This window comes from Micromonospora sp. S4605 (assembly GCF_003176715.1).
GTDB lineage: Bacteria > Actinomycetota > Actinomycetes > Mycobacteriales > Micromonosporaceae > Micromonospora > Micromonospora echinaurantiaca.
This window is the reverse complement of the sequence record NZ_QGSW01000211.1, coordinates 1-55,711: the sequence shown is the minus strand read 5'-3', so window position 1 is coordinate 55,711 and position 55,711 is coordinate 1. Positions and strand designations below refer to the sequence as shown.

Below are 55,711 nucleotides of genomic sequence, written 5' to 3'. Positions count from 1 at the left end.
ACGTGGGCCGGGGCGTCCGACCGTAGCGTGGCGGTCAGGAGGAGATCGTGGCCCACGCAGCTGTCGCGCACCGCACCGTCGACGTCGACGGGATCGACGTCTTCTACCGGGAGTCCGGGCCGCCGGACGCCCCGGTGGTGCTGCTGCCGCACGGCTACCCCTCGTCGTCGTTCCAGTTCCGCAACCTGCTGCCCGCGCTCGGCGACCGGTGGCGGGCGGTCGCGCCCGACCTGCCGGGTTTCGGCTACAGCGACACGCCGGACCCGGCCCGGTTCGGGTACACCTTCGACGCCTACGCCGAGCTGCTGCGCCGGTTCGCCGAGGTGCTGTCGCTCACCCGCTACGTGATCTACCTGCAGGACTACGGCAGCCAGTTCGGGCTGCGGCTGGCGATGGCCGCGCCGGAGCGGGTCGCCGGCCTGGTCATCCAGAACGGCGACATCTACCCCGACCAGCACGGTCCCAAGTACGAGCCGCTGAAGCGGTTCTGGCGCGACCCGACCGACGAGGGCCGGGCCCGCCTCGCCGAGGCGGTCAGCGAGGCGGGCTTCCGCGGCGAGTTCCTCGGTGAGCTGCCGGACGGGTTGACCGACCGGGTCAGCCCCGACCTGTGGCGGCTGTCCTGGGCCCTGGTACGAGCCGAACCGGCGCGGCGGGACAACCTGGTCCGCCTGCTGGCCGACCAGGGCAGCACCGTCGCCTGGTTCCCCCGCCAACAGGAGTACCTGCGGACCCACCGGCCGGCGACGCTGATCGTCTGGGGGCCGCACGACGGCTACATGCCGGCCGGCGCGGCGCAGGCCTACCTGCGGGACCTGCCCGACGCGGAGCTGCACCTGCTCGACGGCGGGCACTGGCTGCTGGAGACGCACCTCGACGAGGTGGTGCGCCTGCTGCGGGACTTCCTCGACCGGGCCCACCGCTGACCGTCACCGCGCCACCGGCTCGGCGTCGACCTCGTCGTCGACCACCGGTTGGGCGAACTGGGCCTGGTACATCCGGTGGTACGCGCCGCCGGCGGCGAGCAGCTCCTCGTGCGTGCCCTGCTCGACGATCCGGCCGTCCTCCATCATCAGGATCAGGTCGGCGTCCCGGATGGTGGAGAGCCGGTGCGCGATCACGAAGCTGGTCCGGTCCGACCGCAGCGCGGCCATCGCCCGCTGGAGCAGCACCTCGGTACGGGTGTCCACCGAGCTGGTCGCCTCGTCCAGGATCAGCAGCGACGGCTCGGCCAGGAACGCCCGGGCGATGGTGATCAGCTGCTTCTCGCCGGCGCTGACGTTGCTGCCCTCCTCGTCGATCACCGTGTCGTAGCCGTCCGGCAGGCTGCGGACGAACCGGTCCACGAAGGTGGCCCGGGCGGCGGCCAGGATCTCCTCGTCGGTGGCGTCCGGCCGACCGTAGGCGATGTTGTCCCGGATGGTGCCGCCGAAGAGCCAGGTGTCCTGGAGCACCATCCCGATCCGGCCGCGCAGGTCGTCGCGGCGCATCGTGGTGACGTCCACGCCGTCCAGGGTGATCCGGCCGGCATCCAGCTCGTAGAAGCGCATGACCAGGTTGACCAGGGTGGTCTTGCCGGCCCCGGTCGGGCCGACGATGGCCACCGTGTGCCCCGGCTCGGCCACCAGCGACAGGTCCTCGATCAGCGGCTTGTCCGGCTCGTACCGGAACGACACGTGCTCGAACTCGACCCGGCCGCGCGGCTCGCGCACCCGGGCCGGCTCGGCCGGGTCCGGGCTCTGCTCCGCGGCGTCGAGCACCGCGAACACCCGCTCGGCCGAGGCCACCCCGGACTGGAGCAGGTTGGCCATCGACGCGACCTGGGTCAGCGGCTGGGTGAACTGCCGGGAGTACTGGATGAACGCCTGCACGTCGCCGAGGCTCATCGCCCCGGTGGCCACCCGCAGGCCGCCGACCACGGCGATCGCCACGTAGCTGAGGTTCCCGATGAACATCATCGACGGCATGATGATCCCGGAGATGAACTGGGCGCCGAAGCTGGCCTTGAACAGTTCCTCGTTCTTGGCGGCGAAGGCGGCCTCCACCTCCCGCTGGCGGCCGAAGACCTTGACCAGCTCGTGGCCGGTGAACGCCTCCTCGATCTGGCCGTTCAGCTGGCCGGTGTGCGTCCACTGGGCGATGAACTGGCGCTGGGACCGCTTGGCGATCTGCTGGGTGACCAGCACCGAGAGCGGCACCGCGACGAGGGCGATCAGGGCCAGCAGCGGCGAGATCCAGAACATCATCGCCAGTACGCCGACCACGGTGAGCAGCGAGGTGAGCAGCTGGCTCAGCGTCTGCTGGAGGCTGGTCGAGATGTTGTCGATGTCGTTGGTGACCCGGCTCAGCAGCTCACCGCGCGGCTGCCGGTCGAAGTAGGGCAGCGGCAGCCGGTTGAGCTTGTCCTCCACGTCGGCGCGCAGCTTCTGCACGGTCCGCTGCACGACGCCGGTGAGCAGCCAGCCCTGCCACCACATCAGCAGGCTGGCGGCGAGGTAGAGCCCGAGCGCGAGCAGCAGCACCCGGCCCAGCGCCGCGAAGTCGACGCCCACCCCGGGCACCACGTCCATCCGGGCGAGCATGTCGGCGAAGCTGTCGTTGCCGGCCGCCCGGGCGGCGGCCACCGCCTGCTCGGCGGTGCTGCCCGCCGGCAGTTGCCGGCCGATCACCCCGGTGAAGATCAGGTCGGTGGCGTGGCCCAGTACCTTCGGACCGATCACGCTGAGCCCGACGCTGACCACCGCCAGCGCGATGATCGCGCCGAGGTGGAGCCGGTGCGGCCGGAGCCGGCCGAGCAGCCGCCGCGCGGACGGCCCGAAGTTCATCGACCGCTCGGCGGGCATCCCGGCGCCCATCCACCCGGGGCCGCGCTGCCCACCGCCGGGCAACCGCCTCGGCGTCGGCCCGTCGGCCGCCGGCTTCTGCGCGGGTACGGCCGCCCGCGCCCCCTGCTGCTCGCTCGTGCCGACGCCGGCCTGCGGTTCGGCCGTGCTCTGCCGGGCGACCCGCTCGTTGCGCTCGCTCATGCCGGCACCTCCGCCGTCTGCTGGGAGGCGACGATCTCCGCGTAGGTCGGGCAGGTCTTCAGCAGCTGTTCGTGTCGGCCCACCCCGACCACGCCCCCGTTCTCCAGCACGATGATCTGATCGGCGTCGACGATCGTGGAGACCCGCTGGGCCACGATCACCACGGCGGCGTCGGCGGTGACCGGCCGCAGCGCCGCCCGTAGCCGCGCGTCGGTGCCGAGGTCGAGCGCGGAGAACGAGTCATCGAAGAGGTAGATCTCCGGCCGGCGGACCAGCGCGCGGGCGATCGCCAGCCGCTGCCGCTGTCCACCGGAGACGTTGGTGCCGCCCTGGGCGATCGGTGCCGCCAGCCCTTCCGGCATCGCGGCCACGAAGTCCCGGGCCTGGGCGATCTCCAGCGCCGCCCACAGTTCCGCGTCGGTGGCGTCCGGATTGCCGTAGCGCAGGTTGCTCGCCACCGTGCCGGTGAACAGGTAGGGCCGCTGCGGCACCAGGCCGATCCGCCGCCACAGCTCGTCCGGCGCCAGCTCGCGGACGTCGACCCCGTCGACCAGCACCGCGCCGGCTGTGGCGTCGACCAGCCGGGGGATCAGCGACAGTAGGGTGGTCTTGCCCGCGCCGGTGCTGCCGACGATCGCCGTGGTGGTCCCGGCGGTGACCCGGAACGAGACGTCCCGCAGCACCGGCTCGGCCGCGCCCGGGTACTGGAACCGCACCCCGCGCAACTCCAGCTCGCCCCGCGTCGGCACCTCGGTGACCGGCGCCGCCGGGGGCAGCACCGACGAGTCGGTGTCCAGCACCTCGACGATGCGCTCCGCGCCGACCGCCGCGCGGGGGACCATCATCAGCATGAAGGTGGCCATCATGACCGCCATCAGGATCTGCATCAGGTACTGCAGGAAGGCGGTCAGCGCGCCCACCTGGATCGCCCCGGCGTCCACCCGCTGCGCGCCGAACCAGAGCACCGCGACGCTGGAGAGGTTGAGCACCAGCATCACCACCGGGAAGACCAGTGCCATCAGCCGGCCGGTCTGCAGCGCGGTCGCGGTCAGGTCGGCGTTCACGGTGGCGAAGCGGCGCGTCTCATACGGCTCGCGGACGAACGCCCGGACCACCCGGATACCGGTGATCTGCTCGCGCAGCACCCGGTTCACCGCGTCGATGCGGGTCTGCATGAGCCGGAAGCCGGGCACCATCCGCCGGGTCACCAGCCCGAGCGTGACGGCGAGCACCGGCACGCTGACCAGCATCAGCCAGGACAGGCCGACGTCCTCGCGCAGCGCCATCACCACGCCGCCGACGCTCATGATCGGTGCGGCCACCAGCATGGTGCAGCTCATCAGGACGAGCATCTGCACCTGCTGGACGTCGTTGGTGTTGCGGGTGATCAGCGACGGCGCCCCGAACCGGGCGACCTCGCGGGCCGAGAACCGGTTCACGTGCGTGAAGATCGCGGCCCGGACGTCCCGGCCGAAGCCCATCGCGGTCCGCGCGCCGAGGTGGACCGCGCCGATCGAGCAGACGATCTGCGCCAGGCTGACCAGCAGCATCCAGCCGCCGGTACGCAGGATGTAGTCGGTGTCGCCCCGGGCCACGCCCAGGTCGATGATGTCGGCGTTGAGGCTCGGCAGGTAGAGCGAGGCCATGGTGCCGACGAACTGGAGCAGCACCACCGCGTTGAGCGCCCGGTGGTACGGGCGGAGATGGTCGCGGAGCAGTCGGATCAGCACGCCGGACCTCCCGGCAGGTCGGCGCGGCCCGGCCCGGCCGGTTCCTCCGCGCTACCGATGACCTCGAGCAGGAACTCGCGGATCACGGCGGCCTTCGCCGGGTCGGCGTCGACCGAGGTGAGCGGGGGATTGGACTGGATCAGGGTGGTCAACGCCCCCAGCCGCGCCCGGCCGGCGTCGGTGATGGCGAGCCGGATGCTGCGCCGGTCGCTCTCGTCGCGCTGCCGCTCGACCAGGCCGTCGCGTTCGAGGGTGTCGATGATGCCGGTCAGGGTGGCCGGCCGGACGAAGCAGCGTTGGGCGACCTCGCCGTGCGGCAGCGCGCCGTGCTTGTCGAGCGTCATCAGCGTGACCATGCCGGCCTGGGTGAGGTTGAACTGCTCCGCCAGGAGGCGGTTCCACCGCTGGCTGACCACGTGGCCGGCGACCACCAGGAGCCGGCCGATCGGTACGTCGTGAAGGGTGACCAGGTGCACGAGGGTATGTTAGCCCCCTGATTGTCAGGCCCCAAACGAAATTGCCGCAGCCGCGCCAACGAACACGACCTGGAGTGCGGTGCGCGGCCAGAGCGGGGTCACCGGCTTGCCGGCGAGGGTGAGCCCGCGCCGGGCGGCCGAGACGTTGGCCGGGAACATGGCGAGCATCAGCACGGCCAGCCCCGCCGCCGCCCAACCGGCGGTGGCCGGGACGAGCAGCGCCACCGCGCCGGCCAGTTCCAGCACGCCGGTGAGGGTGACCAGCAGGTCCGGCCGGGGCAGCCCGGGCGGCACCATCGCGATCAACCCCGACCGCCGTGGCTCGGCGAAGTGCGCGAAGCCGGTCAGCACGAACATCAGGGCGAGCCCGACCCGCAGGGCGGGGTGCCAGCCGTCGAGGGCGTCGACGCCGGCCAGCCCGACCAGCCGGGTGAGGGTGGTACCGAGCACCAGCGCGATCAGCGGAGCCATGCCGAACCTCCAGGGGAGAACTTGTCGATGACAAGATTGCCTCCCGGATGCTCATCTTGTCAATGGAAAGATAGGATCGTGGCATGACCGGCAAACCTGGCTACCATCACGGCGACCTGCGTCGCGCCCTGCTCGCCGCCGCGGTGCAGGCGATCGAGGAGTCCGGCGTCACCGCGCTCAGCCTGCGCGACCTGGCCCGCCGGGCCGGTGTCTCACACGCCGCGCCGGCGCACCACTTCGGCGACAAGGCCGGGTTGCTCACCGCGCTCGCCGTCGAGGGGTTCGACCTGCTCGCCGACCGGCTGCACGGGGCCGGCGGCGACATGTTGGAGGCCGGCGTCGCGTACGTCGACTTCGCGGTCGGGCACCGCGCGCACTTCGAGGTGATGTTCCGCCCGGAGCTCTACCGGACGCACGACGCCGAGGTGCGCGCGGCGCGGGAGCGGGCCGGCGCGGCGCTGTACTCGGGGGTGGCGGCACTGCCCGGCCGGGCGGGTGCCGACCCGGGGCAGGACGCCCTGGCCGCCTGGTCGATCGTGCACGGCTTCGCCACGCTCTGGCTCGCCAGGGCGTTGCCGGAGCGCGTCGGCGACGATCCCCGGGAGGCGGCGCGGATGGTGATCCGCCACCTCTTCTGGTGACCGCCGCCGACGGCGGTGCCGCTCACCAACTGGTGGGCAGCGGCATCCCCTCGGTGTAGCCGGCGGTGCTCTGCACCCCGACGACGGCCCGCTCGTGGAACTCGGCGAGGTTGCGCGCCCCGGCGTAGGTGAAGGCGCTGCGTACCCCCGCGATGATCTCGTCGATCAGGTCCTCCACGCCGGGCCGGTTCGGGTCCAGGTACATCCGGGCCGAGGAGATGCCCTCCTCGAAGACCGCCTTGCGGGCCCGGTCGTACGGGCTGTCGTCGGCGGTGCGCGCGCTGACCGCCCGCGCCGAGGCCATCCCGAAGCTCTCCTTGTAGCGCCGGCCGTCCGGCTCGGTGTAGAGGTCGCCCGGGGACTCGTAGGTGCCGGCGAACCAGGAGCCGACCATCACGTTCGACGCGCCCGCGGCCAGCGCCAGCGCCACGTCCCGCGGGTGCCGTACGCCGCCGTCGGCCCAGACGTGCCGGCCCAGGTCGCGGGCCGCCGCCGCGCAGTCCAGCACGGCGGAGAACTGCGGCCGGCCCACCCCGGTCATCATCCGGGTGGTGCACATCGCACCCGGTCCGACGCCCACCTTGATGATGTCCGCACCGGCCTCCACCAGGTCGCGTACGCCCTCGGCGGTGACCACGTTGCCGGCTGCCACCGGCACCGCCGGGTCCAGCTTGCGGACCGCCCGCAGCGCGGAGATCATGCGCTCCTGGTGCCCGTGCGCGGTGTCCACGACCAGCGTGTCCACCCCGGCCTCCAGCAGCGCCGCCGCCTTGCCGGTGACGTCCCCGTTGATGCCGATCGCCGCCGCGATCCGCAGCCGGCCCCGGTCGTCGACCGCCGGCTTGTAGAGGGTGGCGCGCAGCGCGCCCTGCCGGGTGAGCACCCCGACCAGCCGCCCGTCGGCGTCTACCACCGGGGCGAGCCGGCGCCGGCCGGCCGAGAGCCGGTCGAAACCGGTCCGCGGGTCGGCGTCCGCCGGTACGGTGTGCAACTCCGTCGACATCACGTGGCGCAACTGGGCGAACCGGTCGACGCCCACGGTGTCCGCCTCGGTCACCACGCCCAGCGGCCGGCCCGCCGGGTCGACCACGATCACCGCGCCGTGTGCCCGCTTCGGCAGCAGGTGGATCGCGTCGCCCACGGTGTCGGTCGGGCCGAGCGTGATCGCGGTGTCGTGCACCAGGTGACGCTGCTTGACCCAGGCGACGACGTTCGCCACCACCTCGATCGGGATGTCCTGCGGGATCACCGCGATGGCGCCGCGCCGGGCCACCGTCTCGGCCATCCGGCGTCCGCTCACCGCTGTCATGTTCGACACCACCAGCGGGATGGTGGTGCCGGTACCGTCGCCGGTGGCCAGGTCGACGTCGAGCCGCGAGCCCAGGTCGGAGCGGGCCGGCGCCATGAAGACGTCGTTGTAGGTCAGGTCGTGCGCGGGGACCGCGCCATGAAGGAACCGCACCCGGCAATCATCCGTGACCACCGGTCGGTCCGCCCCCGGTGGTCACGGAAAACACCCTCGCCCACCCCGGGGTAGGGCCGGCGGTGCGGTCGGCGGCGGTCAGCCGAGCAGCAGCGCGACGGCGAGCGCGGCCATCACGGCGGCGATCACGCCGTCCAGCAGCCGCCACGCGACGGTACGGGCGAGCAGCGGGGCGAGCCGGTGTGCCCCGACGCCCAGCGCGGTGAACCAGACGATGCTGGCCAGCGCGGCGCCGACCCCGAACAGCCAGCGGTTCGGGTGCTGCTGGGCGATCCCGCCGAGCAGCAGCACGGTGTCCAGGTAGACGTGCGGGTTCAGGTAGGTGAAGGCGGCGCAGGCGAGCAGGGTCGCCCGCAGCGTGGCCGGTGGGCGTTCGGTGGGCAGCAGCGCGCCCGGACGCAGGGCCCGGCGGGCGGCCAGGGCGGCGTAGCCGAGCAGGAACGCGGCGCCGCCCCAGCGGATCGCGGTGAGCATGATGGGCCGGCCGGTGACCACGGTGCCGACCCCGGCGATGCCCGCTGCGATCAGCAGCGCGTCCGAGGCGGCGCAGGTGAGGACCACGGGCACCACGTGCTCGCGGCGCAGCCCCTGGCGCAGGACGAAAGCGTTCTGGGCACCGATGGCGACGATCAGCGCGATGGACATGGCGAACCCGGCGACGGCGGAGGTGAGCACGGCACGACGCTAGAGCCGACGCCGAACATCAGTCCAGCTAAACATTCTGAGGCTGCTTAAGCTGAACTTATGAACGGTCTCGATTCGGCCCAGTTGCGTACGCTCGCCGCCGTGGTCGCCGAGGGCAGCTTCGAGGCGGCGGCCCGGCTGTTGCACATCACCCCGTCCGCGGTCAGCCAGCGGGTGAAGGCGCTGGAGGAGACCGTCGGCCAGGTGCTGGTCCGGCGTACCCGGCCGTGTGCGGCGACCGAGGCGGGCCGGCCGCTGCTGCGGCTCGCCGGTCAGCTCGCGCTGCTGGAGCGGGAGGCGTTGGCCGACGCGCGGGGCCCGCTGACCGGCGGCGGTCGCACCCGGGTCGCCGTGGTGGTCAACGCGGACTCGCTCGCCACCTGGTTCCCGGCCGCGCTGGCCCGGCTGCCGCAACGGTCGGGGCTCTTCTTCGATCTGCGTCAGGACGACCAGGACCACACCACCGAGCTGCTCCGGGACGGCTCGGTGACGGCAGCGGTCACCGCCCAGCGGGAGGCGGTGCAGGGTTGCCGGGTGATCCGGCTCGGCGCGATGCGCTACCAGGCGCTGGCCACTCCGGAGTTCGCCGCGGCCCACTTCGCCGACGGGCTCACCGCGGCGGCGGCGACCGCGGCGCCGCTCGTGGTCTTCGACCGCAAGGACCGGGTGCAGCACCGGTTTCTGCACGCGGTGACCGGCCGACCGCTGGAGCCGCCGGTGCACTACGTGCCGTCGGTGCCCGCCTTCAGCGAGGCGATCCGGCTGGGGCTCGGCTGGAGCCTGGTGCCCGAGCAGATCGCCGCCGCCGACCTGGCCAGCGGGCGCTGCGTGGACCTCGCGCCCGGCCGGCACCTGGACATCCCGCTCTACTGGCAGCACTGGCGGCTGGAGTCGGACGTGCTGAACGCCCTCACCGCCGCTGTCCGCGCGGTCGCCGCCGAAACCCTGCGCTGAACCCGCCGGCCGGGTCAGGCGATGGTGCAGATGGTGGCGCCGGCGGTGATCACCGCACCGACCTCGGCGGTCAGGCCGCTGACCGTACCGGCCTTGTGGGCGTGCAGCGGCTGCTCCATCTTCATCGCCTCCAGCACCACGACCAGGTCGCCCTCGGCCACGGTGTCGCCGTCGGCCACCGCGATCTTCACGATCGTGCCCTGCATCGGGGAGGTGAGCGAGTCGCCGCTGGCCGCCGTACCGGCCTTGGTTCCGCCGCCGCGGCGGGCCGGCTTGCGGGCGGCGGGCGCGGCGGTGGCCGTACCCCCGCCGAGGCCGGCCGGGAGGGTGACCTCCAGCCGCTTGCCGCCGACCTCGACCACGACGGTCTCCCGCTCGGCCGGCGCCTCGGCGGCGCCGGCGGTGGCGGTGAAGGCCGGGACGGTGTTGTCGAACTCGGTCTCGATCCACCGGGTGTGCACGGTGAACGGCTCGGCGGTGAACGCCTCGTCCCGCACCACCAGCCGGTGGAAGGGCAGCGCGGTGGCCATCCCCTCGACCACCATCTCGTCCAGCGCCCGGCGGGCCCGCTCCAGCGCCTCGGTACGGGTCTCGCCGGTGATGATCACCTTGGCCAGCAGCGAGTCGAAGTTGCCGCCGATCACGTCGCCGGCCGAGATGCCGGTGTCCACCCGCACGCCTGGGCCGGTGGGCAGCCGCAGCGCGGTGACCGTGCCCGGGGCGGGCAGGAAGTTGCGGCCCGGGTCCTCGCCGTTGATCCGGAACTCGATGGAGTGCCCGCGCGGCGTCGGGTCCTCGGTGAACCGCAGCTTCTCGCCGTCGGCGATCCGGAACTGCTCGCGGACCAGGTCGATGCCGGCGGTCTCCTCGGTGACCGGGTGCTCCACCTGGAGGCGGGTGTTCACCTCCAGGAAGGAGATGGTGCCGTCCGCGCCGACCAGGTACTCCACCGTGCCGGCGCCGTGGTAGCCGGCCTCCCGGCAGATCGCCTTGGCGCTGTCGTGGATCTGGGCGCGCTGCGCGTCGGTGAGGAACGGCGCCGGAGCCTCCTCGACCAGCTTCTGGTGCCGGCGCTGCAGCGAGCAGTCGCGGGTGCCCACCACGATCACGTTGCCGTGCTGGTCGGCCAGCACCTGCGCCTCGACGTGCCGGGGCTTGTCCAGGTAGCGCTCGACGAAGCACTCGCCCCGGCCGAACGCGGCGACCGCCTCGCGGGTGGCCGACTCGAACAGGTGCGGGATCTCCTCCATGGTGCGGGCCACCTTCAGCCCGCGCCCGCCGCCGCCGAAGGCGGCCTTGATGGCGACCGGCAGGCCGTGGTCGACGGCGAACGCCATCACCTCGTCCGGGCTGCCGACCGGGTCGGGGGTGCCGGGCACCAGCGGCGCGCCGGCGCGCTGGGCGATGTGCCGGGCGGTGACCTTGTCGCCGAGGTCGCGGATCGCCTGCGGGGTGGGGCCGATCCAGGTGAGCCCGGCGTCGATGACGGCCTGGGCGAAGTCGGCGTTCTCGGAGAGGAAGCCGTAGCCGGGGTGCACGGCGTCGGCGCCGGCCTGTGCGGCGACCGCCAGCAGCTTGTCGATCCGCAGGTAGCTCTCGGCGGCGGTGTCCCCGCCGAGGGCGTACGCCTCGTCGGCCAGCGTGGCGTGCAGGGCGTCCCGGTCGGAGTCCGCGTAGACCGCGACGCTGCCCAGGCCGGCGTCACGGCAGGCGCGGATGACGCGTACGGCGATCTCGCCGCGATTGGCGATGAGTACCTTGCGCACCTTGGGGGCTCCTCCCGGGTGGTTACTGACCGGGAGTGTATCGGCCACTCTGACGGCCCTAACGATCGCTCAGTGTGGGATGCCGCACTGTCCGAAGGGCTATTAGTCAAACTTGTTTATTACGCTTGACCGGTGTCTGCCACCCGAATGATGATCCTCGGCCTGGTCCGTTGGATGCAGCCGGTGCACGGCTACGACGTCCGCCGCGAGCTGCTCAGCTGGAGCGCCGACAAGTGGGCCAACGTGCAACCGGGATCGATCTACCACGCCCTGCGCAAGCTGACCGAGGAGGGGCTGCTGCGCGAGGTGGCCACCGAGCAGGTCGGCGGCCGACCGGCCCGCACCACCTACGAGGTCACCGCCAAGGGTGAGGACGAGTTCGAGACGCTGCTGCGCGGCCAGTGGTGGCACGTGCACCAGCAGCCCGACCCGTTCCTGGCGGCGTTCTCCTTCCTGCCCGCGCTGCCGCGGCAGGAGGCGGCGGCGGCCCTGCGCAACCGGGCGAACCTGATGCGGGCCAGCGCCGAGTCGACGCGGGCGTCGCTGGAGTCCGACTGGATCCGGGTCAGCAAGCCGGCGCACGTGGCGTGGATGTTCGAGCTGTGGGTGGCTCGAGCGGAGGCCGAGGCCGCCTGGTGCGAACAGATCGCCGAGCGGATCGACTCGGGTGTGTCGTACCTGCCTGATGAGGTGGCGGAGGCGGAGGGTTGGAATGGGTGGCGGGAGAGCGGGCACGGGGGCCGCCAGCCGACAGCCGAATAGTCAACGTTGACCACAAGAGCTATATCGCGTTAGCCTTTCGCGGTGCACGGGGGAGTACGCCGTCCAGCGTCCGTCCCCAAGGGGCAGCCGGCCGGCCGCCGCCGGCCCGGACGACCAGGAGCAGAGATGATCGAGACCAGAGGGCTGCGGAAGTCGTTCCGCTCCCGGGCGGGTCGGGAGACCAAGACCGTCGAGGCGGTGCGCGGGGTCGACCTGCAGGTCGCGGAGGGCGAGATCTTCGGCTTCCTCGGCCCGAACGGCGCCGGCAAGACGACCACCCTGCGGATGCTGGCCACGCTGATCGAGCCCGACGGCGGCGAGGCCACCATCGCCGGCGCCGACCTGCGCAAGGACCCGGCCGAGGTGCGCCGCCGGATCGGCTACGTGGCCCAGGGCGGCAGCACCTGGGACGAGTCCACCGCCCGCGAGGAGCTGGTGCTGCACGCCCGGATGTACGGCATCGGCAAGGCCGAGGCGCACCGCCGGGCCGCCCGCGCCCTGGACGCCTTCCAGCTCAGCGAGTACGCCGACCGCAAGTGCAAGACCTACTCCGGCGGCCAGCGCCGGCGGGTCGAGATCGCCCTCGGCATCATCCACGAGCCGAAGATCGTCTTCCTGGACGAGCCGACCACCGGCCTCGACCCGCAGAGCCGGGCGCACATGTGGGACGAGATCCGGCGGTTGCGCACCGAGGGGATGACCGTCTTCATCACCACCCACTACCTCGACGAGGCCGACGCGCTCTGCGACCGGATTGCGATCATGGATCACGGCGAGGTGGTCGCCGAGGGCACCCCGGCCGACCTGAAGCGCGAGATCTCCGGCGACGTCGTGCTGCTCGGGCTGGACGTCGCGGCCACCCCGCAGGCCGCGCAGCTGCTCGACAGCGAGCCGTACGTCAACAAGCTGGAAACCGCCGACGAGGGCGGGCTGCGGCTCTACGTCGACGAGGGGGCCACCGCCATCCCGCAGATCCTGCGCCGGGTGGACAGCGCCGGCCTGGCGCTGAGCTCCATCGAGCTGCACCGGCCCAGCCTCGACGACGTCTTCCTCACCAAGACCGGCCGCTCGCTGCGCGAGTCCTGACCCCCATCCGGAGAGACCTCATGAAACTCGCCCGTGACACCTGGCTGATCTTCCAGCGTCAGCTCCAGCTGCTGCTGCGCAACCCGGTCTGGGTCTTCGTCGGCGTCTTCCAGCCGGTGATGTACCTGCTGCTCTTCGCCCCGCTGCTCAAGCCGGCGCTGAACGCACCCAGCCAGGCCGAGGCCTACAAGATCTTCGTACCCGGTCTGCTGGTGCTGCTGGCCATCTTCGGCGGCCTGTTCCAGGGCTTCGGCCTGATCGCCGAGTTGCGCGCCGGGGTCATCGAACGCTCCCGGGTCACCCCGGTCAGCCGGCTGGCCCTGCTGCTCGGCCGCTCGCTGCGCGACGTGGTGTCGCTGATCGTGCAGGCGGTCATCATCACCCTGCTCGCGCTCCTGTTCGACCTGCGGGTCTTCATCGGCGACCTGCTGCTGGCGTACCTCATGCTCGCCCTGATCGCGCTGATGACCTCGGCCGTCTCCTACGGCGTGGCGTTGAAGGTCAAGAGTGAGGACGCGCTGGCCCCGCTGATGAACACCGTGGCGCAGCCGGTGCTGCTGCTCTCCGGCATCCTGCTGCCGCTCACCTTCGCGCCCGGCTGGTTGCAGGGCATCGCCGACTGGAACCCGTTCTCCTGGGCGGTCGACGGCACCCGCGCCCTCTTCGCCGGCGACCTCGGCGACGACAAGGTCTGGCAGGGGCTGAGCATCATCACGGTGCTGGCCGCCGCCGGGGTGGTCTGGGCCGCCCGGCAGTTCGCCCGCAGCGTCCGCTGATCCGAGAGCTGCCTCTCACCTGGGGCGGGGTACCGGTCGAGCGCTTGTAGCGTAAGGCCGGTGCCCCGCCTCACCCGTGACCGCATCACCTGGCTGACCTATGCCCAGCTGGGGCTGTGGGGCTTCTTCCTCTACGGGTTCGGCCCGGTCGTCCCGCTGCTCCGCGACGAGCAGGGCACCTCGGCCGCCGTCGCCGGCCTGCACAGCACCGGCATCGCGGTCGGTGCGCTGGCCGGCGGAGCGCTCTTCGCGCCCCTCGCCCGGCGGTTCGGCCGGGGGCCGGCCACCTGGCTCGGCCTGGCCGGGGTGGCCGTCGGTGTCGCCGCCCTCGGCACCCTCCGCGCCCTGCCGGCCACGATCACCGCGGTCGCGCTGATCGCCACCTTCGGCATGATGGTGATCAGCGGGGTCAACGTCGTGCTCACCGCCCGGCACGGCCCCGCCGCGCCGGCCGCGCTCACCGAGGCCAACGCCGCCTGCGCCGGCATGGGCATCCTGGCCCCGCTGGTGATCGGCGCCAGTGTCGACGCCGGCTGGGGCTGGCGACCGGCGATGGCCGTCGAGGTCGGCCTCATCGCGCTGGTCGCGCTCGCCGCGCTGACCTTCCACGTACGCCCGCCGGCCGCCGCCCCCGCGGCCCGCGCCGGTTTCGTCCGGACCGGTTCCGCCGTCCGCACCGGCGGCGTCCGCGCTGGTTCCGCCGTCCGGGCTGGTTCCGCCGTCCGGGCCCGCCCCGGCGTCCGCGCTGGCGGCGAGCCGGGCCGGCGGCTGCCGCGGGCGTACTGGATCGCCTGGGTGCTGATGGCGGTCACCGGCTCGATCGAGGTGTGCCTGTCGCTCTGGACCGCCGACGTGCTCCGCTCGCACGCCGGTATGACCGCCGGCGCCGCCTCGGCAGCGGTCGCGGCGATCGTCTGCGGGATGTTCCTCGGGCGGCTGCTCGGCGGCCGGATCGCACTCCGCTACCGACCGGTGCCGCTGCTGCTCGCGGCGCTGGCCGTGTCGCTGACCGGGTTCACGGTCTTCTGGGCGGCGCCGATCGGCTGGCTCGCGGTCGTCGGCCTGGTCGTGCTCGGTCTCGGCAACGCCCTGCACTACCCGTTAGCCATCTCGATCGCGCTGGCAGTGGCCGGGCCGGCCGCCGACCGGGCGGCGGGCTGGGCGTCGTACTCGATGGGGGGCGGCTTCGGCATCGCGCCGGTGGCGCTCGGCTGGGTGGCCGACGGGGTGGGCCCGCACCTGGCCTTCCTGCTGGTGCCCGGCTTCATCGCGGCCGCCGTGCTGCTCGCCGTCCGCCTCGGCCGCGCGCTCCGCGCGCAGCTCCCGGCCGACCAGCCCCCGCTTTCGGCCACCGCCGTTTCGGCTTGACCCACACAGAGGTCGCGCCGCACGCGGTCGCGGCGGCGTTGGCCACACCGTTTGCGGGATATCGGGGTTTCCCAGCGTCACGGACACCCCGATATCGCGTATCCCGTGTGGATCAATCAGCGGTCCGGGGGGCGGCGGTCAGTGCACCCGCGCCAGGGTCAGGCCGTCCGCGACCGGCAGCATCACGGCGTCCACCCGGACGTCGGCGAGCACCTCGTCGTTGAACGCGGCGATCGCCCGGTCGTCGGCGTTCTGCGGGGCGATCACCCGGCCACCGCGCAGCACGTTGTCGACTGCAATGACGCCACCCGGGCGCATCCGCGGCACCAGCTCGGCCCAGTAGATCGGATAGCCGGTCTTGTCGGCGTCGATGAAGGCAAAGTCCAGGTGACGCTCGTGGGGCAGCTCACGCAGTATGTCGCCGGCCGGGCCGATGCGCAGCTCGATCCGGTCATCCACGCCGGCACGGGCCCAGTACCGTCGCGCGATGCCCGTGAACTCCTCCGAGATGTCGAAGCAGGTCAGCCGACCACCCTCGGGCAGTCCTCGGGCGATGGCCAGCGACGACAGCCCAGTGAAGGTGCCCACCTCCACGGCCTGCCGCACGCCGAGCAGCCTGGTGAGGAAGGTCAGGAACGCGGCCTGTTCCGGCGCGACCTGCATGTGCGCGTCGCGGGGCAGGGCCGCAAGGGTCTCCTCGGCCAGATCCCGCATGATCTCGTCCGGCGGCGAGCCGTGTGCCACCAGGTACGTGTGCAGTTCCGTCGTGAGTGGAATCGGCTTCCTGGTCATGATCGGACGCTAGCCGAGCGATTCTACCGTCTGGTTGCCGGGCGCGACCTTTGTCCACAGATCGGTGATCCGGCAGTCCAGGTCGGCGAGCAGGCGGCGTAGCAGCGGCAGGCTGAGCCCAACGACCGTGCCCGGGTCGCCCTCGATCCGCTCCACGAACGGCCCGCCCAGCCCGTCGATGGTGAACGCGCCGGCCACCGCGAGCGGCTCACCCGTGGCCACGTACGTGGCGATCTCGTCGTCGCTGACGTCGGCGAAGTGCACAGTGGTGGAGGCGACCGCCTCGGCGCGACGGCCCGCCACGATGTCGATCAGGCAGTGCCCGCTGTGCAGCACGCCGCTACGCCCGCGCATCCGCTCCCAGCGCCGGGTGGCGTCGGTCGAGTCGGCCGGCTTGCCGAGAACCTCGCCGTCGAAGGCGAGCACCGAGTCGCAGCCGAGCACCAGGGTCCGCTCGTCGTCGGTCGGCCGCAGCCGGGTGAGCACGGCCTGGGCCTTCAGGCGGGCCAGTTCCAGGCACAGCTCCTCGGCCCGGTCGGTGACGACGAGAGACTCGTCCACCCCGCTGACCAGCACGTCCGGCTCGATGCCGGCAGCCTGGAGACTCTTGCGACGGGCGGGGCTCGCCGAGGCGAGCACGAGGCGAAGTGGCGCGGCGTCTGACACGTCGCCGACGTTACCGGCCGCGTCGGCCCGGCGTGGGTCGGCCGGCGTTGCGCTCGCGGTCGAGCGTCTCCATCAGCGTCCCAGAGGTGGTCCCGGGGACCGGTTTCCGGCGTAGGGTCAGCGACTGATTCGGGGCGGCGGGTCGTCGCTCCGCCGGCGGTGGCGCGCGATCAGCGCCCACGCCGTACCCGCCGCGACCAGCACGCCGAGGGTCACCCACCCGCGCACGGTGGCCCCACGGTCGCCGTCGTCGCCCGGGTGGGCGGCCGCCGTCGTGCTCGGAGCTCCAGCGGCCGGCGCGCTCGCCGTCGCCGACCCGAAACCCAGCGGCGGTACGTCTGCCGTCAGCGCCGCCACCAGGTCGATCACCCCGTAGCCGTACTGGTCGTCGTGGCCCGGTGGGCCCTTGTCGACGGCGGTGGCCGTAAGCCGATGCGCCACCTCCGACGCGGGCAGGTACGGGTACTTCGACCGGATCAGCGCCGCCGCCCCAGCCACGATGGCCGTGGCGTCGGAGGTGCCAGTGCCCTTTCGGTACTTGCCGTCGATGCTGGTGCTGTAGATGTCTACGGCCGGAGCGACTACGTCGATCTCTGGACCTGTGACCGAAACCGCCGCCCGCTCGCCGTTCCGATCAATCCCGCCGACGGAAATAACACCTTGCTCCGAGGCTGGATAAGTGACGCCAAGGTCTCCCGGCAAGTTCCCAGCGGCCGCGACGACGACCACGTTAGCGCGTAGTGCAGCCGAAACCGCCTGCCTAAGTCGTGTCGCTGACAAACTGCCGGCTGAAATGCTGATTACATCAGCGCCATGTGCCACCGCATAGTTAATACTGGTTGCCAGTCCGTCGGTAGTTCCTTCTTTTTCGGGTGCCGAATAGAAGATCGGCAGGATTTTCGCCTTGGGCGCAACACCTAGTGCGCCAGTGGTCCCGCTGCGGCCATGAGCAGCGATTAGCCCTGCCATTCCGGTTCCATGGCCACTCTGATCACCTCGGCCGTCGTCGTGGCCGCCCGCAATGATGCTCGTTCCTGGGAGCAAGTTGCCCCGTAGGTCTGGATGCGGGTCCACGCCGGTATCTGGCACCGCAACTGTAACGCCCTCGCCTTGAGAAATTCGATGTGCCTGATCGATTTTCAAGTACCGCAGATGCCACTGGTCGCTGCGAATCCGGGCTGGTCCATCCGAGGGCGGGGCCGCGACCGATGGCTGGATTCTCTCTGTCAGGGCAAGCATGGGCGACGCCGAGAGGATCAGTAGCGCCGATGCGACGCGAATTGCGCATCGCCTCACCGATTGAAACCAATAGCCGGGCCGGGGTCAATCGGCCCATCCTCGTCCGGCGGACGGACTATGGGAGAGACACCTTGGTCGGTCTTCCAAGGGTCGTCCGGATCCCAGCCACCTGACTTCTCGTTGTCTGAGTCGCGCCTCGCTCGTCCCTGGAAGCCGTTGGCGCCATTCAATCCAACAAATCCCGGTGCGCCACCGATTGGGGAGATTCCATGACCCGCTACACTCCGCCCCCCGCCTGGACGAGAGCCTGCCCCACCAGAAGGTGCAGTTCCCGCGCCACCACCGCCGATCACCCCGCCGATTGGGTTGACCCGGCGAGGTTGGCTATTGCCTATCCCTGGTTGCCCAAGTCCTAGCCCGGGTGGCCCACCAATCAGACCGCCTGGAGGCAGCGATCGGGTCGCGGGCGAGGTATTGGGCGAAAGGCTGTTGGCTCGCCTACCCCCGGGCTCGCCGGGCTCACCAGGGGCAGACGGGCGGCCGCGACTCGTCACCGGCGGTGGCGTGGCTGGCAGCCCGATACTGGAAGGTGAGTTGAGTGGCGTGGACGAGGTTTGGGGATTTGCGGGACCACTGGAGGCGGGTGCCAGTCGGGCGGGGGCGCCACCAAGTACCGGCCCTACCCCCGGTGCGGTCGGAGCCGGCGCAGGCCGAGGCGTACTGGCTGGTCGTGTAATCGATGACATGTTGCTAGCCGAGGGCAGTGGTACCGCGACAATCGGCGGAATAGCGGGCGCGGCCCCACCGTAAACGTCGGCGCTCTGAGGGTCTTTACGCCCCGCCATCCCGGGGACAGGCGGAGGCTGGCGGAGCATTACTTGGGCGTGTTGGAGTTCGGTGCTGAGGCCGTACATGATGCCGCGCGCCTGGACGTTGAGCCGCTCCAGGTCGGCGTCCGTCACCGGCTGGTCCGGCACCCGACTGCCCATGGCCGCCTTCGGGTCGGCGGCGGTCGCCTCGTACGCCCGCTTCTGCTGGAGCTTGACCGCCCACTCCTCGTACACCTTCTCCAGCTCGGCCCGGCTGCTGCCGATGGCCTGGGTGGCGGCGGAGAGCGTCGTGTAGTTGGCGGTGGCGGCGTCGTGCGTGCGGCGTACCTTGTCGATCAGCTCGTCCAGCTCGCGCAGGTAGGCGCGGGCGGCCTCGTTGGTCTCCGGCGGCCACGCCTCGGCCAGACCGCGCCGGTATTCCTGGAGCCGGGCCAGGTGGGTCTGGGCCAGGTCGCAGACCTTGCGCCAGCCGGCGACCTGCTTCCAGTGGTTGGTGGTGTCGTGGTCCTGCAGGCAGGCCCACATGCTCGCCACGTCCATCAGGCGCCAGTCGGTGAGGCCGGAGGTACGGCCGCTGCCCCGTTCGATCACGGCAGCACCACCGGCCCGCTCTCCGGCCCGGTGGGGTCGCCCAGCACCGGCGGGGGAGCGGTCGGCGCGATCGGGCCGGGAGCGGCGAGCGCCCGTTCGACGTCGGCCACCCGGGCGGAGGAGAAGGCGTCGGAACCGGTGTACTGCTCGGCGACGGTCGCGGCGGCGGCGGCGAGGTGCCCGGTGACGCCGCCGAGGCCCCAGACCATGTCGGCGGTGGCCTGCTGGGTCTCGTGATGGGCGCGCAGGAAGTCGACCAGCTCGATGAAGGCGTCCGCCGGGTTGGGCACCTTCGCCGTCATGTCCTCGGCGATGTACGACAGGTGCGGTGCGTAGTTGCGCTCCACCTCGGCCTGGAGCCGGTCGGCGAACTCGCGCATCTTGCGGATGTCGGCCTCGATGCCGCCGTAGCCGCGGAGCCAGGACGCTGGGCGGTCCTCCTCAGGGATCATCGGCCCTCCCTACCTGTTACGGCGCCGTTTCCCTGAGTGAGGTTAATGGCTGCGCGACGACGGCGGCAGCCCCAAGGCCATGGACATCCGTCACCCGGCCTCCGGATCACCGCCACCGAGCTGCGGTGATCCGTACCTGGAAAAAGTCAGCGGGGCAGGCCGGAGGCGCGCCACGCGCCGGGGCCGGCGGCGACGGCCGCGCCGGCCGGTCGTGCGCTGCGCGCCCAGGCCGAGACGGCGGCCGGCGCGGGCGCGGCGGCCGGCCGGGACCGCACGGCGATCGCACCCACCAGGGCGGCCAGCTCCTCGGCGGTCGGTACGCCGCGGACGACCCGGAACAGCGGCTCTTCGGCAGACATGCCGTCAGCGTACGCGTCGAGAAGTTGACCTATGCCGCACAGTGGCGTGCCGCCGGTGTGACAGTCGGGGGCTCCGGGTACCGTCTCTGCGATGTCGAACCCGCTTCCCCAACTCGTCGCTGACCGATACCGGCTGATTTCGCCGCTCGGTCAGGGTGGCATGGGTCGGGTGTGGAAGGCGCGCGACGAGGTGCTGCACCGGGACGTGGCGATCAAGGAACTGGTCCCGCCGCCCAGCCTCACCGACGACGAGCGCCGCGAGATGCGGGAACGTTCGCTGCGGGAGGCGCGGGCCATCGCCCGGCTCAACCACATCAACGTCGTCCGCATCTTCGACGTGCTGCGCACCGACGGCGACCCGTGGATCGTCATGGAGTACGTGCCGTCGAAGTCCTTGCAGGACACTCTCGCCGAGGACGGCCCGGTGCCGCCCGCCCGCGCGGTGGAGATCGGGCTCGGCGTGCTCGGTGCGCTGAAGGCGGCGCACAAGGCCGGCGTGATGCACCGCGACGTCAAGCCGGGCAACGTGCTGCTCGGCAACGACGGCCGGGTGGTGTTGACCGATTTCGGTCTCGCCACCATCCCCGGTGACCCGAACGTCACCCGCACCGGCATGGTGCTCGGCTCGCCCGCGTACATCGCGCCGGAGCGGGCCCGCGACGGCACCGCCGGGCCGGAGGCCGACCTCTGGTCGCTGGGCGCCACCCTCTACGCGGCGGTGGAGGGCAAGTCGCCGTACGCCCGGCCGTCGGCGATCGCCACGCTGGCCGCGCTCGCCACCGAACCGCTGCCGCCGCCGAAGAACGCCGGGCCGCTCAAGCCGGTGCTCAACGGCCTGCTGCGCAAGGACCCGAACGACCGGATCACCGCCGAGGTCGCTGAGCGGCTGCTGCGCCGGGCCGGCGGCAAGCGGTCGCGGACCATCCCGCTGCTCGACGGCGTACGCCGGCCGGGGCCGAACGGTCCGCGCGAACCGCGCCCGCCGCTGGTGCCCGCGCCGCGACCGGCGGAGGAGCACCGGCCGGTCAGCCCGCCGGCGCCCCGGGCACCGCAGGCACCCGCCTCGACGGCCGCTGCGGGGGCGGCCGCGGAGGACGCCACCGCGAAGGTGCCGGCCGGGTCGGACGTCGCGCCCACCGCGAAGGTCGAGCCGCCGTCCAGCGTGGACGCCGGCCCCACCACGAAGGTCGACCCGCCGGCGTCGGCCGCCGGCGGCACGAAGGCCGAGCCGCGTAAGCCGGTGAACCCCACCTCCGTCATGCCCGCGCCGGTGAGCCCGCCGTCCGGGCGCGCGCCGGTGCTGCCGTCCGACGCTACGAAGCCGGACAACACCCGGCGCAACGTGCTGATCGGGGTGGTGGTCGCGCTGCTCCTGCTCGGCCTGGTCGTGGTGGTCCCGCTGCTCAACAGCGATGACGACAAGGACGGCGGCGGCACCCCGCAGGCCGGCTCGACCAGCACGCCGACCACCGCATCGACGAGCTCGGCGCCCGCCCCGCCCCCGCCGACCAGCGCCGCCCTCAGCCCGACGCCGTCGGCCTCGGCGTCCGGTCTGGTCCTGCCGCCCGGCTGGAAACTGCACAAGGACCCGGCCGGTTTCACGCTGCCGCTGCCTGAGGGCTGGGTACGCCGTAACGCCGGAACCAACACCGTCGTCTTCGACGAGCCCAACGGGGTACGTGAGCTGCTCGTCCAGTGGACCAGCACGCCGAAGTCGGACGCGAAGGCCGACTGGGAGCGGATCGAGCCGGACCGCAGGAAGATCGTCAACAACTACGAGTACATCAGCATCGTGCGCTGCGACTTCTGGAAGACCTGCGCGGACTGGGAGTGGCGGGAGACCCGCGACGGCACCAGGATCCGGGTCCGCAACCGCGGCTTCGTCACCGCCAAGAACCGTGGCTACGCCCTGCGCTGGGAGGTGGCCGACAAGGACTGGCAGGCCAACCTGCCCAACTTCGAGCTGATCGCGAAGGGCTTCGTGCCCGACCGCCAGGACTGAATCGGGCAACTTCCGTCCGGTGCCGCACCGAGCACGTCATCGTGAGGTGCATGGACGACGGGGAACGCGAGCGGGCGCTGCTCACCGCCCTGACCACCGAGCATTTCGTGCTGCAGACCTCACGCAGCGCGACCGTCACCGAGTCGGTGGGCCGGGCGACCGTCTTCCTGTCCATGCTCTCCGCCGCGCTGATCGGGCTCGGTTTCGTCGCCAGCAACGCCACGCTCGTCCGGCCGTACCTGGGTGCGGTGCTGCCGACGCTGCTGATCACCGGCTTGCTCACCTTCCTGCGGCTGGTGCAGAACATGGTGGAGAACGAGTTGGATCTGGCGCGGATCCAGCGCATCCGGGCGTACTACCACCGCCGGCTGGCCGGTGAGCACGACTTCTTCGCCGACGCGGTGCAGGAGGAGGGCATCATGCGGGCGACCTGGGCGGCGGTCGGTAACGCGCCGCGGAGGGCGCAGCTGTTGCTGACGACGGCGGCGATGGTGGGCGCGGTGAACGCGCTGCTGGTCGGGCTCGCGGCGACCCTGCTGGCCCGGCTCGCGGGGGTGTCGGCCGGGCTCGCGATCGGCGTCGGCACGGTGCTGGCTCTGCTGGCCTTCGTCGCCCAGTTCGGCTACCTCGATCGCCAGTCGATCTCCCAGCCCGGCTAGGGACTGCCAATTGGTTCGCATGGCCTCCCGTCTGCCGGGGTATCTCAACCGGCACGACGGAAGGAGGTACGACATGGGCTACCGACGCAAGGACACCCGCCCCCGGGTGGCACTGTGGATGCTGGTCGCGCTCGGCGACATCGTTCTCGTCCTGGTCAGCGTGGGGCTGCCGGTGCTGGTCGCGCTGCTCAGCGTCGTGACCGTCACCCTTGCCGGAGTGGCTGGCTGGCGGCTGTCGCGGCGCGGCGCCCTCGCCCGCGAGGAGTCCCCGGTCCCGGCGATGGCGAGGCGACGGGCCTGACCCCGGGCCGAGCGGCGTGGCGGCAGCCGGACCAGTTGTCCACCGTACGGTGACAGCCGATCCCGCTGCCGCCAACTGCCTCCCCGGGGCGGATCAGGTGTTGTTGGCCAGCGCGATCAGCCGGCTCCGGTCACCGTTCCAGTAGTTGCGGTCGACGTTGCCGGCGATGCCGGAGACGCTGCCGGTGCTGGTGTACTGCCAGAAGCTCCAGAACGGCGCGCCGGGCGGCAGGGTGCCGGGCGAGCTCGCCCACCGGGCGATCCACAGCGGGTGGTTGCCCCACGGGCCGCTCCAGCTGCCGGTGCAGGTGTTCCAGAAGCTGGTGGTGGTGTAGATGACCGCGTACCGGCCGGTGCGGGAGCGGTAGGTGTTCAGGAAGTCCTGCACCCAGTTGCGCATGCCAGTCGTGCTCAGGCCGTAGCAGTAGCCGCCGGAGTACGGGTTGGCCTCGAGGTCCAGCGCGGCGGGCAGGGTGCGGCTGTCGGCCGACCAGGCGCCGCCGTTGGAGGCCAGGTAGTTCGCCTGCACGGCGCCGGAGGAGATGTTGGGCCGGGCGAAGTGGTACGCGCCGCGGATGACGCCGGCGTTGTAGGCGGCCACGTAGTTGGTGTTGAACCGCGGGTCCTTGTAGCTGGTGCCCTCGGTGGCCTTGATGAACGCGAACTGGATGCCGGCGTTGCGGACGCTGGTCCAGTTGATGGCGCCCTGGTAGTGGGACACGTCGATGCCGGGGACGGTGGCGGCTTGTGCCGGGGTCGCGGTGGCCACGAGCCCCGCCGCCGCGGTGGCGAGGACGGTGAGGCCGGCGGCGAGCATTCTGCGCAGCGATGATCTGGTACGGGTCATGGATGCCTCCAAGGACGCCGATGGGATTGACGACTATCTTTGGAGGTAAGTGCCCTCGATCACAAGGGGACCTAAAGAAATCTACATCGATGGCTAACGTTCGATCGGAACCGGATCGTCGACGTCGACGGAGGGTTTCGGGAAGGCAACGTTTGGTGTCGCCGGTTGGAACGCGGGGGTGGGTGAGGGCCGCTTAGCGGAGTGCAGCCGGGTCGATCCGCCAACGGAACGGCTCGGTCAGGCTGAGTTGCTCGCCCGCCTTGGCGACCTGGTCCTCGACGTAGTGGGCGCCGTCCAGCCGGAACAGTCGCAACGAGTGGCTCTGACCGTCCTGCTCGACCAGCAGATACCAGGGGATCCGGGCGATCGCGTAGAGCTGCATCTTGACCAGCCGGTCGGCGGCGGCGTTCCCCGGCGAGACGATCTCGGCGACCAGGACGACCTCCCCGGCCTCCACCACGGTGCCCTCGTCGTCGGTGTCGGCGACCACCACGTCCGGAATGACGATCCGGTCGACCCCGAGTCGGACGTTGACCGCCTCGAACACCGCGAGGCCGCCGGCCGCGGCCTCGACGCTGTTGGCCAGCAGGCGCGACACCCGCTGGTGCCGCTTGCTCGGGGCAGGGCTCACGATCAGGCTCCCGTCGAGCAGCTCGATCCGGTTCGGGGTGTCGCCCATGGCGAGGTAGTCGGCCTCCGTCCAGAGCCCGACATGGTTTTCCAGGGGGGCCGCGCTCACCGGCGTTCACCTCCCGCTCCGATCGCCACCCGGTCAGTCTCACACGATACGAGCAATCGGGCGGCCGCCGACACGAGGACGGCCGGTAGGCTCGCGCCCCATGGTGTCGATCGACGGGTTGACCGGGCTCTGGGACCGCCTCTTCGGGGCGCAGCCGGATCCGCCGCCGCTGCTGGTGCTGCTCACCGCCGCCGTCGCCCTGGTGGTGGTCTCCACCCGGCTGCCCTGGCGGATCGCGCGCAACGCGGTCACCATCGCGCACGAGGGCGGCCACGCGCTGGCCGCCCTGCTCACCGGCCGCAGGTTGCGTGGCATCCGGCTGCACTCGGACACCTCCGGGCTGACCCTCTCGGCCGGCCGGCCGACCGGCCCCGGGATGATCCTCACGCTGCTCGCCGGCTACCTCGCCCCGCCGCTGGTCGGGCTGGCCGGCGCGTGGCTGCTCGGCGGCAACCGGACCACGCTGCTGCTCTGGGTCGCCGTGGCGCTGCTGCTCGCCATGCTGGTCATGATCCGCAATGTGTTCGGTGTGCTGTCGCTGCTGGTCACCGGCGGGATCGTGCTCGCCGTCTCCTGGTACGCCTCGCCGCAGGTGCAGGCCGCGTTCGCGTACACCGGGGTGTGGTTCCTGCTGCTCGGCGGCGTCCGGCCGGTGCTGGAGCTGCAACGGCTGCGCGGCCGGGGCCGGATGCCCGAGTCCGACGCCGACCAACTGGCCGGGATCACCCCGCTGCCGGCGTTCTTCTGGGTGACGGTGTTCGCGCTGGTCAACCTGGTCACCCTGGCCGTCGGCGCGGTCGTGCTGGCCGGCCCGATCCTCACCGACGCCGGCGTCACCCTGTGACCGCACGAACCCGGTGACCAGCGCGAAGAGCACAAACGAGGGGTCAGGAGGCGGGATGACGGAGCTGATCGAGCGGAACCGGGCGGCGTACGACCTGATCGCGGCGGACTTCGACGCGCGGAACCCCGAGGTGCCGGCGACCTACCGGGCGCTGGCCGACGACTTCCGCGCCCGGGTCGACGGGCCGGTGCTCGACCTGGGTTGCGGTCCGGGGCGGGACCTGGCGTTCCTGGCCGAGCTGGGGCTGACCGGCGTCGGGATGGACCTGTCGGCCGGGATGCTGGCCCGCGCCCGCGCCCGGGTGGCGGCGCCGCTGGTGCAGGGCGACCTGCTCCGGCTGCCGATCCGTTCGGCCACCCTGGGCGGGGTCTGGTGCTCGGCGTCGCTGCTGCACCTACCGAAGGCCGACGCGCCGGCCGCCTTGGCCGGTGTTCGCCGAGTGCTGCGACCGGGCGGCCCGCTGTTGCTCAGCCTCAAGGAGGGCGAGGGCGAGGGCTGGGAACGCTGGCCAGGCGAGGCGGTCGACCGCTACTTCGCCCGCTACCGCCTCCCCGAGGTCGAGGCGTTGCTCGCCGGCGCTGGCCTCGTTCCGCTGCGCCGGGAACGGGACACCTCGCCGGTCGGCGAGTCGTGGCTGGCAGTCCTGGCCGTCGCCGCCGGCTGAGCCGCGCCGGGTAGCAGGCAGAATGGGGCCGTGCGGTATGTGATCATCGGGGCGGGCGCGGTCGGCGGCACCATCGGCGTACGGCTGGCGGAGGCCGGCCACCACGTCACGCTGGTGGCCCGCGGCGCGCATCTGGACGCGATCCGGCAGCGCGGTCTGACCCTGCGCCAGCCCGAGCGCGAGCAGACCGCCCGGCTGCCCGCCGTGGACCGGCCGGGCGACCGCCCGCTGCCCGCGGACACCGTGCTGGTGCTGACCGTCAAGTCGCAGGACACCGCCGGCGCGCTGGCGGCCTGGGCGGACGCGCCGGTGGCCGGCGGCGGTACGGCGGGGGAGCGACTGCCCCTGTTCACAGCGCAGAACGGGGTGGCCAACGAACCGGCCGCGCTGCGGCTCTTCGCTGAGGTGCACCCGGTCTGTGTCTGGCTGCCCGCCACTCACCTGGAGCCGGGCGTGGTGGTGGCCAACGGCCACCCGCACCCGGGGATGCTCCACCTGGGTCGCTACCCCACCGGCTCGGACGCGGTCGACCGGGCTGTCGCCGCCGACCTGACCGGCGCCGGTTTCGTCGCCCCGGTCCGCGACGACGTGATGCGCTGGAAGTACGGCAAGCTGCTGGCCAACCTCGGCAACGGCCTGCAGGCGTTGCTCGGCCGGGACGTCCCGGACGACCTGGCCGGCCGGGTCCGCGCGGAGGCCGAGGCGGTGCTCGCCGCCGCCGGCATCGCGTACACCTCTCGGGCCGAGGAGGCGGCCGAGCGGGGTGACCTGGTGCAGCACCGGCCGGTCGGTGGGGCGGAACGGGCCGGCGGCTCCACCTGGCAGAGCCTCGCCCGCGGCGCCGGCTCGGCCGAGGCCGACCACCTCAACGGCGAGATCGTGCTGCTCGGCCGGCTGCACGGCGTACCGACGCCGGCCAACGCCGCCGTGCAGGTCGCGGTCCGCCGCGCGGTGCGGGAGCGGATCCCGGCCGGCGGGTTCCCGCTCGCCGAGCTGACGAAGATGATCGGCTGAGCCGGCAACCGATGGCACCGGGTCGCGCGTGTCCCCTGCGACCGCCACGGGGGAGGTAACCAGGTGTCGGACGTCGACGAGTTCGACGAGTTCTACCGCGGCAGCCGGCAACGGCTGCTCGGTTTCGTCTACGTGCTCACCGGCGACTTCGCCGAAGCGCAGGACGCGGTCCAGGAGGCGTACATCCGGGCCTGGCAGCGCTGGTCGACGGTGAGCCGGTACGACGAGCCGGAGGCGTGGGTGCGGGTGGTGGCGTCCCGGATCGCGGTGAGCCGGTGGCGCAGCCTGCGCAGCCGGGCGCGGGCCTACCTGCGGCATGGCGCCACCGAGAGCGTCCCCGGGCCGGACACCGACACCGTCGAGGTGGTCGCCGCGCTGCGCCGGCTGCCCGAGGAGCAGCGCACCGCCATCGCGCTCTACTACCTGCTCGGGATGCCGGTCGCCGAGGTGGCCCGGGAGACGGCCGCCCCGGTGGGCACGGTCAAGGCCCGACTCTCCCGGGGGCGGGCCGCGCTCGCCGGGCTGCTCGCCGTCGCTGACCTGGAGGAGGCCGCCGATGCGTGAGGACGTGACGGTCGTCGACCAGCTGAACCGCGCGCTGCGGGAGGTCCAGTGGCCGGAGCCGGCCGAGATCCGGGCCCGGGCCCGCCGGCGCAGCCGCCGCACGGCGGCCGGCGCGGCGACCGCCGTGCTCGTCCTGGTCACCGGTTTCGGGTACGTGGCGGCGGACCGGTCGACGCCGCCCGCGCCGCTGGTCGCCGCGACCCCCGGCCCACCGGCGTCGCCGGCGACCGCCGGGCTGACCGAGATCCCGCAGGAAGCCCTGCTCGACCCCCGGGACGTGCCGCTGAAGACCGGCACGCGACTCGGTGCGGCCGGCCTGCGGGAGCCGGTGCGGGTCGACCCGATGCTGGAGTCCTGCGGCCGCCAACGGGGCGTTGCGTCGACCGCGCCCACCTCCCGCTACTCGCGGTCGCAGACCCTGCTGCCGCCGGCGACCGGCCCGTCGGGCCAGCACCCGGTGCTCACCCAGGACGTCTACCGGGTCGAACCGGACCAGAGCCCGGCGGTCTTCGGCCTGGTGAAGCTGCTGCTGCACGCCTGCGCGGAATGGGAGTTCACCGGTTCCGCCGTGCTGAACGGCCGGGTGGTGTCGACCGTGAACCCGCACCGCTGGGAGACGCCGGTCAGCGGATTCGCCGGCGACGAGTCCGTGATGGTGCGGCACGTCCCGCTGGCGCCGCGCAGCCGCACCGGCGGGAAGCCGGTCGCCGCGACCCCGCCGGTCGAGGTCACCATGGTGGTGCGGGTCGGCGACCTGGTCACCGTGGTCGCCACCGGCCCGGACACCATCAAGGACACGGTGGACGACGCCCGACCCGGCGGCCTCAGCTACACCGACCTGGAGGCGCTGGGCAGGACCGCGGCGCGCCGGATGTGCGTGGCGGCCAACCCCGGCTGTTGACCGCCGGCCACGATCCGCGCGGCCTCCGGGCAACTCCGGAAGCCGCGCGGCGGGACGGTGCTCAGAGCGGGATGTTGCCGTGCTTCTTGGGCGGCAGGGTCTCCCGCTTGGTGCGCAGCACGCGCAGGGCGCGGACGATCTGGGCGCGGGTCTCGTGCGGCGGGATCACCGAGTCGACGTAGCCGCGCTCGGCCGCGATGTACGGGTTGGCCAAGGTGTCCTCGTACTCGGCGATCTTCTCGGCGCGCACCGCGGCCGGGTCCTCGGCGGCGGCCAGCTCCTGCCGGTAGAGGATGTTCACCGCGCCCTGCGCGCCCATCACCGCGATCTGGGCGGTCGGCCAGGCGAAGTTCAGGTCCGCCCCGAGGTGCTTGGAGCCCATCACGTCGTACGCCCCGCCGTACGCCTTGCGGGTGATGACGGTGACCTTCGGGACGGTGGCCTCGGCGTACGCGTAGATGAGCTTGGCGCCGCGGCGGATGATGCCGTCCCACTCCTGGCCGGTGCCGGGCAGGAAGCCGGGCACGTCCACGAAGGTCAGCACCGGGATGTTGAACGCGTCGCAGGTGCGCACGAAGCGGGCCGCCTTCTCGCTGGCGGCGATGTCCAGCGTGCCGGCGAAGTGCATCGGCTGGTTGGCCACCACCCCGACCGGCCGCCCCTCGACCCGGCCGTAGCCGATGACCAGGTTCTGCGCGTAGAGCGGCTGGACCTCCAGGAACTCGCCGTCGTCCAGGACGTGCTCGATCACCCGGTGCATGTCGTACGGCTGGTTCGCCGAGTCCGGGATCAGCGTGTCCAGCTCGCGGTCCTCGTCCGTGACGTCGAGGTCGGCGTCCACCGGGTAGACCACCGGCTCGTCCAGGTTGTTCGACGGCAGGTACGACAGCAGCGCCTTGACGTACTCGATCGCATCCTCCTCGTCGGTGGCGAGGTAGTGCGCGTTGCCGCTGCGGGTGTTGTGCGTCCGGGCGCCGCCCAGGTCCTCCATCGCCACGTCCTCGCCGGTGACCGTCTTGATGACGTCCGGGCCGGTGATGAACATGTGCGAGGTCTGGTCGACCATCACGGTGAAGTCGGTGACCGCCGGGGAGTAGACAGCGCCGCCCGCGCACGGGCCCATGATCAGGGAGATCTGCGGGATGACGCCGCTGGCCCGTACGTTGCGGAAGAAGATCTCGCCGTAGAGGCCGAGCGAGGCGACGCCCTCCTGGATCCGGGCGCCGCCGGAGTCGTTGATGCCGATGACCGGGCAGCCGATCTTCATGGCCAGGTCCATCACCTTGACGATCTTCTCGCCGAAGACCTCGCCGAGCGAGCCGCCGAAGACCGTGAAGTCCTGGGCGAAGACGCAGACCTGCCGGCCGTCGATGGTGCCGTAGCCGGTGATGACGCCGTCGCCGTACGGGCGGGTCCTGTCCAGCCCGAAGTTGGTGGACCGGTGCCGGGCCAGCTCGTCCAGCTCGACGAAGGAGCCCTCGTCGAGCAGCAGCTCGATCCGCTCCCGGGCGGTCTTCTTGCCCCGCGCGTGCTGCTTCTCCACCGCCCGCGCCGATCCGGCGTGCACCGCCTCGTCGACCCGGCGCTCCAGGTCCGCCAGCTTGCCCGCGGTGCTGTGGATGTTGATCCCGGTCTCGGTAGTCACCCAGGGAATATAACGATGGTTCAGGTCGTCGCCGCTGTGCAGTTCGCCTCAGCTTGGTCGGGGCGACCCGGCGAGCCCGCCAACGGCGGGCCGTAGGCTGGCGGAATGCCGGGCTCGCCGTACACCGATCTGGACCGCCCGCCGCTGTCGGCGGCGCGGCTGCGGCGGGCGCTGGTCGCCCCGTACGGGCCGTGGAACCGGCTGGAGCTGCGGGCCGAAACCGGCTCGACCAACGCCGACGCGGCCGAGGCGGCGCTGGCCGGTGAGCCGGAGGGCCTGGTCGTGGTCGCCGAGCGGCAGACCGCCGGGCGCGGCCGCCGGGGCCGGGTCTGGCAGTCGCCGCCCCGGGCCGGCATCGCGACCAGCGTGCTGCTGCGGCCCGGCGAGGCCGTCCCGGAGCGCCGCTGGCCGGCGGCGCCGTCCGCCGGGTACGGCTGGCTGCCGCTGCTGGCCGGCGTGGCGCTGGTCGAGGCGGTGGCTCGGCTGGCCGAGCTGGACGCCGGCCTGAAGTGGCCGAACGACCTGCTGGTCGGCGACGCGAAGTGCGCCGGGATCCTGGCCGAGGCGGTGCCGGCGGCCCGGCCCGGCGACCCGCCCGCGATCGTGCTCGGTGTCGGGCTGAACGTCACGCTGCGCGCCGACGAGCTGCCGGTGAACCCGACCGGGCTGCCCGCCACCTCGCTCCAGTTGGCGGGCGCGGCGGCGACCGACCGGGATCCGCTGCTGCGGGCCCTGTTGCGCGCGGTCGCCGACTGGTACGACCGCTGGCGCACGGCCGGCGGCGACGCGGTGGCCAGCGGGCTGCGCGACGCCTACCTGGCCGCCTGCGTCACGGTCGGCAAGGAGGTACGGGTGCTGCTGCCCGACGGAACCGACGTCGCCGGCCTGGCCACCGGCGTCGACCCGGACGGCCAACTCCTCGTCCAGACCCCCACCGGCGAGCGTCACCTGGCCGCCGGAGACGTCCTCCACCTTCGCTGACCCTCGCGGCGATCCAGCGGCAGGCGCCCCGGCGGAAAGGGGCGGAAGCCGGGCACGAGGGGCGGTAGGTGCAAGATCGCGCGAGTGGGCGGGTGCCGCCCGCGCGGCTGATGTCCGGGCGGGCGCTGACCGGTTACGGTCAGCGCGTCCGTTCCTGCGAGGAGGTTCCCGTGGCGTTCCCCGAAGACGTGCTCACCGAGGACGAGCACGTCGTGCTGCACCTGCACCCGCACTGGAAGGCCCTGATCCGGCCAGTGGCGGTGCTGGTGCTCGCCGTCGGCGCGGTGGTGGCCGGTCTGGTCCTGCTGCCGTCCGGCGGGGGTGGGTCGATCGCGCTCGCCGTGATCGGGGTGCTGGCCCTGGTGGCGGTGCTCTGGCTGGCGCTCTGGCCGTTCCTGGTCTGGCGCACCACGCACTACCTGTTCACCAACGAGCGGGTACTGCTCCAGCAGGGGGTGCTCTCCCGGGACCGGCGGGACATCCCGCTCACCCGGGTCAACGACCACGCGATGAGCCAGCGCTTCGTCGAGCGTCTGCTCGGCTGCGGCACGCTGACCATCGAATCGGCCGGCGAGCGTGGCCAGTCCGTGCTGCCCGACGTGCCCCGGGTCGGCCAGGTGCAGACCAAGCTCTACGAGCTGGTCGAGGCGCACCACGACAAGCACTCGCTCGGCGACTCGGAGATGCGCGAGATCCTCGCCGACCTGAACGAGGGCAAGCCGCTGCGCGATCCCACCGCCTGATCCACTCCGTCCCGCTCGCCCCGGGCGGGCGGGGTGCGGTCAGCGGCGCGGGGTGCGGCGGGAGGTGGCCTGAAGTTCGGCGGCGAGCTCGGCTTCGAGTTCGCGATCCAGGGCGCCGACGCCGGCGTCGAGCGGAACCGGGCGGCCCTGCACCGGGGCGCCCGGGCCGTGCGCCGGCTCGGCGGCCGGTCCGCGTCTCGCGCCGGACGGTGGCGGCTGGACCTCCTCCAACTCGGAGATCGACTCGGCCAGCTCGGCCACCGGGTCCAGCTCGGCGATGTTGTCCCACTCGTCGCGCGGAATGCTGTGCCAGGTCGGCTGGGCCTCGGCCGGCGCCGGCTGGAAGACGAACGTGCGGTACGACCAGAACCGGAACAGCGTGGCCAGCAGCACGCCGCCGGTCTTCGCCACGTTCAACGCGAGCAGGCCGGTCATGCCCAGGCCGTACTTGGCCAGTGCGAGCACACCCAACTCGATGAGCAGGCCGGTGGCATTGAACAGGAAGAACAGTGCGTATTCGCGCCGCAGGGCCGATTTGGGGCGATCCCGGTACGTCCAGTGCCGGTTCATCAGATACGAGGTGATCGTCGCCACCACGGTGGCGATGACCGTCGCCTTCAGTTGACCGTCGACAAAAACGGTGAGTGCCAGCGCATTGAACACCGCGTAATTGATGACTGTGTTGATGCCGCCGACGATGCCGAATTTGAGCGCCTCGTGGATGAACTTCTGCCAGCGCTCGGGCAGCAGACGGACAAGACGCATGCGGAACACCTTAGGCCAGTGGATGGGGCCGGCAGGGGCCGGCCGGACGAGGGTGGGCGGCAGGTCACGCCCCGGGTCGGTCGTGCGTCACTTCCGGAACGGTCGGAGTTCCCGCTTCCACGAAGACGAACCGTCGGTACGACCAGAACCGGAACAGCGTGCCGAGCCCGGTGCCGACGATGAAGCTGGCGATGTTGTCCGCCAGCGGGGTCTGGAACACCTCCGGCCAGATGCTGCCGAGCCCGTAACGGCTCACCGCGAGGCAGGCGACCGCGATACCCAGGCCCACCCCGTTGAAGAAGAAGAACAGTGCGTACTCGCGGGCCGGGTTGGCGCCGCGGCGGTGCCGCCACGTCCAGAACCGGTTGCCGAGGAAGGCGACGGTGGCCGCGATGACTGTCGAGATGGTCTTCCCGATGACCGGCTCGACGTCCCGCACGCCCGTCAGGTAGTTGAACAGCGCGAAGTCGATGAGGAACGCGATCCCGCCCACCGTGGCGAACTTGCTCAGCTCCCGGACGAGATGACCGAACCGGTCCAGCAGCGAGCGGACGAGACCCGGGCGCTTCCCCCGAGAGCTCGGCTCCTGCCGGGAGCTCGGCTCCCCGGTCATCGTCGCGGCCACGGAGCGAGCGTACCGGCTGTCGTCACCCGGCACGGGTAGCAACGGCGAGCCGCCGCGGCGGGTGCGATGTCGATGAACGGAGCGTAACCGTCCGGAGGGGAATCCGGCGCCGGTTCGCGGGTAACCATCGGTCGTGAGCCGGTCGTACCGAGACGCCCCGGCGGGTCTGGCGATCCGCCGTCGGTCGAGGGTGCACGACAGGATTTGCGTGAAACTGCGCGCGAAAGCGGGTATTAGCTCGTGATGCCGCAGCGTGGCCGTACCTTGTGCAGTTCTTCACAACCAGTACCACTGACTGGCGAGGTCCACCGGTTTACGCTGAGCCCAATCCCAGGTTTCCACGAAGGCGACGCATCGCGCCGCCGAGACTCGTGCATCCCATAGACCGGTCAGCGTCGACCACAAGGAGATGTGTCATGGTTGCTCCGGCTACCCTTCGGGGTATCGATCAGGCCCCGACGTCCCACCCCAAACTTCTCGCCTGGGTCCGTGAGGTCGCCGAATTGACCACCCCCGACCGGGTGGTCTGGGTGGACGGGTCCGACGAGGAATGGCGTCGGCTCACCGACGAACTGGTCGAGGCCGGCACCCTGATCCGGCTCAACCCCGAGAAGAAGCCCAACTCGTTCTACGCGCGCACCGACCCGACGGACGTCGCCCGGGTCGAGGAGCGCACCTTCATCTGCTCCGTCGACGAGGCGGACGCCGGCCCCACCAACAACTGGATGGCGCCGGCCGAGATGAAGCGGACGATGACGGAGCTCTACCGCGGGTCGATGCGCGGCCGCACGATGTACGTCATCCCGTTCTGCATGGGCCCGGTCGAGGCCGAGAGCCCCATGTTCGGCGTGGAGATCACCGACAGCCCGTACGTGGTCGCCTCGATGCGCATCATGACCCGGATGGGGTCGAAGATCCTCGAGGCGATGGGCGACGACGCCGACTTCGTCCACGCGCTGCACTCGATCGGCGCCCCGCTCGCTCCCGGCCAGCAGGACGTGGCCTGGCCGTGCAACGAGACGAAGTACATCTCGCACTTCCCGGAGACCCGGGAGATCTGGTCGTACGGCTCCGGCTACGGCGGCAACTCGCTGCTCGGCAAGAAGTGCTACTCGCTGCGGATCGCCAGCGTGATGGGACGCGACGAGGGCTGGCTCGCCGAGCACATGCTCATTCTCAAGATCACCTCGCCCGAGGGTCGGGTCTACCACATCGCCGGTGCCTTCCCGTCGGCCTGCGGCAAGACCAACCTCGCCATGCTGGAGCCGACCATTCCGGGCTGGAAGGTCGAGACGATCGGTGACGACATCGCCTGGATGCGGTTCGGCCCGGACGGCCGCCTCTACGCGATCAACCCCGAGTACGGCCTCTTCGGCGTCGCGCCCGGCACCGACTGGAAGACCAACGCCAACGCGATGCGTACGCTCGACCGCGGCAACTCCATCTTCACCAACGTGGCCCTGACCGACGACGGGGACATCTGGTGGGAGGGCATGGGCGAGCCGCCGGCGCACCTGATCGACTGGAAGGGCAACGACTGGACGCCGGAGAGCGACAGCCTCTCCTCGCACGCGAACAGCCGGTTCTGCACCCCGATCACGCAGTGCCCGATCCTCGCCGAGGACTACTACGACCCGAACGGCGTGCCGATCGACGCGATCCTCTTCGGTGGCCGTCGCCGGGACACCGTCCCGCTGGTGACCGAGGCGCGGGACTGGGTGCACGGCGTCTACATGGGCGCCACGCTCTCCTCGGAGACCACCGCCGCCGCCTCCGGCGCGGTCGGCGTGGTCCGGCGCGACCCGATGGCGATGCTGCCGTTCATCGGCTACCACGGCGGCGACTACTTCCGGCACTGGATCGAGATGGGCAAGGGCGCCGACGGCGACGAGTCCAAGCTGCCGAAGATCTACTACGTCAACTGGTTCCGCAAGGACCCGGAGGGCAACTTCCTCTGGCCCGGCTTCGGCGAGAACTCCCGGGTGCTCAAGTGGATCATCGAGCGGATCGAGGGTCGCGCCGAGGCGGTGGAGACCCCGATCGGCATGGTCCCGGCGCCGGACGCGCTCGACGTCGAGGGCCTGGACATGACCCCGGAGGACGTCCGGATCGCGCTCAAGGTCGACCCGGAGGAGTGGCGCAACGAGCTCCCGCTGGTCACCGAGTGGTTCGAGAAGTTCGGCGACAAGCTGCCCGGCGTGCTCTGGGCCGAGCTGGACGCGCTGCGCGCCCGGCTGGACGCGGAGCAGCCGCGCAAGTAGGTGTGACGGTTGCCCGTACCGGGCACCATCGGATTCCATGAGGACGGCCGCCGAGACCGAGGTCCGGCGGCCGTCCGCCGTCCGGGTGCTGACCGCGGCTGGTGATCGACCGTTCGGGCATCTCCAGGCGGGAGACCCCGCCGCGCCGCCCGCAGGTCAGCGGCTGGCTGCTGACCAGCCGCGTCGCCGCGTTCACCTACAGCCCGCTGATGCTGGTCCCGGCGCTGGTGGCCGCCGCCGCGATCCTGGACGGCCGGCTGGCCGCCGCCCCGGCGGTGCTGTTCTGGTTCGGCGCCGGCATCGCGACCAGCTACGCGGTGCTGCTCTGCACCGCCTTCCTGATGCGCGGCAAGCAATGGGCCCGCACCCTGCTGGTGGTGGTCACCCTCGTCGTGCTTGCCGTCGACCTGCCGCTGTGCTGGTGGCTGCTCGGCCTGGACGGCCTGGTCCGCGACGGCGGACCGCTGGTCGCGGCGGCCGGCCTGACCCTCTACGGCCTCCGGCGCGCCACCCGCGCCGAGCGCACCGCCCCGGCCTGAAGGCGGCGGGACGGGCGCCGGTCGGTCTCGGTCGGTGGCGGTGACCCGGTCGGTCTCGGTCGGTGGCGGTGACCCGGTCGGTCTCGGTCGGTGGCGGTGACCCGGTCGGTCTCGGTCGGTGGCGGTGACCCGTCGGTGGCGGTGACCCGGCGATGCGAGTGCGGTCGGTGCCCTTTCGAGCTGCCCCGTCCGTGAGACCAGTGGCTGGCGGCCGGTCCTCCCACTCGCGCTCAGCACCGCTGGTGCCCCCACAGACGGGGCAGCTCTGATGGTGCCCCCACACAGACGGGGCAGCTCTGATGGTGCCCCCACAGACGGGGCAGCTCTGAAGCGTCTGCGGGGTGGTGCGGCAGTGGAGTGCTCCGGCAGGTGGGTGGATTGCCTGCTCATGCGGGGACGGCCCGGTCGCCACGGATCGCCCCACGGACGGACCGTTTCGACCGCCTCGGCGCGAGCCTGTGCGGCCGTCGGTGGTGGAGGCCGGCTGCGGCCCGGCTGCGGCCCGGGTGGGGGTCCGGTGCGGTCGCGGGGTGGAAGGTCGGCTGCGGCCGGGTGAGGGCCGGGTGAGGGCCGGGTGAGGGCCGGGTGAGGGCCGGCGTGCCGATCAGCGAGAAGGAGCGACAGGGCCCGGTGCGGTGTCGGCGATCGTGAGCGTGCGCGGGGCAGGATGGCCGGTGGGAGCCGCCGGTGTGGGGGACGCCGGGCGACGTGATCGCAGCGCACAGGGCCCGGGCGTAGCGGAGCCGCGGGCCGGAGGGGAGGCGACGCGGTGAGCGACGAGTTCGACGTGGTGGTGGTCGGGGCCGGTCCGGCCGGGTCGGCCGCGGCGCTGGCGGCCCGCCGCGGCGGGGCCCGGGTGTTGCTGCTGGACCGGGCCGACTTCCCGCGGGACAAGGCGTGCGGGGACGGCATCGCCGCGCACGCGCTGGACGTGCTCGCCGACCTCGGGGTGCCCGACGCGGTCGCCGGCTATCCGCCGCTGCCCGCGCTGCGGCTGGTCGGCCCCGGTGGCGGCGCGGTGGCCCGGGCGCTGCCCCGGCCCGCTTACACGGTGCCCCGGGCGGTCTTCGACGCCCGGCTGGTGTCGGCGGCGGTGGCGGCCGGCGCGCGGCTGCGCCGGCACGCGGTGCGCCGGGTCGAGGTCCGTACCGACCGGGTGGTGCTCGACGGGGAAGTGGCCGCACGGGCCGTGGTCGGGGCCGATGGCGCCGGGTCGGTGGTGCGGCGGGCGCTGGGCCACCCGGTGAACCCCGACCGGCACCTGGCGCTGGCCATCCGGGGGTACGCTCCGGCTCTGCCCGGCCCGCCCGAGCAGCTCATCGTCACCTCGGCGCCGCGCTGGCCGGCGTACGCCTGGTCGTTCCCGATCGGCGACGGCCGGGCGAACGTCGGGTACGGGGAGGTGTTGCGCGGCGAGCCGCTGACCCGCGCCCACCTGCTCGACCGGCTCGGCGCGCTGCTGCCCGGGACGGACCCGGCCACGGTCAGCGACCTGCGCGCCCACCACCTGCCGCTGTCCACGCACCGCCCGCCGCCCGGCCGGGGCCGGGTGGTGCTCGCCGGGGACGCGCTCTCGCTGATCAACCCGTTCACCGGTGAGGGGATCTTCTACGCCCTGCTCTCCGGCGCGCTGGCCGGCGCGGCGGCGGCCAGCGCACCCGAGCAGGCCGCCCGCCGGTACGCCGCCGCGCTGCGCCGCCGCCTCGGCACCCACCTGCGGCACAGCTCGGTCGCGGCCTGGCTGGCCCGGCGGCGCCGGGTGGTCGACGCGGCGGTCCGCGCGGCCCGCCGCGACGACCGGACCTACCGCACCATCGTCGAGCTGGGGCTGGGCGACGGCCGGCTGGACGCGCGGACCCTGGGCATGATCGGCATCGGTCTCTCGGCGTGGGAACGGGCTCCGGGGCCGTGACCGGCCCGGCAGGTCGCTACGCTGCAAGGTGATGACGCTGCGGAACCTTATCTACTCGGTGTACGAGCGCCGGCTGACGGCGAAGCTCGCGGGCAAGCCGGTGCCCCGGCACGTCGGCGTGATGTGCGACGGCAACCGCCGGTGGGCCAAGGAAATGGGCTACGTCGACCCGAACGATGGGCATCGGGTCGGCGCCGCCAAGATCAAGCACGTGCTGGGCTGGTGTGACCAGGCCGGCATCGCGCACGTCACGCTCTATCTGCTCGCCACCGACAACCTGCGCCGGCCGGCCAGCGAGCTGGACCCGCTGCTGGAGATCATCGAGCGCCTGGTGGTCGAGCTGGCCGAGGAGGGCAACCCCTGGCGGCTGCGCATGGTCGGCGCGCTCGACGTGCTCCCGGCGCAGACCGCCGCCTCGCTCAAGGCGGCCGAGGAGCGCACCCGGGAGCGCAGCGGCGGGGCCGAGGTCAACATCGCGGTCGGCTACGGCGGCCGGCGGGAGATCACCGATGCGGTGCGCTCGCTGCTGCTGGAACACGCCGCAGCCGGCGGCACCATCGAGGAGTTGGCCGAGGTGCTGGACGTCGAGCACATCGCCGAGCACCTCTACACCCGCGGCCAGCCCGACCCCGACCTGGTCATCCGCACCAGCGGCGAGCAGCGCCTCTCCGACTTCATGCTCTGGCAGTCGGCGCACTCCGAGTTCTACTTCTGCGAACTCAACTGGCCCGACTTCCGGCACATCGACTTCCTCCGGGCGCTGCGCTCGTACGCCAACCGCCAACGCCGCTACGGCGCCTGACCGCCGGGCCCCCACCCCGCGGGGGTCGGCCACGGGCGTGGTCAGCGAAGGTGGTGGGCGGCCTGGCTGAGGAAGTCGCCCAGTGCGGCGGGGGAGTCGATGGTGAGATCGGCGGCGGAGGCGACCTCGTCCCCGGTCTCCGGGTTGGCGACGGCGACGCAGACGCCGTAGAACTCCGGATCGGCGGCGGCCCGGGCGCGCAGCGCGGCGAACGCCTTGATGTCGGAGACGTCGTCGCCGAAGTACCAGGCCGCCCCAGCGTCCCGGATCACCTCGCCGATCACCAGCCCCTTGTCCTGGTCGACCGGGGGCTTGAGCTCCAGCACCATCCGGCCGGCCTGCATCCGCAGCCCGAGCCGCTCGGCCTGGGCCCGGCCCCACTCCTCGACGGCGCCGGCGAGCTGGGGCGCGGTGCGGTAGTGCAGCGCCACGGAGAGCCGCTTGTACTCGACCAGGGCGCCGGGCGGCAGCTCGGCCCGGGCCAGCTCGGCCAGTTCCGCCATGGTCGGCACCCAGGGCAGCGCGGCCGGCTCGGTCACCGTCTCGCCGCCGGAGTGGCTGTGCTCCAGCCCGTAGAGGCCGTAGAGGTCCACGCCGGTGAGCCCGCCGAAGTGGTCACGGAGGAACTCGACCGGCCGGGCGGAGACGATCGCGATCCGCCGGACCGCCGGCGCCAGGGCCTCGATCGCCTCGAGCACCTTCGGCGCCGGCCGCACCGCGGTCGGGTCGTCGCCCACCGGGGCGAGGGTGCCGTCGAAGTCGAAGAAGAGCACGGTCTCGGCCGCCCGGGGCGCGGTCGTCCGCCACGCCTGGTCGACGTCCAACGGGGTCCTCGGCTGCTGGTTGCCCAGATTCAACGGCGGCACGCGCGACAGCGTACCCCGGGCCCGAGGGGTCATTCCTCGGCCGGAAAGGCGGCCTGACGCGGGGAAGGTCAGCCTTCGGCGGCTCCCCGTCCCCGGCGCCCGAACGGCACCACGGCCGCGTCCTGGCCGTGGCTGAGCAGGTAGCCCTCCACGAAGCCGGTGTTCCGGTCGCCGGTGTGGGCCTCGATCTCGTTGAGTCGCGCCACCAGGAACTCGGTGAGCGCGCTGACCCGGTCGTTCAGCCGGTCGTGCAGCTCGGCGACGACGGCCAGGACGACCGCGGTGCCGGCGGTGGTGAGCGCGAAGAGATTGACGAGCACGGGAAGCTGCCCGCCGTCGACCGCGAGGGTCACCGCGTTCCCGGTCGCGCACAGTGTCAGCGACACGGTGGCCACTACGACTGCCAACCATTTCAGGGTCATGGACAGACCCCTCCTTCTGTCCCGCAGGGCTGGGTTCGGCCTTGTCCCGTCCCCCCGCCGACGACGAGCCCAAGCAGTACGAATAGGGACGCTAGCGCGCCTGTTCCGGCCCCGGAGCGAAACGAATGAGTCTGACCTGCTGTTCTTTCGCCATCTGAGGAACTACCCGGCTTGTTTCCCTCGCTTTCGGACATCGACCGGCAGGGTCGGGCGGTATGCGAGGTAACGGATGGTCTCTCGAATGTGGAACTTCTCCGCGTCGGAGACGTTGGGGTCGACCAGCCGGCGCAGCAACGCCTCGACGTCCGGGTCCATCGGCGGAGGCGTCGGGGCGCTCCGGGGGCGGGCGGCCCGGTCCCAGCCGAGCGCGGCGAACGCGGTGGCCGGGTCGAGGCCGAGGCCCTCGCAGAAGGCGACCACGCGTTCCGCTTCCGGGTCGCTGGCCCAGTCGCCGCGTACCCAGCGGTTGATGGTCTGTCGGGAGACTCCGGTGCGCCGGGAGACCTCGGTGCCGCTCCAGGCCCGGGTGGCGCGCGCCTCGTCGAGCGCGCGGCGGACGAAGGTGGCGAAGGCGATCTTCCGTGCGTTGGCCGTCTCGGTCACCTCGTGACGGTACGGCCAGTTCGTCGCCAACGGGCGTCCCGGCACGCTCCTGTCACGCTGACGTGACGGGATCTTCGGATTCCCGGTTAACGATCCAGTGCGCTTTTCGAGGGGTGTCACCCGGGCAGAATAGATGACCGTAGGTGCGGGGGTAAACGCACGAAAAGCTGATACTGTCACGCTCATGAGACAACCTACGGTGTGTCACGTGCTTGAGACGATCAGTGCTCACATGCGTCACGCCCCCCGCGCGAGGGGGGTGTGGTGACCGAGCTCGCTACCCGTGCCCAGGCCTTCGCCCTGATCGCCGAAGGGGTGGCCGCGGGCCTCAGCGCGCCGTGGCGCCTCTACCTCGCCCGGGGCTGCCGGTTCCTCTCCCTCAGCGTCGGCGACCGGGGCGAGTGGAACGCGTGGCGCACCCACCTCGGCTGCCCGGAACTCAGCGTCCGGGTCTACGACGCCGGCGGCGAGATCCGCCGGTCGTCGGTGGCCGAGGTGGTCCTCGACGGCTGCCGGATCAGCGTCGAGCTGGTCGAGGAGGTCAGCACTGACGACCTGGACCGGCTCCTGGTGGCCGATCCCACGTCGGTCGAGCCGGAGGAGCGATGACCCGGTACGCGCGGCCGACCGGAGCCGCCCGATGAGTCCCTTCCTCGCGGTCTTCCTCGTCCTCCTGCTCGGCTCGACGAGCTACGCGGCCGGGCGGCTGCACGGTCAGCTCAGCTACCGGATCGGCTACCGGTTCGGCTACCGGCAGGGCTACTTCGACGGCGACCGGGGCGCCTGGAACCGCCGTCGCCGGGACGCCCAGGCGGCCATCGCCTCCGCGCTGTCCACCCCGCCGCCGACCACCCGGGTCAGCGCCACGGTGGTCCGTCCGGGCACCACGTACACCGGATCGTCGTTCTCGGCGCCGGCCGCCCCGGTCACCGGGCGGCACCCGACCGGCACCCTCGTCCGACGGACCGGCTGAGCCCGGTCGACGGGGCACCCGAGAGCCCCGCCGGCCGGACCCAGGGCACGGTGCGTCGTCCGCGGCGGACACGCACCGTCGGGGCCACGTCAGACCGGTGACGGTGGTCCCCGCCGGCCGGGATGCGCGCAGGGGGCATGCATCCCGGCCGGTTCCGCCGTGGCCGGGGCCGCAACCGCCCCGCGCCCGGGGTCACACGTCGTTGACGGGAGCGTTACCAGAGATCCACGATCGCCCCTCTAGCCGGGACGGTCGCACGCGGCTAGCGTCTAGGCATGGCACGGGGTTGTCCCGGGCCAGCCGGCCAGCCCGGACCTGCGACCTCGCACACGGGGCCCGCATCCGACCCCGTGTCCCCGGGCACCGGAGGAGGCGGAACGCGGGTGGCCGGGTGCCCATCCGCCGGAGCAGGCCTGTGACGACTCGCCGTACGACCGCCGGTGCCGACCAGACCCCGGCCGCGACTGCCACGACCCGCCGCGCCACCCGGAGCCGCCGTACGGCGGCCGCCGCGCCGGCCGACGCCAAGGAGCCCCGACCAGCAGGCCAGGCCTTCGTCCTGGACACCTCGGTGCTGCTCTCCGACCCCGCGGCCTTCCACCGGTTCGCCGAGCACGAGGTGGTGCTGCCGCTGGTGGTGATCTCCGAGCTGGAGGGCAAGCGGCACCATCCGGAGCTGGGCTGGTTCGCCCGGCAGTCCCTGCGCATGCTGGACGAGCTGCGGGTGCGGCACGGCCGGCTGGACCGGCCGGTGCCCGCCAACGACGCCGGCGGCACGTTGCGCGTGGAGCTGAACCACACCGACGACGGGGTGCTGCCGCCCGGCTTCCGCAACGAGAGCAACGACGCCCGGATCCTCTCCGTGGCGCTGAACCTGGCCGCCGAGGGGCGCGAGGTCACCCTGGTCAGCAAGGACATGCCACTGCGGGTCAAGGCCGCGTCGGTCGGCCTGCGTGCCGATGAGTACCGGCACGGCCAGGCCAGCGATCCCACCTGGACCGGGATGTCCGAACTGGAGCTGGCCGAGGAGGAGATCGGCCGGCTCTACGCCGGTGAGGCGCTCGACCTGGACGCGGCCGCCGGGCTGCCCTGCCACACCGGTCTGGTGCTGCAGTCCGCCCGGGGCTCCGCGCTCGCCCGGGTGCTGCCCGACAAGACGGTCCGGCTGGTCCGTGGCGACCGGGAGGCGTTCGGCGTGCACGGCCGCTCGGCCGAGCAGCGGATCGCCCTCGACCTGCTGCTGGACGAGTCGATCGGGATCGTGTCGCTGGGCGGCCGGGCCGGCACCGGCAAGTCGGCGCTCGCGCTCTGCGCCGGGTTGGAGGCGGTGATGGAGCGCCGCCGGCACCGCAAGGTGATCGTCTTCCGCCCGCTGTACGCGGTCGGCGGGCAGGAACTGGGCTACCTGCCCGGCTCGGAGTCGGAGAAGATGTCGCCCTGGGCGCAGGCGGTCTTCGACACCCTCGGCTCGGTGGTGCACGAGAACGTGCTGGAGGAGGTCACCTCGCGGGGCCTGCTGGAGGTGCTGCCGCTGACCCACATCCGGGGCCGTAGTCTGCACGACGCCTTCGTGATCGTGGACGAGGCGCAGTCGTTGGAGCGCGGGGTTCTGCTGACCGTGCTGTCCCGGATCGGTCAGGGCTCGCGGGTGGTGCTCACCCACGACGTGGCGCAGCGGGACAACCTCCGGGTCGGCCGGCACGACGGGGTGACCGCCGTCATCGAGGCGCTCAAGGGGCATCCGCTCTTCGCCCACGTCACGCTCAGCCGTTCGGAGCGTTCTCCGATCGCCGCGATGGTGACGGATCTGCTGGAGGACATCCCGACCTGACGGGCGATTCGAACCACTTTGTCCACATTTTCTTAGTGGCGCAAGTCACAATTGAGGCTCTTGGTTTCCCATCAGCCTCACTGTGCGCGATGGTGTCCCACGAGCGCCCAGGTACCGGGAAGATCGTTGGTGATCGTTCGTCACACGGCGGACGGCCCCGGCGGTGCGGCCCGGCGAGCCGGTCGTCACCGGCCCAGGGCCGCCGGCGCTCACGGCGTGGACCGCCCGGCCAGGGCGAATCCCGTGCCGTGTCCTTGCACCCGACGAAGGGACCACTTCGTGAGTCGGCTGTGGAGCCGGTTCGGCGCCCGCACGGCCGCTGTCGCGCTGCTCTCCGTGGGCGTTGCCGGCGGTTTCTACCTGGGCGAAGACCGGGAGACCCAGCAGCAGGGCCTGACCGCGCAGGCCGGAGTCGCGGTCGAGCAGGCCGAGTTCGACTACCAGCGCGAGCGGCAGGCCGCCCATCAGATGGAGTCGGCCAAGCAGCGGGCCGCCGAGTACCAGGCCAAGCTGCGCGCGGAGGCGGCCGCCAAGGAGGCCGCCAAGCGGGCCCGCGAGGCCGAGGCCGCCGCGGCGTCGCGGAAGAAGGCGCGGGAAGAGGCGGAGCGCGAGGCGGCGGAGAGCAAGCCGTACGACGGGCCGATCCCGGCGTCCTGCGCCGAGTTCAGCGGCAACCGCAAGGTCGGTTGCGCGCTGATGCTCGACGCCGGCTTCAAGATCGACCAGTTCCCCTGCCTGAACAAGCTCTGGGACAAGGAGAGCGGCTGGAACCACAAGGCCGAGAATCCCTCCTCCGGGGCATATGGCATCCCCCAGGCCCTGCCGGGCAGCAAGATGGGCTCGGTCGCCGACGACTGGCGGACCAACCCGGCCACCCAGATCAAGTGGGGCCTCGGCTACATCGAGGGCCGCTACGGCACTCCCTGCAAGGCGTGGGCGCACTCGCAGGACGTGGGCTGGTACTGATCGACCCTGGTCGGCGGGGCGGGTGGCACGCCACCCGCCCCGCCGCCGTTCCGCGTCCGCGGGCCGGGCCGTGAGTGGCGGTGGCCGGCGATTGCTGATAGCCATTGGAGGGTGACCCTGCTCCCCGGAAGCGGCGACCCGCACCGGTTCGGCACCGAGGCGTTCTACGCGGCGCTCGGCCGGGCCTTCGTCGCCATGTGCGCGGTGGTGCCGTTCCTCTTCCTCGTCGAGGCTGCCGACCAGGGTCTGGCCTTCGGATTGGACGCCGCCGCCGGGATCATCCCGCAGCGGATCGACGGGCTGGACGGGGTCTTCTTCTCACCGTTCCTGCACCACGGCTTCGACCACCTTTACAGCAACAGCATCCCGCTGATCCTGCTCGGCACCTTCGTGCTCGCCGCGGGCGCCCGCCGGTTCCTCTGGTCCACCCTGGTGATCGTGCTGGTCAGCGGGCTCGGGGTGTGGTTCACCGGCTCGCCCAACTCGGTGGTGGTGGGCGCCAGCGGGGTGATCTTCGGCTACCTCGGCATCCTGCTCACCCGGGGCATCGTCGAGCGCAGTTGGTGGAACTTCGCGGTCTTCCTGCTGGTCGGCCTCCTCTACGGCTGGCAACTGGTCGGCATCCTTCCCACCGACGACCGGATCTCCTGGCAGGGGCACCTGTTCGGGCTGCTCGGCGGGGTGGTGGCCGCGATCGTCTTCCGGCGCCGCCGCCCCGACCTCGGTGGCCCCTACCACTCCGAGTCCTCGCTCACCCTGCCCTGACCAGGGCGCCGGCGCCGCCCGCGGCGCGGTGGGACGTGCTTGCCCGGGCCGGCCGGCGGCCCTACCGTCGGGATCAGCACGCGTAGATCCGTGAGCGGAAAGCGACGGTACGCCCATGCGTGAGGTCGATGTCGCGGTGATCGGGGCCGGCCCGGCCGGGCTGTTCGCGGCGTACTACGCCGGGTTCCGCGGGTTGTCGGTCGCGGTGGTCGACGCGCTGCCCGAGCCCGGCGGGCAGATCACCGCCATGTACCCGGAGAAGCTCATCCACGACGTGGCCGGCTTTCCGTCGATCAAGGGGCGGGACCTGGTGACGAACCTGGTCGCCCAGGCCGCCCCGTTCGACCCGCTCTATCTGCTCGGCACCCGGGCCGAGAAGCTCAGCTACGCCGGCGAGCGGCCGGTGCTCGGGCTTGCCGGTGGCGAGCAGGTGAGCTGCGGCGCGGTCGTCATCACCGGCGGACTGGGCAGCTTCACACCCCGCCCGCTGCCGGTCGCCGAGCACTTCGTCGGCGCCGGGATCGTCTACTTCGTACCGCAGCCGGCCGAACTGGCCGGGCGGGACGTGCTGATCGTCGGCGGCGGCGACTCGGCGTTCGACTGGGCGGCCACCCTCCAGCCGCTGGCCCGGTCGGTGACCCTGGTGCACCGCCGGGAGAAGTTCCGGGCGCACGCCGCCACGGTGGCCCGGGTGCTGGCGCTGCCGGTACGGGTGGTGGTCAACGCCGAGGTGACCCGGCTGCACGGCGACGGTTCGGTGACCGGCGCCGAGATCACCGTACGCGGCGGTGCCGCCGAGACGCTGCCGGTGGACACCGTGATCGCCGCGCTCGGCTTCACCGCCGACCTCGGGCCGCTCGCCGAGTGGGGACTGCGGTTGGACCGCCGGCACATCGTGGTGGACAGCGCGATGGCGACCAACCTGCCCCGGATCTTCGCGGCCGGCGACATCACCGAGTACCCGGGCAAGGTGCGGCTGATCGCCACCGGCTTCGGCGAGGCCGCCACCGCGATCAACAACGCCGCGGTGGCCATCGACCCGAGCGCGCACCTCTTCCCCGGGCACTCCTCCGACGGCACCTGAGCGGGCGGTACGCAATCACGGCCGGTCCGTGTCCCGATCGCGACCGGCCGCTGGGACCGTGGCGGCATGAGCGCCCCCGTACCCCCGCGCGACGGCGCCCCCACGGCCCTGGCCTGGCTGGTCCACCCGGTGACGCTCGCCGGTCTGGCCCTGCTGCTGATCAACGACCAGCTGCTGAAGTCGGCCTTCCCCGGCCCGGCGACCGGCAAGCTCAGCGATGTCGCCGGCCTGGTGCTCGCGCCCCCACTGATCGCGGCGCTGATCACGCTGGCAGCTCCACGACTGCCGGACCGGACCGCCGTCGCGGTCGGGTTCGGCCTCGTCGGCGTCGGCTTCACCGCTGTCAAGTCCCACGCCTACCCGGCCGAACTCGCGTCGGCGGCGTGGACGGCGGTCGCCGGGCCGTCCCTCGTCCGGGCCGACCCCACCGACCTGCTCACCCTGCCCGCGCTCCTGCTGTCCTGGTGGGGCTGGACGCGGGCGCGCCGGGCTCCGCTGCGGTACCGCTCGGCCCGGCTGGTCCGCCTGCTGGTGGTACTGCCGACGGCCATGTTCGCGGTCGCCGCGACCAGCGCCGTGCATTATCCCTACGCCCTCGCCGCGGCGGTCGTCGACGGCCGGCCGGCGGTCGCCACCGGCGGCGGCTTCGCCGGCAACTGGCCACAGGAACCGTCGCAGTGGGCGTGGTCGGTCAGCGACGACGGGGCGGCGGGGTGGCGGGAGCCCGCGGAGGCGGAGCGACGGCAGCTGCACGAGCGGCGGGACGAACCACGGCGGATGGGATGCGCGCCGGACGTGCCGGCCCGGTGCTACCGGGTGGTCGCCGGGCGTCTCCGGGTGGAACAGAGCGACGACGCCGGCCGGACCTGGCGGATGGCCTGGGAGATCTCGGACGCGCAACGCGAGACGCTGGCCCGCCGCTACCCGGACCCGGGCGATGTGGACAAGCACTTCTCGTCCCGTCAGCTCGCGGTGGCGGCCGGGGCGGACGGTGGTCACCTGGTGGTGGTCGCGAACGGCCGGGACGGATACCTGGTGCGCCGCGCGGACGGCCGGTGGGAGCGGATCGGCTTCCCATCGTCGGACGGGTTCGCCGGCCCGTTCCGGGACGGTCCACCGACGCTCGGCGAGGTCGCGCCGGAACAGCGGCAGACGGACGCCCTGCTGGCTGCCGCGCTGGCGTTGACGCTCGGGTTCCTGGTGCTGGTGGCGGCCGCCCACGCCGCGCTGCGTCGGCTCGGTCGCGGAGCCGGTTGGGGGGTCGCCGCTCTGGTGGCGATGCTCCCGGTCGTCCTGCTGCTGGCGACGGGCTGGTCCAGGACCGATGACCTCGGCACGTGGTTCGCGGTGTTCGTGGTGGCGGCGCTCGGCGCGCTGGCCGCGTTCGTCCCGCTCGTGGTCGCGTGGCACCGGGGCGCCCAGGACGGCTGGTCGGGCGCGGTGTTCCGGGCCTTCCTGCTGACCGTCGCGCTGGCGGGCGTACCGGCTGCCGGATGGGTGCTGGGCACGCCGCCGCGCACCTGGATGACCGTGCTGCTGGCCGTCGTCGCAACCATGCCGGGGCTGTTGCTGGTGCGCCGGGCCGCCCGCCTGGTGCAGCCCTCGGACCGGACCCGCGGGGGCCGGCCGACCCGCCGTACCCGGCGCTCGCCTCGCACGGCTGAGCGGTGCCCTCCCCGGCCGGTCCGGCCGGGTTGGGTGTCGTGGCCGGCCGCTCGGGTCAGGTCGTGCGGGGCAGGCCGATGAGGTCGGCCATCAGCGCGATCTGGTGGTCGAAGTAGTCGTCCCGGTGTGGGAGCGCGCGGTTGATCCGGCCGAACAGCTCGAAGCTGATCAGCCCGAAGAGCTGGGTCCAGCCGGCCATGCCCCGGGCCAGCAGGGCCGCCGGCACACCGCCGCCCACCAGTGTGGACATCTCCGCCAGGTCGGCGCGGAGCGGGTCGGTCGGCTCGGTGGCCGGCGGCGGCTCGATCCGGCCGGCGGCGAACCCGTCCCGGAGGATGCCGACCAGGGTCAGCGGTGGCCGCTGGGCCGGCCCGATGGTGTCGTCGGGAGCGGCGTAACCGGGCACGGGGCTGCCGTAGAGCAGCGCGTACTCGGCGGGATGGGCGAGGGCCCAGCGGCGGGCCGCCCGGCAGGCAGCGTGCCAACGCCCGCGCAGGTCGAGGCGGTCCTGGCCGGCGTCCGCCGCCTCCACCGCGGCGCCGAGTGCGTCGTACGCCTCGATGATCAGGGCGGTGAGCAGGTCGTCGCGGCTGGGGAAGTAGCGGTAGATCGCCGACGAGACCATGCCCATGTCGCGGGCCACCGCCCGGAGGGAGAGGTTGGCGCCGTCGGTGGCCAGGTGCCGCCGGGCCACCGCCTTGATCTCGTCGATCATCTCGGCGCGGACCCGGGCGCGGATCGAGGACGCGGACATGCGTCCACCCTGCCACGATGAGAGCGCATATCAAAATCGAGAGCACTGCTCTTGACGAGTCCGTGGGAACGGGTCATTCTGGTGCCCGAAAGAGAGCACTGCTCTCGGAACGTACGACCGCTCTGGAGGACTCTGATGGCACTACACCTGATCGTCGGCGCCGGCCCCGTCGGCTCGGCCACCGCCCGACTGCTCGCCGACCGGGGCGAACGGGTGCGGCTGGTGACCCGCCGCGGCGGCGGGCCGGCCCACCCGGGCGTCGAGCGGATCGCGGCGGACGCCACGGACGCCGGGCGGCTGGCCGAGCTGGCCACCGGCGCGGCGACGCTCTACAACTGCGCGAACCCGGCCTACCACCGGTGGACCACCGACTGGCCGCCGCTGGCCGGCGCGATGCTGGCCGCCGCCGAGCGCAGCGGCGCGGTGCTGGCCACGGTCGGCAACCTCTACGGCTACGGCCCGGTGGACGCGCCGATGACGGAGTCGACGCCGCTGCGGCCGAACAGCGTGAAGGGGCAGGTCCGGGTGCGGATGTGGACGGACGCGCTGGCCGCGCACCGGGCCGGTCGGGTCCGGGTCACCGAAGTGCGGGGCTCGGACTACCTGGGCGCCGGCGCGCAGTCGATGATGACCATGCTGGTGCTGCCCCGGGTGGCAGCCGGCAAGCGGGCGCTGGTGCCGGCCGACCTGGACGCGCCGCACAGCTGGACGTACGTCGGGGACGTGGCCCGGACGCTGGTGGCCGTGGCCGGCGAAGAGCGCGGCTGGGGCCGGCCGTGGCACGTGCCGTCACCGCCGGCGGTCTCGATCCGGGAGCTGGCCGCCCGGGCGGCGGCCCTGGCCGGCGCGCCGGCGCCGCGGCTGGCCCGGATGCCCGGCCCGGTGTTCCGGCTCGGCGGGCTGTTCGATCCGACCGCGAAGGAGATGCGTGAGATGGCCTACCAGTTCGACCGGCCGTTCCTGCTCGACGCCACGGCCACCACGGCGACCTTCGGCATCGACCCCACGCCGCTCGACGACGCCCTCGCCGCCACCCTGCCCGCCCCGCACCCGGCCAGTGCCTGATCCACGGGCGTCCGACCCGCCCGCCCAGTGGGCCGGAGCAACGCCGGAGGGCGACCACCGGCCGCCCGGCCGCTCAGCGGGCCGGAGCGGACGCCTGACCAGGCGGCTACCGGCGGCCGGCCCGCTCGCTCAGCCGGTTTCCGGGCGGCGCACTGGTGGGCCGACGGCGGCCACCACCACCGCGGCCAGGGTCAGCGCCGCGCCCAGCAGGGTGGCCGGGCCGGGGTGCGAGGCCGCGGTGGGCAGCACCACGTCGACCAGGACCGCACCGACCACCTGGCCGGCGATGGTGGCCAGGCCGAGCAGCAGCACGCCGGTGAACCGGACGATCGCGGCGGCGACCGCGATGAACACGATGCCGATCGGGCCGCCGAGGTAGAGCCAGGGCTCGGTGGGCAGCCCACCGGCCGGGCGGCCGCGTACCGCCAGGTCGACGGCGAACGTGACGAGCAGGGCCAGCGTGCCGGCGGTGAAGTTGACCAGGGTGGCGGTCAGCGCGCTGCCGGTGGCCACCCGTACCCGGCCGTTGACCGCCTGCTGCCAGGCGATGGCCACCCCGGCGAGCAGCGGCAGCACGGCCAGCGCCAGCGCGGCCGGGTCGCCGAACCGGTCGCCGACGGCGAGCAGCACGGCGACCACGGTCAGCCCGGCGCCGGCCAGCCGCTGACCGGTGACCGGCTGCCGGCCGGCCGGGCCGACCCCGGCGCGGTCCACCGCCAGGCTGCTCGCCGACTGGCCGGCGACCACCGCCACGGTGAAGACCGCCACGCCGAGGGCGCCGATGGTCAACCCCTGGGTGGCCACCAGGAACGCGCCGCAGACCCCACCCAGGCACTGCACCGGCCGCAGCTCGCCGGCCGCCAGCGCGCGACGCAGGGCGGCCAGCCCGCGCCGCCCGGCCGGGGTGGCGGGCACCAGCACCAGCAGCACCAGCAGGCCCAGCCCGAAGGAGACCACCGCGGCGGCGATGCCGTCGGCCAGCCGTACGCCCAACTCGCCGTTGATCCGGGACTGCACGGCCACGGCGACCCCGGAGGCGATCGCCAAGCCCACCCCGACGATCCGGCGGGTCGCCGGCGGGACGGGTCGAACCGTCGTCCCGGCGGCGCTCACTCCTGCTCGGCCAGCGGACGGCCGTCGAAGTCGACGGCCGAGTAGAGGGCCAGCTTCTCCAGCCGGTGGTACGAGTCGATCACGCGGATGGTGCCGCTCTTCGAGCGCATCACGATCGACTGGGTGTACGCCCCACCCGCCTTGTAGCGGACCCCGCGCAGCAGGTCGCCGGAGGTGACGCCGGTGGCCACGAAGAAGCAGTTGTCCCCGGTGACCAGGTCGTCGGTGGTGAGCACCCGGTCCAGGTCGTGCCCGGCGGCGAGCGCCTTCTCCCGCTCCTCGTCGTCGCGCGGCCAGAGCTTGGCCTGCATCGCCCCGCCCATGCACTTGAGCGCGCAGGCGGCGGTGATGCCCTCCGGGGTACCGCCGATGCCCATCAGCACGTCGACGTCCGACTCGCCGCGGGCGGCGGCGATGGCCCCCGCGATGTCCCCGTCGGAGATGAACCGGATGCCGGCGCCGGCCCGGCGGATCTGCGCCACCAGGTCGTCGTGCCGGGACCGGTCGAGGACGCAGACCGTCACCTCGGAGATGTCGGTGCCCTTGACCTTGGCGATCCGGCGCAGGTTCTCGGCCACCCCGGCGTTGATGTCCACCACGTCGGCGTAGACCGGCCCGACGGCCAGCTTCTCCATGTAGAAGACCGCGCTGGGGTCGAACATCGCCCCCCGCTCGGCGACCGCGAGCACCGCCAGGGCGTTGGGCATGCCCTTGCTCATCAGGGTGGTGCCGTCGATCGGGTCGACCGCGACGTCCACCTCCGGGCCGGTGCCGTCGCCGACCTCCTCGCCGTTGAACAGCATCGGCGCGTTGTCCTTCTCGCCCTCGCCGATCACCACGACGCCCCGCATCGGGATCGAGTTGATCAGCTTGCGCATCGCGTCGACGGCGGCCCCGTCGCCGCCCTCCTTGTCGCCCCGGCCGACCCACCGGCCGGCGGCCATCGCCGCGGCTTCGGTGACCCGGACCAGGTCGAGGGCAAGGTTGCGGTCGAGATCCTGTGGGATCCGCGTCCTGGTGTTCGTCATGACGGCTCCTCCTCGCGACGGTGCGGGGTGGACCGGCAGCATTCCGTGTCGCGGCTGCCGGTTTGTCGCTGATCCTCACACGATGGCCGAGCCGGCGCCGGGGCGGGGCGGTGATGGCCCGGATACCGCCGGTCGGGCGGTGCGGGAAGATGGCCGGGTGGAACCCGCACAGCCTGCCGATCGCGTACCCGCCGACTCGACGCCGCCGGACGGCCAGCCGCCGGTGACGGAGGGCGGCCGACCCCCCGCCGCCGCCCCGGCCGGCGATCCGGCCCTGGTCGAGCCGGGCCCGGCTGCCCGCGTACCCGGGGCGGGGCCGACGCCGGCCGCCGGTCGCGCCGAGGCCGACGGGGCCGCCGAGACCGGGGAGGTGCCCGCTCCGCCGCCACGGGTGGACGCCGGCAAGTCCGAGCGGTCGCCCAAGGACATGGCCATCTCGCTGCTGGTGCTGCTGATCCCGATCGCCCTGCTGCTCGCCTTCTACCGGGGCTTCCTCGGCGGCGACCAGCCGGTCACCGTCGATGCGGCGCCGGCCGTCGAGTCGGCCCGGGCGGCCAACGCGTTCCCGGTGGCCGTCCCGGCCGACCTGGGCGACGGCTGGCGTACGGTCAGCGCCAACTTCCAGACCGTCGAGGGTGGGTCGACGCTGCGCCTGGGCTACCTCACGCCGGAGGGCCGGGGTGCCCAGCTGGTGCAGAGCAGCGTGCCCGCGGAGCGGCTGCTGCCGACCGAGCTGACCGACCAGGGCCAGCCGCAGGGGCAGACCGACCTGGGCGGACGCACCTGGCAGCGGTACACCGCCCGGGGCAACGAGCAGGCGCTGGTGCTGCTGGAGCCGACCCGGACGGTGATCGTGGTGGGCGACGCCCGGGACAACGAACTGCGTCACCTCGCCACCTCGCTGCGCTGATCGACCGGCGGGCGACGAGCACCCTGACCGGTCCCGGACCGGGAAACGGGGCGGCTTCGGCCGCCCCGTTTCCGCATGTCGGGGCCGAGTTCCGGCGGGCGCCGGCCGGTGGCCGTCACCGCGCCCGCGGCTCACCCGACCGGGGCAACCGGACAGAACGGTGATTGTGCGACGCGGCGGCAGGGAACAGGAGAGGAGCGGACTCGCCCGGCCGACTCCGGCGGGCCCGCGCGGCGTGGCCGACCGTGCTGCCGCGCCGCCCGGTTTCCGGCCGCCGCCAGGTGCGTCGGGTGACCCTCTTGGGAGACACAGATGACTGTTCGACGACTGGGTGCCGGCCTGGTGGCCGCCGCGCTCTTCACTCCCGGTCTCGCCGCCTGCAACGCCACCGGGACCCCTTCGGCGGGCTCCTCCGCCACCCCGACCGTCTCGGCGTCCGGGACCGCCTCCGGCGCCGCGTCCCCGGTGGCCGGTGACGCCAAGCAGGCGCTGCTGAACTCCACCCGGGAGATCAGCAATGGCAACTTCCGGTTCACCATGTCCGGCGCCGGTTCCACCGCGGAGGGGCAGGTGCACGAGCCGAGCCAGAGCGCTGAGATGCGGGTGACCGTCGGCGCGCCGACCGACGACCTGTTCATGAAGCTCGACCTCATCCACGCCCGCCCGGACAGCTGGGTCAAGCTGGAGCTGGGCGGGAAGACGGCCGGCAGCCTGCCCGCCGTGCAGAAGCTCAACCTGGGCAAGTACCAGCACCTCGACCAGACCCGGATCAAGGGCAACCGGAACCTCGGCTTCGACTTCGACAAGCTCGACCCGGCCGGCAGCGATGTGCTCACCCAGGGCATCACCGAGGTGCGGCAGACCGGCGAGGGCAGCTACGCCGGCACCATCGACGTGTCGAAGGCCGCCGAGGCCGGCTCGATGGACCCCGGTGTGATCACCGCGCTCGGCGCGCAGGCGAAGTCGGTGCCGTTCACCGCGCGGCTCGACGCGCAGGGCCGGCTCAGCGAGCTGGTCATCCAGATCCCGGCGGCCGGCCAGAACAAGGCGCAGGACGTCCGCATCACCTACTCCGACTACGGCAACGCCACCGCCGCCCGGAAGCCCCCCGCGGACCAGGTGGTCGAGGCCCCGCAGGAGCTGTACAACCTCTTCAACTGAGGTGACACGCGGTCGTGGTGGGCGCCTGTCCGCCCACCACGACCGGCGTGACGGTCAGCCGGCGGGTGTGACGGTCAGCCGGCGGGCGTGACGGTCAGTCGGCCGGCTGGCGGGCGGCGTCGATGCGGTCCCGGGCGCCGTCGAGCCAGCGCTGGCAGATCACCGCGAGCGCCTCGCCGCGCTCCCACAGCGCCAGCGACTCCTCCAGCGAGGTGCCGCCGGCCTCCAGCCGCTCGACCACGGACGCCAGTTCGGCGCGGGCCTGCTCGTAGCTGAGCCGCTCGTCGTTCTTCTCGTCAGTCATCGCTGCCATCCCACCACATCGTGCCTGCGGCCCGGCTCATCCGTCGACCGTCGCGGCCAGCTCGCCCTCGGCGAGCCGGACCCGCAGCGGGTCACCCTTGGCCACCTCGGACGCGGCGCGTACCACGTGGCCGTCGGCGCGCTGGACGATCGCGTACCCCCGGTCGAGGGTGGCGGCGGGGGAGAGGGCGCGCAGCCGGGCCAGGGTGTGCCGCAGGTCGTCGCTGGCGGCGGCGAGCCGGTGGTCGAGGCAGCGGTCGGCGCGCTGGCGCAGCGCGGTGACCTCGGTGGCCCGCTGCTCGACCATCACCTCCGGTCGGGCCAGCACCGGGCGGGAGCGCAGCCCGTCGAGCCGGTGCGACTCGCGGTCGACCAGGTTGCGCACCGCCCGTTCCAGCCGGTGCCGGGCCTGGCCGATGAGGCGTACCTCCTCGGTGAGGTCGGGGACGACCCGCTTGGCCGCGTCGGTGGGGGTGGAGGCGCGCAGGTCGGCGACGTAGTCGACCAGCGGCGCGTCCGTCTCGTGGCCGATCGCGCTGACCACCGGCGTACGGCAGGCGAAGACGGCCCGGCAGAGCGCCTCGTCGGAGAAGGGGAGCAGGTCCTCGATGCTGCCGCCGCCCCGGGCCAGGATGATCACGTCGATGGTCGGGTCGGCGTCCAGCACCTTGAGCGCGTCGACGATCTGCGGGACGGCGCTGGGCCCCTGCACGGCGACGTTGACGGTGCGGAACTCCACCGCCGGCCAGCGCCGCCGGGCGTTGGTCAGCACGTCCCGCTCGGCGGCCGAGGCGCGGCCGGTGATCAGCCCGATCCGGTTGGGCAGGAACGGCGGGCGGCGCTTGCGGGCCCGGTCGAAGAGCCCCTCGGCGGCGAGCAGCTTCTTGAGCTTCTCCAGCCGGGCCAGCAGCTCGCCGAGGCCGACCTGCCGGATCTCGTCGGCGCGCAGGCTCAGCGTGCCCCGGGCGGCGTAGAACTCGGGCTTGGCGTGCAGCACCACCCGGGCGCCCTCGCGCAGCTCGGGCGCGCCGGCGTCGAGGACGTCGCGGTTGGTGGTGACGGTCAGGCTCAGGTCGGCCGACGGGTCCCGCAGGGTGAGGAAGACGGTGGTGGCGCCGGGCCGGCGGCTGATCTGGGCCACCTGCCCGTCCACCCACACCCACCCCAGCCGGGCGATCCACTGCCCGACCTTCTGGCTCACCACCCGGACCGGCCACGGCTCCTCGGAGCTGCTCTTCCCGCC

Annotated in this window: 57 protein-coding genes and 1 pseudogene; 32 read left to right on the top strand and 26 right to left on the bottom strand. The window is 72.7% G+C overall.

What is annotated here, in order from left to right; genetic code table 11:
• Positions 1-47: 47 nt before the first annotated feature.
• Positions 48-926, top strand: a complete 879-nt coding sequence (locus DLJ47_RS17590; RefSeq protein ID WP_199235887.1) for an alpha/beta fold hydrolase — start codon at positions 48-50, stop codon at positions 924-926.
• A gap of 3 nt (positions 927-929) precedes the next feature.
• Here the strand turns inward: DLJ47_RS17590 and DLJ47_RS17585 are convergent, their stop codons facing one another.
• The 4 genes from DLJ47_RS17585 to DLJ47_RS17570 form a co-directional block, all read right to left on the bottom strand.
• Positions 930-2,843, bottom strand: a complete 1,914-nt coding sequence (locus tag DLJ47_RS17585; RefSeq protein WP_199235888.1) for an ABC transporter ATP-binding protein — start codon at positions 2,841-2,843, stop codon at positions 930-932.
• A gap of 179 nt (positions 2,844-3,022) precedes the next feature.
• The gene (locus tag DLJ47_RS17580; RefSeq protein ID WP_109901046.1) at positions 3,023-4,756 is read right to left on the bottom strand and encodes an ABC transporter ATP-binding protein; all 1,734 of its coding nucleotides are present in this window, start codon (positions 4,754-4,756) and stop codon (positions 3,023-3,025) included.
• A complete protein-coding gene (locus DLJ47_RS17575) occupies positions 4,750-5,232 on the bottom strand; it encodes a MarR family winged helix-turn-helix transcriptional regulator (protein WP_109901045.1) in 483 nt (160 codons plus the stop codon). Before DLJ47_RS17575 ends, DLJ47_RS17580 begins: the two co-directional genes overlap by 7 nt.
• A 24-nt stretch (positions 5,233-5,256) precedes the next feature.
• The gene (locus DLJ47_RS17570; protein WP_109901044.1) at positions 5,257-5,703 is read right to left on the bottom strand and encodes a DoxX family protein; all 447 of its coding nucleotides are present in this window, start codon (positions 5,701-5,703) and stop codon (positions 5,257-5,259) included.
• Positions 5,704-5,786: 83 nt separating this feature from the next.
• On the opposite strand from DLJ47_RS17570, the gene DLJ47_RS17565 reads away from it, so the two are divergent.
• Entirely contained in the window at positions 5,787-6,344 is a 558-nt protein-coding gene (locus DLJ47_RS17565; protein ID WP_109901043.1) for a TetR/AcrR family transcriptional regulator, read from the top strand.
• A 22-nt stretch (positions 6,345-6,366) separates the two neighbouring features.
• On the opposite strand, the gene DLJ47_RS17560 is transcribed toward DLJ47_RS17565, so the two are convergent.
• Together DLJ47_RS17560 and DLJ47_RS17555 are read right to left on the bottom strand one after the other, a co-directional pair.
• Positions 6,367-7,806 (bottom strand): GuaB1 family IMP dehydrogenase-related protein, encoded by a 1,440-nt coding sequence (locus tag DLJ47_RS17560; RefSeq protein WP_088996043.1) that lies wholly within the window; start codon positions 7,804-7,806, stop codon positions 6,367-6,369.
• Positions 7,807-7,905: 99 nt separating this feature from the next.
• Positions 7,906-8,502 (bottom strand): LysE/ArgO family amino acid transporter, encoded by a 597-nt coding sequence (locus DLJ47_RS17555; protein ID WP_109901042.1) that lies wholly within the window; start codon positions 8,500-8,502, stop codon positions 7,906-7,908.
• A 69-nt stretch (positions 8,503-8,571) separates the two neighbouring features.
• Between DLJ47_RS17555 and DLJ47_RS17550 the strand changes: the two genes are divergently transcribed.
• The gene (locus DLJ47_RS17550; RefSeq protein WP_109901041.1) at positions 8,572-9,465 is read left to right on the top strand and encodes a LysR family transcriptional regulator ArgP; all 894 of its coding nucleotides are present in this window, start codon (positions 8,572-8,574) and stop codon (positions 9,463-9,465) included.
• Between the two features lie 14 nt (positions 9,466-9,479).
• Here DLJ47_RS17550 and DLJ47_RS17545 read toward each other — a convergent pair whose 3' ends face one another.
• Positions 9,480-11,231: an acetyl/propionyl/methylcrotonyl-CoA carboxylase subunit alpha gene (locus DLJ47_RS17545; RefSeq protein WP_109901040.1), complete on the bottom strand. Its 1,752-nt coding sequence runs from the start codon at positions 11,229-11,231 to the stop codon at positions 9,480-9,482.
• A gap of 147 nt (positions 11,232-11,378) precedes the next feature.
• Between DLJ47_RS17545 and DLJ47_RS17540 the strand changes: the two genes are divergently transcribed.
• From DLJ47_RS17540 to DLJ47_RS17525, 4 genes are all read left to right on the top strand, one after another.
• The gene (locus DLJ47_RS17540; RefSeq protein ID WP_109901039.1) at positions 11,379-11,993 is read left to right on the top strand and encodes a PadR family transcriptional regulator; all 615 of its coding nucleotides are present in this window, start codon (positions 11,379-11,381) and stop codon (positions 11,991-11,993) included.
• 126 nt (positions 11,994-12,119) lie between these two features.
• Entirely contained in the window at positions 12,120-13,079 is a 960-nt protein-coding gene (locus tag DLJ47_RS17535) for an ATP-binding cassette domain-containing protein (RefSeq protein WP_109901038.1), read from the top strand.
• A gap of 20 nt (positions 13,080-13,099) precedes the next feature.
• Positions 13,100-13,855 (top strand): ABC transporter permease, encoded by a 756-nt coding sequence (locus tag DLJ47_RS17530; RefSeq protein WP_109901037.1) that lies wholly within the window; start codon positions 13,100-13,102, stop codon positions 13,853-13,855.
• A 60-nt stretch (positions 13,856-13,915) separates the two neighbouring features.
• Positions 13,916-15,223, top strand: a complete 1,308-nt coding sequence (locus DLJ47_RS17525) for an MFS transporter (protein ID WP_109901036.1) — start codon at positions 13,916-13,918, stop codon at positions 15,221-15,223.
• A 138-nt stretch (positions 15,224-15,361) separates the two neighbouring features.
• Here the strand turns inward: DLJ47_RS17525 and DLJ47_RS17520 are convergent, their stop codons facing one another.
• The 3 genes from DLJ47_RS17520 to mycP form a co-directional block, all read right to left on the bottom strand.
• Positions 15,362-16,015, bottom strand: a complete 654-nt coding sequence (locus tag DLJ47_RS17520) for an O-methyltransferase (protein ID WP_109901035.1) — start codon at positions 16,013-16,015, stop codon at positions 15,362-15,364.
• A 9-nt stretch (positions 16,016-16,024) separates the two neighbouring features.
• Positions 16,025-16,681: a Maf family protein gene (locus DLJ47_RS17515; protein WP_109901034.1), complete on the bottom strand. Its 657-nt coding sequence runs from the start codon at positions 16,679-16,681 to the stop codon at positions 16,025-16,027.
• A gap of 117 nt (positions 16,682-16,798) precedes the next feature.
• Complete coding sequence (mycP, locus tag DLJ47_RS17510) at positions 16,799-17,938, bottom strand: type VII secretion-associated serine protease mycosin (protein WP_446723574.1); 1,140 nt, start codon at positions 17,936-17,938, stop codon at positions 16,799-16,801.
• Positions 17,939-18,817: 879 nt separating this feature from the next.
• On the opposite strand from mycP, the gene DLJ47_RS37760 reads away from it, so the two are divergent.
• Positions 18,818-19,045: a hypothetical protein gene (locus tag DLJ47_RS37760; protein WP_158289832.1), complete on the top strand. Its 228-nt coding sequence runs from the start codon at positions 18,818-18,820 to the stop codon at positions 19,043-19,045.
• A gap of 292 nt (positions 19,046-19,337) precedes the next feature.
• Here DLJ47_RS37760 and DLJ47_RS17500 read toward each other — a convergent pair whose 3' ends face one another.
• Complete coding sequence (locus tag DLJ47_RS17500; RefSeq protein ID WP_109901031.1) at positions 19,338-19,793, bottom strand: hypothetical protein; 456 nt, start codon at positions 19,791-19,793, stop codon at positions 19,338-19,340.
• Between the two features lie 146 nt (positions 19,794-19,939).
• Entirely contained in the window at positions 19,940-20,152 is a 213-nt protein-coding gene (locus tag DLJ47_RS17495) for an acyl-CoA carboxylase subunit epsilon (protein ID WP_109901030.1), read from the bottom strand.
• 91 nt (positions 20,153-20,243) lie between these two features.
• On the opposite strand from DLJ47_RS17495, the gene DLJ47_RS17490 reads away from it, so the two are divergent.
• From DLJ47_RS17490 to DLJ47_RS17480, 3 genes are all read left to right on the top strand, one after another.
• Positions 20,244-22,154 carry a serine/threonine-protein kinase gene (locus tag DLJ47_RS17490; protein WP_109901029.1) on the top strand — a complete coding sequence of 637 codons (1,911 nt, stop codon included), beginning with the start codon at positions 20,244-20,246 and terminating at the stop codon, positions 22,152-22,154.
• A gap of 50 nt (positions 22,155-22,204) precedes the next feature.
• Positions 22,205-22,813, top strand: coding sequence for a hypothetical protein (locus DLJ47_RS17485; RefSeq protein WP_109901028.1), 609 nt, complete (start codon positions 22,205-22,207; stop codon positions 22,811-22,813).
• Between the two features lie 73 nt (positions 22,814-22,886).
• Complete coding sequence (locus tag DLJ47_RS17480; RefSeq protein WP_109901027.1) at positions 22,887-23,114, top strand: hypothetical protein; 228 nt, start codon at positions 22,887-22,889, stop codon at positions 23,112-23,114.
• Positions 23,115-23,207: 93 nt separating this feature from the next.
• On the opposite strand, the gene DLJ47_RS17475 is transcribed toward DLJ47_RS17480, so the two are convergent.
• Positions 23,208-23,960: a lysozyme gene (locus DLJ47_RS17475; RefSeq protein ID WP_109901026.1), complete on the bottom strand. Its 753-nt coding sequence runs from the start codon at positions 23,958-23,960 to the stop codon at positions 23,208-23,210.
• 193 nt (positions 23,961-24,153) lie between these two features.
• Positions 24,154-24,699: a Uma2 family endonuclease gene (locus tag DLJ47_RS17470; protein WP_233257870.1), complete on the bottom strand. Its 546-nt coding sequence runs from the start codon at positions 24,697-24,699 to the stop codon at positions 24,154-24,156.
• Positions 24,700-24,799: 100 nt separating this feature from the next.
• On the opposite strand from DLJ47_RS17470, the gene DLJ47_RS17465 reads away from it, so the two are divergent.
• From DLJ47_RS17465 to DLJ47_RS17445, 5 genes are all read left to right on the top strand, one after another.
• Positions 24,800-25,543: a M50 family metallopeptidase gene (locus DLJ47_RS17465; protein WP_109901025.1), complete on the top strand. Its 744-nt coding sequence runs from the start codon at positions 24,800-24,802 to the stop codon at positions 25,541-25,543.
• A 55-nt stretch (positions 25,544-25,598) separates the two neighbouring features.
• Positions 25,599-26,207, top strand: a complete 609-nt coding sequence (locus DLJ47_RS17460) for a class I SAM-dependent methyltransferase (protein WP_109901024.1) — start codon at positions 25,599-25,601, stop codon at positions 26,205-26,207.
• 30 nt (positions 26,208-26,237) lie between these two features.
• Entirely contained in the window at positions 26,238-27,221 is a 984-nt protein-coding gene (locus tag DLJ47_RS17455; protein ID WP_109901023.1) for a ketopantoate reductase family protein, read from the top strand.
• Between the two features lie 63 nt (positions 27,222-27,284).
• Positions 27,285-27,785, top strand: coding sequence for a SigE family RNA polymerase sigma factor (locus DLJ47_RS17450; protein WP_109901022.1), 501 nt, complete (start codon positions 27,285-27,287; stop codon positions 27,783-27,785).
• Positions 27,778-28,686, top strand: a complete 909-nt coding sequence (locus DLJ47_RS17445; RefSeq protein ID WP_109901021.1) for a hypothetical protein — start codon at positions 27,778-27,780, stop codon at positions 28,684-28,686. Before DLJ47_RS17450 ends, DLJ47_RS17445 begins: the two co-directional genes overlap by 8 nt.
• A 61-nt stretch (positions 28,687-28,747) precedes the next feature.
• On the opposite strand, the gene DLJ47_RS17440 is transcribed toward DLJ47_RS17445, so the two are convergent.
• Positions 28,748-30,331: an acyl-CoA carboxylase subunit beta gene (locus DLJ47_RS17440; protein WP_109901020.1), complete on the bottom strand. Its 1,584-nt coding sequence runs from the start codon at positions 30,329-30,331 to the stop codon at positions 28,748-28,750.
• 105 nt (positions 30,332-30,436) lie between these two features.
• On the opposite strand from DLJ47_RS17440, the gene DLJ47_RS17435 reads away from it, so the two are divergent.
• On the top strand, positions 30,437-31,312 hold the full coding sequence (locus DLJ47_RS17435; protein ID WP_109901019.1) for a biotin--[acetyl-CoA-carboxylase] ligase: 876 nt from the start codon (positions 30,437-30,439) through the stop codon (positions 31,310-31,312).
• Between the two features lie 170 nt (positions 31,313-31,482).
• On the top strand, positions 31,483-32,055 hold the full coding sequence (locus DLJ47_RS17430) for a PH domain-containing protein (protein ID WP_109901064.1): 573 nt from the start codon (positions 31,483-31,485) through the stop codon (positions 32,053-32,055).
• Between the two features lie 39 nt (positions 32,056-32,094).
• Here DLJ47_RS17430 and DLJ47_RS17425 read toward each other — a convergent pair whose 3' ends face one another.
• The 3 genes and pseudogenes from DLJ47_RS17425 to DLJ47_RS37890 all read right to left on the bottom strand — a co-directional run.
• Entirely contained in the window at positions 32,095-32,820 is a 726-nt protein-coding gene (locus DLJ47_RS17425) for a GtrA family protein (RefSeq protein WP_109901018.1), read from the bottom strand.
• A 64-nt stretch (positions 32,821-32,884) separates the two neighbouring features.
• Positions 32,885-33,478 carry a GtrA family protein gene (locus tag DLJ47_RS17420; protein ID WP_109901017.1) on the bottom strand — a complete coding sequence of 198 codons (594 nt, stop codon included), beginning with the start codon at positions 33,476-33,478 and terminating at the stop codon, positions 32,885-32,887.
• 150 nt (positions 33,479-33,628) lie between these two features.
• Positions 33,629-33,725, bottom strand: a pseudogene (locus DLJ47_RS37890) (GtrA family protein); the annotation flags it as partial.
• Between the two features lie 136 nt (positions 33,726-33,861).
• On the opposite strand from DLJ47_RS37890, the gene DLJ47_RS17415 reads away from it, so the two are divergent.
• The 4 genes from DLJ47_RS17415 to DLJ47_RS17400 all read left to right on the top strand — a co-directional run bounded on the left by DLJ47_RS17415 (position 33,862) and on the right by DLJ47_RS17400 (position 38,959).
• Positions 33,862-35,706 (top strand): phosphoenolpyruvate carboxykinase (GTP), encoded by a 1,845-nt coding sequence (locus DLJ47_RS17415; protein WP_109901016.1) that lies wholly within the window; start codon positions 33,862-33,864, stop codon positions 35,704-35,706.
• A gap of 101 nt (positions 35,707-35,807) precedes the next feature.
• Positions 35,808-36,245, top strand: coding sequence for a hypothetical protein (locus DLJ47_RS17410; protein ID WP_233257869.1), 438 nt, complete (start codon positions 35,808-35,810; stop codon positions 36,243-36,245).
• A gap of 769 nt (positions 36,246-37,014) precedes the next feature.
• Positions 37,015-38,157: a geranylgeranyl reductase family protein gene (locus DLJ47_RS17405; protein WP_109901015.1), complete on the top strand. Its 1,143-nt coding sequence runs from the start codon at positions 37,015-37,017 to the stop codon at positions 38,155-38,157.
• Positions 38,158-38,188: 31 nt separating this feature from the next.
• The gene (locus tag DLJ47_RS17400; RefSeq protein WP_088996015.1) at positions 38,189-38,959 is read left to right on the top strand and encodes an isoprenyl transferase; all 771 of its coding nucleotides are present in this window, start codon (positions 38,189-38,191) and stop codon (positions 38,957-38,959) included.
• Positions 38,960-39,000: 41 nt separating this feature from the next.
• Here DLJ47_RS17400 and otsB read toward each other — a convergent pair whose 3' ends face one another.
• From otsB to DLJ47_RS17385, 3 genes are all read right to left on the bottom strand, one after another.
• Positions 39,001-39,825 (bottom strand): trehalose-phosphatase, encoded by an 825-nt coding sequence (gene otsB, locus DLJ47_RS17395; protein ID WP_109901014.1) that lies wholly within the window; start codon positions 39,823-39,825, stop codon positions 39,001-39,003.
• A gap of 68 nt (positions 39,826-39,893) precedes the next feature.
• Entirely contained in the window at positions 39,894-40,247 is a 354-nt protein-coding gene (locus DLJ47_RS17390) for a hypothetical protein (RefSeq protein ID WP_088996013.1), read from the bottom strand.
• 162 nt (positions 40,248-40,409) lie between these two features.
• Positions 40,410-40,850: an XRE family transcriptional regulator gene (locus DLJ47_RS17385; RefSeq protein WP_088996012.1), complete on the bottom strand. Its 441-nt coding sequence runs from the start codon at positions 40,848-40,850 to the stop codon at positions 40,410-40,412.
• A 264-nt stretch (positions 40,851-41,114) separates the two neighbouring features.
• On the opposite strand from DLJ47_RS17385, the gene DLJ47_RS17380 reads away from it, so the two are divergent.
• The 7 genes from DLJ47_RS17380 (at position 41,115) to DLJ47_RS17350 (ending at position 48,215) form a co-directional block, all read left to right on the top strand.
• Positions 41,115-41,459, top strand: a complete 345-nt coding sequence (locus DLJ47_RS17380) for a hypothetical protein (RefSeq protein ID WP_109901063.1) — start codon at positions 41,115-41,117, stop codon at positions 41,457-41,459.
• Positions 41,460-41,490: 31 nt separating this feature from the next.
• The gene (locus DLJ47_RS17375; protein ID WP_088996011.1) at positions 41,491-41,823 is read left to right on the top strand and encodes a hypothetical protein; all 333 of its coding nucleotides are present in this window, start codon (positions 41,491-41,493) and stop codon (positions 41,821-41,823) included.
• 415 nt (positions 41,824-42,238) lie between these two features.
• The gene (locus tag DLJ47_RS17370) at positions 42,239-43,654 is read left to right on the top strand and encodes a PhoH family protein (protein WP_109901013.1); all 1,416 of its coding nucleotides are present in this window, start codon (positions 42,239-42,241) and stop codon (positions 43,652-43,654) included.
• Between the two features lie 279 nt (positions 43,655-43,933).
• A complete protein-coding gene (locus DLJ47_RS17365) occupies positions 43,934-44,620 on the top strand; it encodes an aggregation-promoting factor C-terminal-like domain-containing protein (protein WP_109901012.1) in 687 nt (228 codons plus the stop codon).
• Between the two features lie 111 nt (positions 44,621-44,731).
• Positions 44,732-45,385: a rhomboid family intramembrane serine protease gene (locus DLJ47_RS17360; RefSeq protein ID WP_088996008.1), complete on the top strand. Its 654-nt coding sequence runs from the start codon at positions 44,732-44,734 to the stop codon at positions 45,383-45,385.
• 115 nt (positions 45,386-45,500) lie between these two features.
• Positions 45,501-46,469, top strand: coding sequence for an NAD(P)/FAD-dependent oxidoreductase (locus tag DLJ47_RS17355; protein ID WP_109901011.1), 969 nt, complete (start codon positions 45,501-45,503; stop codon positions 46,467-46,469).
• 66 nt (positions 46,470-46,535) lie between these two features.
• Positions 46,536-48,215 (top strand): hypothetical protein, encoded by a 1,680-nt coding sequence (locus tag DLJ47_RS17350; RefSeq protein ID WP_109901010.1) that lies wholly within the window; start codon positions 46,536-46,538, stop codon positions 48,213-48,215.
• Here DLJ47_RS17350 and DLJ47_RS17345 read toward each other — a convergent pair.
• On the bottom strand, positions 48,190-48,888 hold the full coding sequence (locus DLJ47_RS17345) for a TetR/AcrR family transcriptional regulator (RefSeq protein WP_109901009.1): 699 nt from the start codon (positions 48,886-48,888) through the stop codon (positions 48,190-48,192). The two genes, DLJ47_RS17350 and DLJ47_RS17345, sit on opposite strands and share 26 nt — an antisense overlap.
• Positions 48,889-49,023: 135 nt before the next feature.
• Between DLJ47_RS17345 and DLJ47_RS17340 the strand changes: the two genes are divergently transcribed.
• Positions 49,024-49,953, top strand: a complete 930-nt coding sequence (locus DLJ47_RS17340) for an NAD-dependent epimerase/dehydratase family protein (RefSeq protein WP_109901008.1) — start codon at positions 49,024-49,026, stop codon at positions 49,951-49,953.
• A gap of 129 nt (positions 49,954-50,082) precedes the next feature.
• Here the strand turns inward: DLJ47_RS17340 and DLJ47_RS17335 are convergent, their stop codons facing one another.
• Positions 50,083-51,066: a DMT family transporter gene (locus DLJ47_RS17335; RefSeq protein WP_109901007.1), complete on the bottom strand. Its 984-nt coding sequence runs from the start codon at positions 51,064-51,066 to the stop codon at positions 50,083-50,085.
• Positions 51,063-52,094: a class II fructose-bisphosphatase gene (gene glpX / locus DLJ47_RS17330; RefSeq protein ID WP_088996002.1), complete on the bottom strand. Its 1,032-nt coding sequence runs from the start codon at positions 52,092-52,094 to the stop codon at positions 51,063-51,065. The genes DLJ47_RS17335 and glpX overlap by 4 nt, the downstream gene beginning before the upstream one ends.
• A 157-nt stretch (positions 52,095-52,251) precedes the next feature.
• Here glpX and DLJ47_RS17325 point away from each other — a divergent pair, with 157 nt between their 5' ends.
• Entirely contained in the window at positions 52,252-53,004 is a 753-nt protein-coding gene (locus DLJ47_RS17325; RefSeq protein WP_109901006.1) for a DUF4245 domain-containing protein, read from the top strand.
• A 312-nt stretch (positions 53,005-53,316) separates the two neighbouring features.
• A complete protein-coding gene (locus DLJ47_RS17320; RefSeq protein WP_109901005.1) occupies positions 53,317-54,165 on the top strand; it encodes a hypothetical protein in 849 nt (282 codons plus the stop codon).
• 94 nt (positions 54,166-54,259) lie between these two features.
• On the opposite strand, the gene DLJ47_RS17315 is transcribed toward DLJ47_RS17320, so the two are convergent.
• Both DLJ47_RS17315 and xseA read right to left on the bottom strand, forming a co-directional pair.
• Positions 54,260-54,469 (bottom strand): exodeoxyribonuclease VII small subunit, encoded by a 210-nt coding sequence (locus DLJ47_RS17315; RefSeq protein ID WP_109901062.1) that lies wholly within the window; start codon positions 54,467-54,469, stop codon positions 54,260-54,262.
• Between the two features lie 36 nt (positions 54,470-54,505).
• Positions 54,506-55,711 (bottom strand): exodeoxyribonuclease VII large subunit (xseA, locus tag DLJ47_RS17310; RefSeq protein WP_233257868.1); only part of this gene is annotated, 1,206 nt, incomplete at its 5' end.

What these genes read in the sequence shown, in the direction of transcription:
- DLJ47_RS17520 (WP_109901035.1), bottom strand. Translation starts at nt 16,015, where the DNA reads ATGACCAGGAAGCCGATTCCACTCACGACGGAACTGCACACGTACCTG.
- DLJ47_RS17490 (WP_109901029.1), top strand. Translation starts at nt 20,244, where the DNA reads ATGTCGAACCCGCTTCCCCAACTCGTCGCTGACCGATACCGGCTGATT.
- DLJ47_RS17435 (WP_109901019.1), top strand. Translation starts at nt 30,437, where the DNA reads ATGCCGGGCTCGCCGTACACCGATCTGGACCGCCCGCCGCTGTCGGCG.
- DLJ47_RS17585 (WP_199235888.1), bottom strand. Translation starts at nt 2,843, where the DNA reads ATGCCCGCCGAGCGGTCGATGAACTTCGGGCCGTCCGCGCGGCGGCTG.
- DLJ47_RS17345 (WP_109901009.1), bottom strand. Translation starts at nt 48,888, where the DNA reads ATGTCCGCGTCCTCGATCCGCGCCCGGGTCCGCGCCGAGATGATCGAC.
- DLJ47_RS17475 (WP_109901026.1), bottom strand. Translation starts at nt 23,960, where the DNA reads ATGACCCGTACCAGATCATCGCTGCGCAGAATGCTCGCCGCCGGCCTC.
- DLJ47_RS17425 (WP_109901018.1), bottom strand. Translation starts at nt 32,820, where the DNA reads ATGCGTCTTGTCCGTCTGCTGCCCGAGCGCTGGCAGAAGTTCATCCAC.
- DLJ47_RS17530 (WP_109901037.1), top strand. Translation starts at nt 13,100, where the DNA reads ATGAAACTCGCCCGTGACACCTGGCTGATCTTCCAGCGTCAGCTCCAG.
- DLJ47_RS17315 (WP_109901062.1), bottom strand. Translation starts at nt 54,469, where the DNA reads ATGACTGACGAGAAGAACGACGAGCGGCTCAGCTACGAGCAGGCCCGC.
- DLJ47_RS17375 (WP_088996011.1), top strand. Translation starts at nt 41,491, where the DNA reads ATGAGTCCCTTCCTCGCGGTCTTCCTCGTCCTCCTGCTCGGCTCGACG.
- glpX (WP_088996002.1), bottom strand. Translation starts at nt 52,094, where the DNA reads ATGACGAACACCAGGACGCGGATCCCACAGGATCTCGACCGCAACCTT.
- DLJ47_RS17400 (WP_088996015.1), top strand. Translation starts at nt 38,189, where the DNA reads ATGACGCTGCGGAACCTTATCTACTCGGTGTACGAGCGCCGGCTGACG.
- DLJ47_RS17350 (WP_109901010.1), top strand. Translation starts at nt 46,536, where the DNA reads ATGAGCGCCCCCGTACCCCCGCGCGACGGCGCCCCCACGGCCCTGGCC.
- DLJ47_RS17390 (WP_088996013.1), bottom strand. Translation starts at nt 40,247, where the DNA reads ATGACCCTGAAATGGTTGGCAGTCGTAGTGGCCACCGTGTCGCTGACA.
- DLJ47_RS17340 (WP_109901008.1), top strand. Translation starts at nt 49,024, where the DNA reads ATGGCACTACACCTGATCGTCGGCGCCGGCCCCGTCGGCTCGGCCACC.
- DLJ47_RS17460 (WP_109901024.1), top strand. Translation starts at nt 25,599, where the DNA reads ATGACGGAGCTGATCGAGCGGAACCGGGCGGCGTACGACCTGATCGCG.
- DLJ47_RS17550 (WP_109901041.1), top strand. Translation starts at nt 8,572, where the DNA reads ATGAACGGTCTCGATTCGGCCCAGTTGCGTACGCTCGCCGCCGTGGTC.
- DLJ47_RS17500 (WP_109901031.1), bottom strand. Translation starts at nt 19,793, where the DNA reads ATGATCCCTGAGGAGGACCGCCCAGCGTCCTGGCTCCGCGGCTACGGC.
- DLJ47_RS17565 (WP_109901043.1), top strand. Translation starts at nt 5,787, where the DNA reads ATGACCGGCAAACCTGGCTACCATCACGGCGACCTGCGTCGCGCCCTG.
- DLJ47_RS17570 (WP_109901044.1), bottom strand. Translation starts at nt 5,703, where the DNA reads ATGGCTCCGCTGATCGCGCTGGTGCTCGGTACCACCCTCACCCGGCTG.
- DLJ47_RS17465 (WP_109901025.1), top strand. Translation starts at nt 24,800, where the DNA reads ATGGTGTCGATCGACGGGTTGACCGGGCTCTGGGACCGCCTCTTCGGG.
- DLJ47_RS17495 (WP_109901030.1), bottom strand. Translation starts at nt 20,152, where the DNA reads ATGTCTGCCGAAGAGCCGCTGTTCCGGGTCGTCCGCGGCGTACCGACC.
- DLJ47_RS17480 (WP_109901027.1), top strand. Translation starts at nt 22,887, where the DNA reads ATGGGCTACCGACGCAAGGACACCCGCCCCCGGGTGGCACTGTGGATG.
- DLJ47_RS17320 (WP_109901005.1), top strand. Translation starts at nt 53,317, where the DNA reads ATGACTGTTCGACGACTGGGTGCCGGCCTGGTGGCCGCCGCGCTCTTC.
- DLJ47_RS17415 (WP_109901016.1), top strand. Translation starts at nt 33,862, where the DNA reads ATGGTTGCTCCGGCTACCCTTCGGGGTATCGATCAGGCCCCGACGTCC.
- DLJ47_RS17535 (WP_109901038.1), top strand. Translation starts at nt 12,120, where the DNA reads ATGATCGAGACCAGAGGGCTGCGGAAGTCGTTCCGCTCCCGGGCGGGT.
- DLJ47_RS17540 (WP_109901039.1), top strand. Translation starts at nt 11,379, where the DNA reads ATGATGATCCTCGGCCTGGTCCGTTGGATGCAGCCGGTGCACGGCTAC.
- DLJ47_RS17485 (WP_109901028.1), top strand. Translation starts at nt 22,205, where the DNA reads ATGGACGACGGGGAACGCGAGCGGGCGCTGCTCACCGCCCTGACCACC.
- DLJ47_RS17355 (WP_109901011.1), top strand. Translation starts at nt 45,501, where the DNA reads ATGCGTGAGGTCGATGTCGCGGTGATCGGGGCCGGCCCGGCCGGGCTG.
- DLJ47_RS17445 (WP_109901021.1), top strand. Translation starts at nt 27,778, where the DNA reads ATGCGTGAGGACGTGACGGTCGTCGACCAGCTGAACCGCGCGCTGCGG.